Below are 44,543 nucleotides of genomic sequence, written 5' to 3'. Positions count from 1 at the left end.
CTACGCCAACCGGCTGATTATGAGTCGTCGGCTTGCCGCCAGATCAACTTGATCTGGTCGTGGTGGAACGGCACGCCCTTGTTGGCGGCCAGCAGGATGACCGTGGTGATGCTCTGGGAGACAGCGGCCTGCTTTTCCTCCATGGTGAATTCCGGGGTGTCCCACCGGGTCTCCAGATCAGCCACGATCGACCGGCGGGCGTCCTGTTCACGGGAGTACGCCCGCAGCTCCGTTTTCAACTCTGCTTCATCGATTTCCATGCGGTCCAACGAAGAAAAGTAACGAGAAGCGTCGCGGTACTCGCCAGCCTCATACCGGCGGGTGGCTTCCTTGATCCGGCCCTGCAACGCTTTCAACTCACCCGCGCGCGGCCACGGCGGCAGATCCTTCATCTGCCGCATCGCGTTGCGTCGGTGGTCAGCGATCACCGCCGCCGTAACGAATTTGTCGATGTCCTCAGCCTTGCGGGACACCCCACCACAGCCACCCTGACCGCTGGCCGGGCACCGGTAGATCGACACCAACACGCCATCGGCGCGGCGGCGGGTCGAACCGATGACCCGCGCCTGACACTTCCCACACCGGATGAACGGCGACAGCAGATAAATGGTGCGGTACCCGCGCCCCTTGGCGCCCAACCGGGACCGCGTCGCCGGGCGTCGGGGCGCCTTGGCGGGGTCGCTGTCGGCGTCGGTGTCCTGCTCGGTGGTGGTCTCCGGGCGCCACAGTCGCACGATCTCGTCGTAGTCCTCATCGCTCATCATCGGTTCCCACGCGCCGCGTACGTAGCTGCCGTCCTCGTTGCGCAGCACCGCGCCCCGGTACTTCACCCGCCCACACATCCGGGGCGCCAAGTACATCGCCTTCACCGTGGACGCGCGCCATGTCTTCCCGGTCGCGGTCAGGATCCCCTTGGCGTTCCACTCCTTGGCCAACGTCAACGCGGACACGCCTGACTTGATCCGCTCCAGCTCCGCTTGCAGAATCTTCGCCTCACGTTTGCGCAGCCGGAGCTGATCCTTGCGCCACCCGAACGCACGCATCCCGCCGTGCTTGCCGCCCTTCCACGCCGCGTGCCGCTTCCCATCGGTCACCCGGCGGGAGGTGTTCCGGGACTCGCTGTTGCGCTGATCCACCAACCGCCGCGCCGCCGAAATCCCGTCATCGGAGGTCAGATCGATGTTCCCCGTCATCGACGCCACATGCACGCCGTAGTACTCGACCACGTCGATCAGGTCTTCCAGCATCCGAGGATCGCGGAACGCCCGGTCACCATCGGTCACCGCGAGAGCGTTCGCCGTGCCGCGCCGCAGATCCGTCAAGATCGCGTCCCACTTTGGACGCTTCACCTCCAACCCGTACGTGCCATCCGGGAGCAACTTGCGGGTCTTCTTCGTCGCCGACACAGCGTTCTCCGGCACCTCGCGAAGGATCTCCCCACCAATCCCTTTCACGAATTTCCGCAGGTCAGTAAGCTGGTTAACCACCTGTTCCTCACGGTCGGTGGACTCCCGGGCGGACAAGATCCACCGCAACTTAGACGGATCAACGGTCAACTCCGTCCGACCGCCCGATCGCAACAACCTCGACATCGTCATAGGCCCATAGTGCACTAAAACCGCAGTCGCAACGGCGCGAAAATGTCGTACCCATACTGTTTTCTTGCCCCCACCCAGTGATCGGGTGGGGGGTGGGTTTGAGGACGCGCGCGCGAGAAAAAAATCGACCAGCGCGGGGCGTTGTTGTGGATAAAAATGCGGACTGTGGATAACTGCGGGAGGGGGTTTACCGTCTGGCAGGCTTGACAGATGCCGAACACGGGGAGCCAAGATGACTGCTATGACCGCAGAGACGCCAGGTGGGCTCGGGGTGGTGACCGTCGAGCAACTTCGCCGCTACCCCGACGACGCGCATGTGCGCATCGTGGAGGACACCGTCTATCTCAGCCGGGACGGTGGCTTTGATGTCGCCGACCTGGAAGCCATCGAGGACGACGGATGGCGGCACGAGCTCATCGACGGGATCATCGTCATGAGCCCAGCGCCGGTCCACGCGCACCAACGTGCCGTTGTCGAACTGGTCTTCGCCCTCCGTACATCCGTGCCCGAGCAGCTTGAGGTTCTGGTCGCACCGTTCGATGTCGACCTCGGGTTCCGTCGGCGGGTTCAGCCCGACGTGCTCATTGTCCCTGCCGTCGAGCTAGGCCAAGAGGTGCCGCGGCCGGTGCTGGTGATCGAGATTCTGTCGCCGTCGAACCGCCGGCACGACCTGGTCGCCAAACGTCGGGTGTACGAGCAGGCCGGCATCGCGTCGTACTGGATAGTCGACCCCGATCAGCCGTCGACTACGGTGCTGGAGCTGCGGGACGACCACTATTTCGAGGTGGGCCAGGCGGCCGGTTCAGCCGAGCTGGCCGTGGAAAAGCCTTACGACATCACGATCCGGCCGGCTGACCTGGTGAAGTGACCAACGCGACGACGGTCACCGCGGCGGCGAGCGCGAAGATCGCGACCAGCCCACCGCTCGGGTTGGCCAGGAGCGCGGCCACCCAACCAAAGATCGCGGTGCCCAGCACATTGCCAATCTGACGGGAGAAAGACAGCGTGCCCATCGCCGCGCCGATCGACTCCTTCGGCGCGAAAGACTGCACCAAAAGGGTGTAGACCTGCATCGACAGCCCGAGTGCGGCACCGCTGAGCACGAGACCGCAGATCAATGCATACGGCTGCGAGAACACGATCGCCAGCGCTATCAACGAAAGGCCGGCCACTCCCAGCGCCAGCCCCAGCCGACCCCACGCCGTCAGCTGCGGGAATTTCCGCGCCAGCAGCGAAAACGTGGTTGTCAGGAGCAGCTGACCAGCGGTCATCGGTACGAGCAGAAGGCCGGTCCCAGTCGGTCCACTATGGACAGTGGCGACGATCGCCAACGACATGAAGGTGAAGGTGCCGAAAAGCGTCACGCCGGAAAGGCCGCTGGCAAGGACAGAGCGGGCCACCGCTGGTACGACGAAAAGCCTCGGCGAGATCAACGGACTGGCGGCACTCTTTTCCACCCGTACGAGCAAAATCGTCGAGACGACGGCAACGATGAGCAGCGGGACCGCCACCAAGGGGTTAGTGGCGACGTTTTCGCTGCTCCCCAACGCGACCAGACTCGCCCCACCGACAACCACCAGACCCGCGCCAGGGAAATCAAAGCCACCTTTGGCATTGCTGGAATTGCGATGCGGCAAGCCGGCGAATCCGATCGCGAGCGCGACCGCGCAGATCGGGAGGTTCAACCCGAAAATCCACTGCCAGCCGAACTGGCCGGCGATCAGCCCACCGATCGGCGGGCCGCCGACGAAGGCGATAGCGGCCACCGCAGTCATCCATCCCTGCCGGCGCAGCAGTTCCTCCTTGTCGAACATCTCAGCCAACACACTGACCGCGGCCACGATGAGCCCGCTGCCTCCAAGACCTTGGATCGCCCTTGCGCCGACCAGAAAGACAAGGCTCGGCGCGAGCGCGCAAGCCACCGAGCCGAGCGCGAAAATCGCGATGGACAAAGAGAAAGTGACCCGCCGGCCGTACATGTCACCCAGCCGGCCATGCAACGGCGTGGCAACCGTGACGGCGAGGCCATAGACGGCGGTGACGCCGGCGATCGCGGTGCCGTGCAAGTCGTGCTGGATAGACGGCAGCGCGGCGATCACCACGGCTCCGTCGAGTTGCGCCATCAGGAGGCCGAGCAACGCGGCCACGAAGGTCAGGTTCCGTCCGGCCGTACGCGGCCGCTCAAGTACGTGCATATTGCACACGTTACATGTGCGCATTGCATGCATCAAGTGCGATGATGGGCAGATGACAGCCAGCACGGCCGGCGCCGGCCCGGCACTTTTCCGGCTCGTACGCTTCTGGTCCCGCCGCTGGGCGCCGACCGCCGCCGCCCACGCGCCCGGCGACACCCAGCACGTCCAGCAGGTCCAGGTGGTGGAGGCGATCGCCGCCAGCGGCCGCGAGGTCACCGTCGCCGACGTGGCCTTCCAGCTGGGGCTGGACCGGTCGGTGGCAAGCCGGATGGTCGGCGAGGCGATCCGCTCCGGGCACGTCGACCGCGGCTCGTCGAGCGCTGACGCCCGCCGCGCCAACCTCACCCTGACCGCCGCTGGGCAGGCGTTTCTGGCTGCGGCACACGACTTCCAGCAGCACGCGTACGAACAGCTGGTCGCCGACTGGGACCCCGCTGACCAGCAACGCTTCGCCACCTACCTGCGACAGCTCGCCGACCAGGTCACGTCCCCACCGAAATGAGCCGCCCCCGAATCGAGGGTCCTCGGCGGCACCGACAGTTCCGGCGATCAGCGGCCTCCCGCCAAGGAGTTCGGTCGTTTAGCAACCGGCTAGCTTTTTGGCTACCAGCCCCCTTGGAGACCGGCCGGCATCTCACCAAAGGGGCGTTGGCCTCCCCAAATGGTCGCTTGGGGGCGAAAAGAGCAGCAATCGGTGGCCTGGCCGGGTGGGGCCCTGACTGGTAGGGCCGTTGCAGTACGGCCGGCTGCCCGGCCATGCTGACCGGATGGAGGCAGCCGGACCACCGCCGCGGACCAGTCCAGTCCTGGTCGTTGTCGCGCTCTTCTGGTTGCTGCCGTTGGCATATCCGCTGATCCAGCTGATCCGGGCACGGCCGGCGGACGTTGGGTGGGTGCCTGCGTTGGCGGCGACCGCTGCCAGCGCCGGTGCGTACGTGGTGGCCGCCATAAGGACCGCACGGGCCGGCCAGCCACGGTCGGCGCAGCTGCCGCTCGTACTGATCGCCGCCGTGGCGATCCTGCTGCCTTTCGCGGCCGGCGTGCGCTGGCTCGGCGGCACCCTGTGGCTCGCCGCGGCGGCCGGCTTCACGCTGCCGGCGAGCGCGGCGCTGGCCGGTACGTGCCTCGCCACCGCCATCGGGGCAGTGACCTCGATCCTGCTCAGGGCGCCGGCCGACACCGCGGCGTCGGTCGCGGCGCTGACCGCACTGGCCGGAGTCAGCGTGGTGGTAGCGATCTACCAGACCCAGCTGGCCCGCGAGCTGGCCACCTCGACCGCCGAAGTGGATCGGCTGCGAGTGACCAGCGAGGTGCACGAAACCGTTAAGCAGCAGGCATTCCTGGCCGCCGCCGAGCTACGAAAAGCGCAGACGGCGGCGCCCTCGGCCGTACCGGCACACCTTGATCGAGCCGCCGAGGCGGTCGCCAACCTCCAACGCCAATTCGGCATGCTGGTGGCCGCTCAGCAGCCAGCCGCGGCGCCGAGCACCGATTTCCGTGCGTGGGTGGACGGCTGGGCAGCGCAATCCGGTGTCGAGGTCGAGCTGAGAATCGAAGACCTGGACGGAAAAAGCATGCGAACACTGTTCCCAATCGCGGTCGCAGCGCTGACGAATGTGGCGCAGCACGCCTCCGCCCAGATGGTCGCCGTGATGGTCCGCGGTGGGCTGGCCACCGCCACCCTGACAGTCGCCGACGACGGCGCCGGCTTCGACCCCGCTGTGGTGCCACCCGGGCACGGCCTTCGCGGCATGACCGAGCGCCTACTGGCCGCCGGCGGAGTGCTCACTATCCACTCCGCGCCCGGCCAGGGCACCGCGATCACCGCCGAGGTGCCGCGCGGCTGAAAATGGCCTTACACGCTCGACGGTGACGAGATTCGTACGGGCATCGTGTCGCCAGTTTTCGTTTCTAGGCCTGACAAACGTCCACGGGCCGCGAAGACCAGCACGGCCGCGACCGCCATCGCGACCGCCGGCGCGGCCATCGCCAGCCGGAACCCGCCGAGGTCGGCGAGCGCGCCGGCACCGGTCGAGCCGGCCGCGTAACCGACCGCCACTCCGCTGGAAAGCAGCGTCATCACCGCAGCCGTACGGCCAGTGCCGCCGAGCCGCTCACCGAGCGAATAGACGCTGATCATGTACGGTGCGATGCAGCAGCCGACAGCCACTACGACCACCACAGCGCCGGCGACCGTACTAACCGCCAACAGCAGCGGCGACAGAATTGCCAGCCCTACCGCGAAAATCAGCAGCCGGCGCGGGTGGCCGAGGCGTTCGGGCAACAGCGGGGTGGCCAGGCCCGCGGCCGCGCTCGTCAGCCCCATCACCGCGATCACCCCGCCGGCCGCCGAAGCCGCGCCGACCGCCGTGGAAAGCGCGGTGACACCGGCGCCGACGCCGCCGAAGAAACATCCCAGCAGGAACATCGCGCCCACCAGGATCGCCAGCTCGGGGACCTTGACGCGGCCCTGCGTACGGCCGGCGGACGACTTTCCGGCGGCCGCCGCGGTCGGGTGCAGGGCGAAGAGCGGGCCGAAGACCAGCATGGTCGCGGCGCCGAGCAGCAACCCGGTCGACGGCGAGAAAACGGCCGCCAGCAAGCCAATCAGCGCCGGCCCGAGCGCGAACGACGTTTCGTCCGCGGCCGACTCGTACGACATCGCCGGCGCCAGATCGGACGACCGTCCGGCCGCGAGACCGATCCACCGGGATCGGGCCAACGCGCCGATCTGGGTCGTCGACAGGCCCGTACCCAGCGCCAGCAAACCGACGGCAACCATCCCGGCATGTGTGTTGACGGCGATCACCAGAGCGACCGTGACCAGGGCGTTAACCGGTGTGGTGAGCAACGCGACCGGCCGCTGGCCGTGCCGGTCCGCGAGCAGGCTGACGACCGGCCCGCCCACGGCCATCCCGACCGCCACCAGACCGGCCGCAAGGCCACCGGCGGCGTAGCTGCCAGTGACCGACACCACCAGCAGGAGGGTGCCCAGCTGCGCCATTGCGAGCGGCAGCCGGGCCAGGAAAGCGATCGGTAGGAACCCCGCACCGGCGAGGGCGGGCAGGCGTTTGTACGCCAGAAGGGCTTGCAAGGAGTGCTCCAGGTATCACCAAGGGCACGCCATCCCTGCCCCTGGCGTGCGCTGGTCCCTGTGCTGCCACCAGAATACGTCATCGTGACCGGATCGGATGAGCTGACCACCGACGTACGCGACGACCTGCTGGCCCGCTGGCCGCTGGACGAGCGCCTCGGCCGGCACCTGCTCGACCGCTGGCGGGAGCCGCACCGGCGTTATCACACGGTCGACCACCTCGCCGCCGTCCTGGACACCGTCGACCGGTACGCGCCAGCGGCCAGCGATCCGGAGGCGGTCCGGCTGGCAGCGTGGTTCCACGACGCCGTCTATTTACCGCAGCGCAACGACAACGAGGAAGCGAGCGCGACACTCGCCGCCGAAACCCTTTCCCAGCAAGGAATCGCGCCGCAACGGCTCGCCGAAATCCGCCGGTTGATCCTGCTGACCCGCGGGCACGCGGCCGAGCCGGACGATGCGAACGGCGCTCTGCTCTGCGACGCAGACCTGCTGATCCTGGCCAGCCCGCCGGACCTTTACGCGACCTACGTTATGGCCGTACGAAAGGAATACTCGCACGTACCAGAGCCGGACTTCGTCGCCGGCCGCAGTGACGTGCTGCGCGGAATTCTCCAACTGCCAAGGATTTTCCTTCTGATGCCGGCAAAATGCGAGGACGCAGCCCGCGCCAACCTGATCGCCGAACTGGACTCGTACTAGTGGTCTGTCTTTGATTTGGCACGGCGGCTACGACTTCTGGATCACCGGATCCACCATCCCAAATCAAAGACAGACCACTAGCTTTCCGGCGGCAGCAACGGAACATTGGCGCGAAAAAGACTGACCAGCAGTCCGTAGGGCTCGCCCTCTGGACCGTCCGGCAGATGATCGGGATCGGCGAACCGCTCCAGCTCCGCAGCCAGCGCACTGACCCTTTCAGGCGTCAAGCGTACGTGCCGCAACAACGTCTGTTCTGGTGAATCCTGGGTCGCTGGCAGCATTTCATCCAGCGCCGCTTTGACCAGAAACTCCGCGCCGACCGGGGCATCTCGGGCAAGCCGCAGGTTCTGGCTGACGAGCCGGTAGTAACGCTCGGTGCCCCCACGCACCTGCCGAGTGGTGGCCACCTCCAACAGCCCGGCGTCGGTCAGCACATTGACGTGATAGCCGACCGTGCCCTTGGTGGAACCGAGCGCGGTCGCGAGCTGCGCGAGGGTGGCCGGACGCTGCCGGAGCACGGTCAGCAGCCGGTGCCGCAGCGGATGTCCCAATGCCTTGAACTGGGCGGGATCACGGAGCACCAGCGGATCGGGCATCGAACAAGCATCTAGGAATTTCGTTACTTCGACAAGCCCTTGTCAAAGCGGCGAGATTAGTGGACGCTTTCAGGTATGACAGACATTCTCACTCCGGCCGTCAGCGATTACCTGTTGGCGCATTGCACTCCCGCCGACCAGGTTCTTCTGGACCTTGCCGCCGAGACGCGAACAACTTTCGGGGGCGCGGCGGGCATGCAGATTTCGCACGACGAGGGCGAACTGTTGACCATGCTCGTACGGCTAACCGGCGCGCGGCAGGCCGTCGAGGTCGGTGTTTTCACCGGCTACTCGGCGATCTGCATAGCGCGCGGCCTACCAAAGGACGGCCGGCTGCTGGCGTGCGACGTGAGCCAGGAGTGGACCGGGGTGGCTCGCCGCTATTGGGAGCGGGCCGAGGTCGCCGAACGGATCGACCTGCGGATCGCGCCGGCGCTGGACACCCTGCGCGCACTCCCCTTCGACCCCGCGCTCGACTTCGCTTTTATTGATGCGGACAAGGAAAACTATCCGCTTTACTATCAGGAGCTAATTGTTCGACTGCGGCCCGGTGGCCTCCTCGTACTGGACAATGTCCTGCAAGGCGGCCGCGTCGTCGACCCTGCCGCGCAACGCCCTGCGGTGGTCGCGATCCGGCAGGTCAACGACCTGATCGCGGCCGACGACCGGGTCGAGTCGGTAATGCTGCCCGTACGAGACGGAGTAACCCTCGTCCGCAAACTCTGACCCCTCCCGCCCCGCGCGGCGACCGAACCGGACGCGCCGCCGAACTGCGGCCAACAGCTCAACCCCGCCCGCGCGGCGGCCGGAGGCCGCCCAGGTTCGTGGCGGTGGGGTGCCCGCTTTTTGGGCGCCCCGGCGACGCGAACCGGATGCGCCGCCGCAGGAACTGCGGCCAACAACACAGCCACCGCCGCTAACCCAACCCCGCCCGCGCGGCGGCCGGAGGCCGCCCAGGTTCGTGGCGGTGGGGTGCCCGCTTTTTGGGCGCCCCGGCGACGCGAACCGGATGCGCCGCCGCAGGAACTGCGGCCAACAACTCAGTTCAGCGGCGGCGTAGGCCAGCAGTGGTGAGGCGGGCGACGATGTCGCGGCTGGTGGTGGGTTCGGCGCCGGCGGCGATCGCTTGGTCGTAGAAGCGGGCTGGTACGTCGTAGTGGTCGCGGTGGAAGGCTCGTTCGGGGATGCCGAGGCGATTCGCGAAGGCGTGCAGTTCCTCGTACGACAGATCGCTGACCAGGTGTGACCAGAGCCGGCCATGACCGGGCCAGCGTGGAGGGTCGATGAGCACTGTCACTCGTCCATTGTCCTCCTGGAGCGAAGAACACCATGCTTAGGATTGACCCTATGACTGGGATCGCGACAGCAGCACTCGACCAGCTCCGCGAGCGGCTGGGTGACGCCGTGGTCACCGATGTCGACGTGATGGCGGCGTACGCGCACGATGAGGCGGACCTGGTCGAGCACGGGCAACCCGGCTGTGTCGTGCACGCCCGGTCGACCGAAGACGTGCGGCACGTGGTGCGGGTGGCTGGCCAGTACGGCATCCCGGTTGTCCCGCAGGGAGCGCTGACCGGGCTGGCCGGCGCCGCCAACGCGGTCGACGGCTGCATCGCGCTGTCGCTGCGCCGGATGGACAGGATCCTTGAGATCGACCGGATCAACCGGATCGCGGTCGTCCAGCCGGGAGTGATCAACAAAGCGGTCAGCACCGCGGCCGGCGAGCTGGGCCTGCGCTATCCGCCGGACCCGGGGTCGTGGGAGAGCTCCACGATCGGCGGCAACGTGTCCACCAACGCCGGCGGCATGTGCTGCGTGAAGTACGGCGTGACCAGCGAATATGTGCTCGGTCTGGAGGTCGTGCTGGCGGACGGCGAGGTGCTGCGGACGGGCCGGCGGACGGCCAAGGGCGTGGCCGGCTACGACCTGACCAAGCTGTTCGTGGGCAGCGAGGGCACCCTCGGGGTGATCACCGAGATCACCCTCGCGCTGCGGCCGGTCAGCGAGGGCGTGCTCAGCCTCGCGGCGGTCTTCGAGGACACGGTCAGCGCGGGGGCGGCGGTTTCCGCGATCGTCGCCGACGGACGTACGCCCAGCCTGCTGGAAATCATGGACAACACGCTGATCCGGGCCATCGAGGCGTACCGGCCGATGGATCTGCCGGTGGACGCGGCCGCGCTGCTGCTGGCCGCCGTGGACGACGGTTCGTCGGCGCAGCTGGAGCGGATCGCGCAGTTGTGTACGGCGGCCGGCGCGAGCGAGGTGCACGTGGCCAGCGATCCGGTCGAGGGCGAGATGCTGCTGGCCGCCCGCCGGCTGGCGCATCCGGCGATGGAGCGGCTCGGGAAAATCATCGTCGACGACATCGCGGTGCCCCGGTCGGCGCTGGCGGAGCTCCTTGACTCCACTCAGCGGATTGGCGAGAAATACCAGGTCAGGGTGGCGATGGTTGGGCATGCCGGGGACGGGAACATGCATCCGAACCTGATCGTCGACCGGGACGACCCCGACTCCCACCGGCGCTGCATGCTGGCCTTCGACGCAATCATGCAGCTCGGACTGGACCTCGGCGGCACATGTACGGGTGAGCATGGCGTCGGTACGTTGAAGAAGGGCTGGCTGGCCACCGAAATCGGGCCAATCGGACTGCGTACGCACCGGGCCATCAAAGCCGCATTGGACCCGGCCGGGATTCTCAATCCTGGAAAAGTTTTCGAAATCCCGGGCTGACGATATTTCCGACCGGTAACAATGCGCTTCCATACCCGCGAATACACCACTTTGCGTGGGTGAATCGGTACACAGGATATTTACAACGTTGCAGCAGTATGCGCAGAATAATACCTGCGACCGTGGTGGGGCCGGGCGCATCCGAAGGAGGCATGCGGCTCGCCGGTGCGGCCAGCCGTGGTGACCTCGCGGGCGCGACACCACAGGAGTCCCCATGGCCAGCTCGCTGGTTCCGTTCTACCGGATCACCACCCCGGTAAAGTGGTTTACCGCAACATCGGCCGACCGGAAAGAGGCCGGCCGACCGGTACATACCGTTTCTCAACCAGACCGAAACAGCGCACAACCTGGGAAAGACCTGCGCGACAACCGGATCACTGGCGAGGGAGGGAACCGTTGACTCCGGTAAGAAAACCTCAGGAACAACTGAATGAGAACGTTACCAGGCATACCTTTGCACTTCCCGCAAGAAACGCCGCGGCACCGACCAGTCCAGCGGTCGGCGGCCCCACTAGCTGCCCGCACCATCCCCTCGACCTGCATCAGGCCCGCGCCTCGATCACCCGGCTGCTCGGCGGCGACGTGGCCCGCGCCCTGCAGTTCCGACTGCGCCCGATGCCGACCCCGGCGGGCACCGCGGACGCCTTCCGGATCAGCGGCGCCACCGGCGCGGTCACCTTGGAAGGCACGTCCACCGTCGCCGTCGTCTCGGCTTTTCACTGGTGGTTGAAATATGTCGGCCGCGGTCACATCTCATGGAACGGCGACCGGCTGCTGCTCCCCCGGCTGCTGCCCGCCCCCGGGCGGCCGATCGTGAAGACCACCCAGCTCACCGACCGGTACGCGTACAACTTCTGCACCTTCGGCTACACCACCCCGTACTGGTCCTGGCCGGAATGGCAACGCGAGCTGGACTACCTGGCCGCCTCCGGCACCAACCGCGCGCTCGCGTTGGTCGGGCAGGAAATCGTCTGGTACGACACGCTGACCGACTTCGGGCTGACACCGGAGCAGGTGCTGAGCTGGATTCCCGGCCCGGCGCACGCGCCCTGGCAGTGGTACGGCTCGATCTCGGCCGGCACCCGAACAACGGCCGGCCGCACCGGCGTGACCCTGGACTACCTGCGCCGGCGGGCCCAGCTCGGCCGGCGGATCGCCGACCGGATGCGCGACCTGGGCATCACGCCGGTCTTCCCCGGCTTCGTCGGCCACGTACCTAACGACACCTTCGCGGCCGCCCACCCAGGCGCCACCGTGCTGGCGCAGGGCGACTACGGCGGCCAGCCACGGCCGGACTGGCTGGCCAGCACCGACCCGCTCTACGACCGGCTGGCGGCCCGGTTCTACCGCTGCCAGCGAGAGAGTTTCGGCGCCACCACACATTTCTCCGCCGACCTCGTGCACGAGGGTGGCACGCTCGGCGACGTGCCGCTGGCCGCCGCCGGTCGGGCCGTCCAACGGGCGATGACCGAGGCCACCCCAGGCGCGACCTGGGTTCTGCAGTCGTGGCAGGACAATCCGCGCCAGGAACTGATGACCGCGATCGACCGGGACCGCACGCTGGTGGTGGACCTGGACTCCGACGACGGCCCGCGGTGGAACCGTACAAACGCGTTCTGGGGCGCCCCGTGGGCGTGGGGCAGCGTCGGCAACTTCGGTGGCCGGCTGGGGATGTTCGGCAGCCTGCACGAGCCGATGCAGACCCTGCCGGCGGTCCGCAGCCAACCGCCGAGCACCCGGGGCAGGCTGGTCGGCACCGCGTTCATGCCGGAGGGCCACCACCACAACCCGGTCATCGGCGACCTGTGGAGCGAGACCACCTGGCGGGCCACCCCGGTCGACCCGGCCGGCTGGATCCGGGACTACGCGGTCCGCCGGTACGGCCGGGACGACCCGCGCGCGGCAGCGGCCTGGAACGTGCTGCTGACCACCGCGTACTCCTTCCGGGCCAGCGGCCACCGCAGCGGCGAGGGGCCCTATGAGTCGCCCTTCGCGGCGATCCCCAGCCTGGAAGTGGCGAATGCGTCCCCGTACGGGCCGGCCGAGCCCCGCTACGACCTGGAGCGGTTCGTACCGGTGGTGGTGGAGCTCGCGGCCGTGCACCCGGCGCTGCGCGGGCTGCCGACGTACCAATACGACCTCCTGGACGTCACCCGGCAGTTCCTGGCCAACCGGGCCCGGCTGCTGCTCGCCGACATCCGGGCCGCCTACCACTGCCAGGACCGGCGCAGGCTCGCGCTGCTGAGCAACCGGTTCCTGCACTACATGGACCTGACCAACGACCTGCTCGGGACCGGTGAGCACTGGCTCTTCGGGCGCTGGCAGCAGGCCGCCCGCAGCTGGGGGCGGACGCCGGACGAGCGGGAAATCCTGGAGGCCGACGCTCGTACGATCGTCAGCGTCTGGACCCCGCAGGCGTTTGGCGGGCTGCACGACTACGGCAACCGCGACTGGCATGGGATGGTCGCTGACTACTACAAGCCGCGGTGGGCTCGGTTCTTCGCGGACCTCGCCAGGTCGGTGGGCAGCGGGCGGCCGCCGAGCAGCGCCCCGGCGGACTGGCAGGCGATCAGCCAGGAGTGGACGACCCGCACCGAGACGTATCCGGCGCGGCCGCGCGGCGACACGTACGCGATGGTCCGGCGGATCCTGAACGACATCTCGTCCGAGCCCGGTCAGGGAGCCGTCCGGCTGCTGCCGGTCGAGCAGCCGGTACGAGCGGGAGCCGCGGTGGCGGTGACCGTACGGTTCACGAACCACGACCCGGTCCGGCCACGCACCAAGGTCCGGGTGTCACTGCCGGCACCGGCCGGTGGCCTGGTCAGCCCGCTCGGTCAGACCTCCTTCGGCACCGTCGAGCCGGGCGAGTCGGTGGAGGCCAGCTGGCAGGTGGAGGTGCCGCTGGGCGGGTCACTGTCACTCCTGCCGCGCGCGTCCTACGTCGACCGCCGCACCACGTACACCACCGAAACCCCCGCCAAAATCCCCCTCACGAAACACGACGCGGAATAGCCGGCGCGATCGCATCGGCCGCCGCGGCCTTACCAGCGCTACGGAACGTTATGCGTGGGTGGCTCCTGCGTCCACGGCGTAGCCGCGTACGTCGGGGGCGCCGTGGCGGGCCGCGTCGGCGGTGAGGTCGTCGGGCATGCGCTGCGACTCGTGTTCGGCGGCGACCCGGGCCCGGTAGTGCTCGACTTCACGGCGCCGGGTGGCGGCGTCCCAGCCCAGCTCGGCGGCCATCAACTCGGCCACGTCGTCCATGCTCTCCAGGCCGCGGTGCACGGTCTCGATGGACACTCTCGTACGCCGGGTGAGCACGTCGTCCAGGTGCAGCGCGCCTTCGATCCGGGTCGCGTACGCGACTTCGGCGCGGACGTATTCGGGTGCGCCAGGGAGCGGTCGGCCGAGCGCCGGGTTGGTGTCGATGAGTGTCAGCAGCTCGCCGGTCAGCGTGCCGTAGCGCTCCAACAGGTGTTCCATCACGCCGACGCTGATGCCGTGCCGACGCGCGGTGGACGCGCGCGCTGACCAGGCGGAGCCGTAGCCGTCCGCGCCGAGCAGCGGCACCTCGGTCGTCTTGCTGGGCGGCACGTTGCGCAGCCGCCGCGCGGCCGCGTCGACGGCGTCCTTCGCCATCACTCGGTACGTCGTGTATTTGCCGCCAGCGATCAGCACCAGCCCGAGCATCGGCTCCACCACGGCGTGCTCGCGGGACAGCTTGCTGGTCGCCTCGATCTCGCCTGCCAGCAATGGCCGCAGGCCAGCGTAAACGCCTTCGATGTCGGCATGCGTGAGCGGCCGCTCCAGCACCCGATTGACGTGTTCCAGGATGTAGTCGATATCGACACTGGACGCGGCTGGGTGCGCGCGGTCCAGGTTCCAGTCGGTATCGGTCGTACCGATCAGCCAGTGCCCGCCCCACGGGATGACGAACAGCACCGACTTCTCGGTCCGCAGGATCAGCCCGGCATCGCCGGTGATCGCGCTGCGCGGGACCAGCAGGTGGACTCCCTTGCTGGCGCGTACGCGCAGGCCAGGGCGGCCGCCGAGCATCTCGGAAATGTCATCGCTCCAGACCCCGGTGGCGGCCACCACGGTCCGGGCCTTGATGTCGAACTCCTCGTTGCACTCCATGTCCCGTACCCGCACGCCCACCACCTCGCGGGCGCTGCGCAGCACGTCGATGACCCGAGTGCTGGTGACGATCGCGGCGCCGAGGGACGCGGCCGTACGAGCGACCGTCACGGTGTGCCGGGCGTCGTCGATCTGGCCGTCGAAATAGCGGATCGAGCCGATCAGCGCGTCGTCGCGCAGGCCCGGGAACAGCCGGCGAGCGCCGGTTTTGCTGTAGTGCTTGTGGATCGGCAACCCGCGGGAGGTGCCGAAGATGCTGCCGAGGAAGTCGTAGAGCAGCACACCGGCGCCGATATAGCCGCGCTCCCACACGTGGTGCTTCAGCGGGATCAGGAACGGCACCGGTCGTACGAGGTGCGGCGCGAGCTTGGTCAGCAGCAGACCGCGCTCCTTGAGCGCCTCCCTGACCAGCGTGAAGTTGAGCTGTTCGAGGTAGCGCAGGCCGCCGTGAATCAGCTTGCTGGACCGGCTGGACGTGCCGGCGGCGAAGTCGCGCGCCTCCACCAGGGCGACCGACAGACCACGGGAGGCGGCGTCCAGCGCCACTCCCGCGCCGGTCACCCCGCCGCCGATGACGACCACGTCGAAGGTTTCCGACCGCATCCGCTCGACCGCGCGTTTGCGCTGCTCGGGGCCGAGGTGGCTGGCGGCGAACCGGGACACTGCGCTGTCTCGAGGCACGAAGCCCACGTTAGCCTCCCGTTCGGGTACGTGCCGCCCAGCCCACTGCGTTCTTGGCCGCGGTCCATCGAAATGACCAGCACGGGCCGTAGGGTTCCCGTTCATGGCGGAGAGTGAGCGCCGCTGGCCAGCGGTCCTTGGAGTGGTGCTGGTTGGCCTGTGGACGGTGGGCGTCAGCTTCGGCGGCGCGGCCGGCGAGTGGCTGGTCGAGCAGGCGTCAATCCTATTCGAGAGCAGGCCAAGCGCTTGGTTGGCGCCAGTCCTCGCGATCGGCGCGACGCTGCTCGCCGGGCTGCCCGCGCTGGGTCTGCTGCCGTACGTCCAGCGGCCGTGGATCCGGGCGACGCTGCGGTTCTGGGCACTCGCGGCCGGCTGCGCCGCGGTGCTGGGGCTGACCCGGTTCGTCCCGTACGGACACGACATCGCCGCCCGCAACACCTTCGCTCTCGGCTCCACAGTCGCGCTGGCAGCTCTGCTCGCCGTCGCGCTCATCCTCCTTCGCCGTTCGGCCACGATGCCTCATCGCGGCCGTTTGGTGCCGGCTGCTCTGGCGGCCGCGGTGGGTGGCGTCGCATTGCTGCCGTGGGTGGCCTTCGGCGCACTCGGGTCGGCGTGGACGACGCTGCTCGCGGTGCTGGCCGCCGCCGCGGTGGCCGCGCTGCTCGCGATGCTGCCGGGGCCGCCCACACATCCGCTGGTGTTGGGCGTCGGGTACGCGACGGTGGCCGCCACCGCGGCCCCCAGCGGGCTGAGCATTCTGCTGATGATTTCGTTACCGGCGCTGGCATTCGCGGTCGCCGCCGTCGGCGGCCGGTGGGCCGCGGCGGTCGCTCTAGGACTCGCGTTGGTCGGGCCGTACGCGTACGTCGACGCCAGCCAGCTGGCCGTCGTTCTCGGCCTGGGCGAGGTCAGCTGGTACGCGATTCTGGCGGCCGGCATCAGCTGGCTGGTCGCGATCGCCGTCGGTGCGGTGACTTTCCTCGTACGCAGGCGAAACTGGCTCAAGCCGTGGATCGCCGCGGTGGCCGTGACCGCTTGTCTCGTGGCGCTGGTCGGCGTCGGTTTGAGCCACCAGCCCGGATTTCACGGCAACGCGCTTTTCGTGACTCTGGAACAGACCAAAATCAGCGCCTCGATCGCGGATCCGGCGGCCCGACGGCGAGAGGTCTATCGCCAACTGACGGCGTACGCGACCGCCAGCCAGCGCCCACTGCGGGCCGCGCTGACCAGCCGCGGACTGACTTTTCGACCGTACTACTTAATAAACGCCATCGAGGTGGACGCCGACGACCCGGTCACCCGGCTGTGGCTCAGTGGCCAGCCGGGCGTTGTCTCGGTCACTGACGCACCCCTGCTTCGCCCCATCCCGGGTCGCCCGGAAGGCTTGCACGGCAACGAAAAGAAGCCTGACGGTCCACAGTGGAACATCACCGCGATCCACGCCGACCAGGCCTGGGCGGCCGGCGCCCGCGGCCAGGGCGTGGTAGTCGGCGTCTCGGACTCCGGCGTCGACGCCACCCATCCGGTGATCGCGGCCGGTTTTCGAGGCGGCGCCGACAGTTGGTACGACCCGTGGTTTGGCACGGCGGTGCCGCGCGACCTGGACGGCCACGGCACCCACACGACCGCCACCGCGGTCGGCCGCGGTGGCGTCGGGGTGGCGCCGGATGCTCAGTGGATCGGCTGCGCGGATCTTGCCCGCGGGGTCGCGAATCCCGGCTACTACCTGGACTGCCTGCAGTTCATGTTTGCGCCTTTTCCGCATGGTGGCGACGCTTTTCACGGCAATCCCAACCGTGGCGCGGACGTCCTCACCAACTCCTGGGGCTGCTCGACGCTGGAAGGCTGCCGATCCGACACGTTGGCGGCCGCCGCGCACGCGCTGAGCATCGCCGGCATCTATCCGGTTTTCGCGGCCGGGAACACCGGCCCGGACTGCGGGTCCATTGTGGACCCGCTGGCGAACAGTCCGGACGTACTCACCGTCGGCGCCGTCGACCGAACCGGCGCGGTCGCGGACTTTTCCAGCCGTGGCCCGGTTTCCGGGGTAGCCGGCAAGCCCGACGTGGTCGCGCCGGGCGTCAACGTCCTGTCCGCGCTGCCGGGCAACACGTACGGGACGTTGTCCGGCACCTCGATGGCCACCCCGCACGTGGCCGGCGTGGTGGCGCTGATGTGGTCGGCGAATCCACGCCTGCGCGGGGACATCGCCGACACCACGACTTTGTTGCGTACGACCGCGAAATCGGTCCGCTCCGCCACCTGCGCCGGCCCGAACAGCACCGGCGCCGGCCTGGTCGACGCCGCCGCTGCCGTCACCGCTGCCCGCATTTTCCCGCGAATGTAACGAAACAGCTCGGTTTTGTGACCTGTTTCGTTACATTCGCGGTTAGGTGTCGAGGTCTTGGATCCGGGCCCGGGACGGGGAGCGGGTGGCCTGCAGGGAACGGGCGACGGTTTCCGCGTCCCGGAGCGTACGGATGACGTTGCCGCCGGCGAGGGCCGCCAGGTCCGGGTCGGACCAACCGCGGTCGGCCAGCTCGGCGAAAAGCAACGGGTACGTCGAAACATCGCCCATATCGTCCGGAAAAAGCGGGTAGCCGTCGTAGTCGCCGCCGAGGCCGACATGCGCGATCCCGGCCACTTCCCTTACGTGCTCCACGTGATCGGCGATCGTCGAGGCAGTAACCGGCGGGCTCGGGTGCGCGGACAGCCAGTCGGCCATCGCTCGTACGCCCGGCAACGACAGGTCCACGCCACGGCGGGTCCGCTCGTCGGAATACTCGATTCCCCACTGTTTCGCTTCATCTGTAAGGAAAGGCGGCACGAAGGTCACCATCACCACGCCACCGTTGGTGGACATCCGGGAAAGCACCGAGTCCGGCACGTTTCGTACGTGGTCACACAAAGCCCGGGCCGACGAATGGCTGAAAATCACCGGCGACTCGGTGGCATCCAGCGCATCGTCCATTGTGGAGGGAGCCACGTGCGAGAGATCGACCAACATACCCATCCGGTTCATTTCCCGTACCACTTCGACCCCGAAAGCGGTCAGTCCGTCGTATGCGGGTTCGTCGGTGGACGCGTCCGCCCAGTCCGTGTTCTTCTCGTGGGTGAGCGTCATATATCGCACACCCAACGTGTAAAGCGTGCGCAGCGTCGCCAGCGAGTTCCCGATCGAATGGCCGCCTTCGGCACCGAAAACCGACGCGATCCGGCCGCTCGCAAACACCTTTTCCAGCTCGTCGGCGGTCGGCGCGAAGCCAAGCTCGGTACTGTGCCGCGCAATCAGCGCATGTCCCGCGTCGATCTGCTCCAGAGTCGCCGTGACCGCCTGCTCCGGCGGCAGGTCGCAGGGCACCCACACCGACCAGAACTGGGCCCCCACCCCGCCGGCGCGCAACCGCGGCAGGTCAGTCTGGGTGTCGGCCACCGGACGGGTCAGATCGACCGCGTCCAGGTCGTAGTTGGCCAGCTCTCGCAGCTCCCAGAGCAGGTCGTTGTGCCCGTCCACCAGCGGGTGGCGGCTTAGCAGGTCGGTGATCCGGCTCGACGTCATGCCCCCGATCCTGCCTCATCGCCGCGGTTGATCGGAGAACTCTGAGAAACGACCGGTAGCTTGCGGATCGCGACGCTGAGTAGCGCCATCGGCGGAGCCTCGTGGCCAAGGGTTATCCACCGTCATCGTGAGGGGAAATCGAATGGGAATCAGCGAGAAAATCGCCACCGGAGACCTGGAGGACGTGACTTTCCAGGGCGAGGTGCGGACGGCCATCTAGTGCCCGGCGGGCTGCTCAGCGACCAGGCCGCGATGGACGGCATCGAGGTTGGCATGTACGTGCTGGAAAAAGACGGCACCCTGATCGCGTGCAACAAGACCGCGATCGCGGCCTGGGGCCGGAGCCCGGAGCTTGGTACGAGCGAGAAATACTGCGGCGCCTTCCGGCTGCGTTACCCCTCCGGTGAGGTCATGCCGCACGACCAGGCGCCGCCGGCGGTTGTCATCAACAACGGCGGCACCGTACGTAACGCCGACGTGATTTGCGAGCAGCCGGACGGATTCCGGCTGCTGGCGCTGGTCAACGTGTTCCCGATCCGGGACGAGTCCGACGAGGTGGTCGGCGCGGTGAACATTTTCCGCCACAACACCGCGAAAACAGTGCCAGGCCTGCTGTCCACCTCTGGCGTCGGCTGAGCTCTCGCTGCTGCCAGGCCGCCACTGGCGGTCTGGCATCAGTCCTGGCCGGACTCCTGTTCCTGCTCCTGAGCGAGTCGCCACGGCGACTTCATCCCGGCCGCGAAGGCGGCGAAAACCACCGCTGGCAACAAAAACCAGCCGAGCGAGCCAATAGCTATCAGCATCGCGGCAAGCAGCGCGAGCGCCCCGGCCACCAGCGGCACCCGCCAGACCCTGCCCGGCAGCGCGGCCACCAGCGCGAGGCCACCGATCACCAGCAAACCCACATACCAACCGGCCGGCGCACCGCCCAGCCCGTTCGCGGTCACCACGTACGTCCAGCCGTACGCGACGGTCCACACCACCGACCAGAACACCAGCCACCGCGGCCGTGGCACCATGCTCGCCTGCCTCACACCCACCATGCCCGCCATTGTGCCCGCCATTGTGCCCCTCCTGTCCGGAACGGTCAGATGTCCAGGTCCTCGACCTCGGGGGTAGCGAGGTTCTGCTCGACCAGGTCAGCGAGCTCGGCCGGCAGTTCGTCGCGGAGGGCGGCGACGGAGTCGTACACCTCCAGCGCGCCGGTGCCGCCGGAGCCGGACCAGTCGGACGAGCCGCTGGCGGACTCGCCGTTCCATCCGACATGCCAGTCGACGTCCCAGTCCTGCGACCACACCGAGTTCTCCCCACTCGCCCAGCGTTTGGGGTCGCTCCAACGCTTCCAGTCCGGGTGCACCCTGCGGTGCACGGCGAGGGCCTGTTTGGCCGTACGGTAAACGGTGAAGTCCTCGACCTGGGCGCCGGTGCCGAGTTGGTGCTGCCAGCGCGCCACCAGCGCGCCACGGAATCGCTGGTAGCGCGGCACGTCACCGCTGCCGACCCGCACTTTGATCTCGGAAAGTCCCTGCATCTGAGCCTCCTTGGCCGTCACGAACCCATGCAGCGCCTGAGTGATCGCCGCGGAGAGGCTTCCGCCGGCCAACTCCTGGGCCCGCTGGAACACCGGCAGATCACCGTCCGACACGTAGATCGTCTTGTTGGGCACACGTCTATACTTATACATGTACGCATACTCGTCAAGACACGAAAAGGCGGGCCTGGCGTGAGCCAGACCCGCCTCTGCGGTCGTACTGAAGAGCAGGACTCCTAGAAGTCCATGTCACCCATGCCGCCGCCGGGGCCACCGGCCGGGGCCGGAGACTTCTCCGGCTTGTCGGCGATGACGGCCTCGGTGGTCAGGAACAGCGCGGCGATGGACGCGGCGTTCTGCAGGGCAGAGCGCACGACCTTCGTCGGGTCCGGAACACCGGCGGCGAGCAGGTCCTCGTACACGCCAGTGGCGGCGTTCAGGCCGTGACCCTTGGGCAGGCCCTTGACCTTCTCCACCACGACGCCGCCTTCGAGGCCGGCGTTGACGGCGATCTGCTTGAGCGGGGCCTCCAGCGCGATCCTCACGATCTGCGCGCCAGTGGCCTCGTCGCCTTCGAGGTCCAGCTTCTCGAACGCCTTGTCGCCGGCCTGCAGAAGAGCCACGCCGCCACCGGCGACGATGCCCTCTTCAACCGACGCCTTGGCGGCGCGAACGGCGTCCTCAATGCGGTGCTTGCGCTCCTTGAGCTCGACCTCGGTGGCCGCGCCGACCTTGATGACCGCAACGCCACCGGCCAGCTTGGCCAGCCGCTCCTGCAGCTTCTCACGGTCGTAGTCGGAGTCGCTCTTCTCGATCTCGGCGCGGATCAGGTTGACCCGACCGGTGATCTGGTCGGTGTCGCCCGAACCCTCGACGATGGTCGTCTCGTCCTTGGTGACGACGACCTTGCGAGCCCGGCCGAGCAGCTCGATGCCGGCGTTCTCCAGCTTGAGACCAACGGTCTCGGAGATGACCTCACCACCGGTCAGGATGGCGATGTCGGTCAGGATGGCCTTCCGACGGTCACCGAAGCCGGGGGCCTTGACGGCAACCGACTTGAAGGTGCCACGGATCTTGTTGACGACCAGGGTGGCAAGGGCTTCGCCCTCGACGTCCTCGGAGATGATCGCCAGCGGCTTGCCCGACTGCATGACCTTCTCCAGCAGCGGGAGCAGGTCCTTGACGGTCGCGATCTTGGACTCGACGATCAGGATGTACGGGTCGTCCAGGACGGCTTCCTGGCGGTCCGCGTCGGTCACGAAGTACGGCGAGATGTAGCCCTTGTCGAAGCGCATGCCCTCGGTGAGCTCAAGCTCAAGACCGAAGGTGTTGCTCTCCTCGACGGTGACAACGCCTTCCTTGCCGACCTTGTCCAGCGCCTCGGCGATGATCTCGCCGACGTTGGTGTCGCCACCGGCCGACACCGAAGCGGTGTGACCGATCTGCTCCTTGGTCTCAACCTCACGCGAGGCCAGCGCGAGCTGCTCGATGACCGACTCGACGGCCTTCTCGATGCCACGCTTGAGGCCGAGCGGGTTCGCACCCGCGGCCACGTTACGCAGGCCCTCGCGGACCAGCGCCTGGGCCAGCACAGTCGCCGTGGTGGTGCCGTCACCAGCCACGTCGTCGGTCTTCTTGGCTACCTCTTTGACGAGCTCGGCGCCGATCTTCTCGTACGGCTCGTCGAGCTCGATCTCCTTGGCGATGCTCACACCATCGTTGGTGATGGTGGGCGCTCCCCACTTCTTCTCGAGTACCACGTTGCGGCCCTTGGGGCCGAGCGTCACCTTGACGGCGTCGGCGAGGATGTTCATGCCCCGCTCGAGACCGCGGCGCGCCTCCTCGTCGAACGCGATCAACTTGGCCATGCGGTGGTTTCCTCCGCTGTTTTCGGCGGCCGCTCGTATCGCTCGGCCGCGCGTGCTGGATTCGGTTTCCGCTGGCCGGGCTCGATGCCCGCGACGGACGGATCCGGTCGCTGCTAGAGCGACGGAACCTCACCGCCCCGACCTGCTTACTGGCACTCGTAGGCACCGAGTGCCAGTCCAAGGTTTAGCACTCTCGGCCGGAGAGTGCAAGAAGACCGGACCCGCTAGCGGGCCAGCTCGGCGGCCAGTTGACCAGTGGACAGCGGCTCCCGGCGAGCCCGCAGATGCGCGTACGCGGTGGTCTGCAGCGGATAGAGGAACACGGCGATGACGAGCGAGACGACGCTGCCGATAATGCTCGAGAGGACCATCGCGACATACGTCCCGGCCGATCCGAGGACCGCGATGGCGACTGCCGAGAACACCCCGGCGATCACGAAGTTGAGGACCAAGGCGACCGCGTAGACACCGATGATGGTCGCCAACACCCCGATCGCCGCGCCGAAGTCGCGGTGTACGAGGTCGAACGACCGGGCGAAAGCGTTCACTCGCTCGTACGCGATCACCGGCGCCAGCACCATGAACGGCATGGCGAGATAGAGGCCGGGGACGATGCACGCCACCAGACCGAAGGCGATCATCAACGCGAAGAGCACTGACCAGCCAACCATCGGCCAGAACCGCGGCATCGCCTGCTGGGCCGCCGACACGGCGGTCACCGGCTGGCCGGTGGCCGCCCCGGTGACCAGGTGCACGGCGGCCAGCCCGATGATCGCGCTGACCGCGATCTGGATCACCCCGGCCAGCAGCTGCAGACCGTTGCCGACCAGGCCGACACCCACGATCGCCGTGCTCCCACGCACGCCACCGCTGACCAACCAGAGCCTGAGCAGGCTGCCCGGAAGCACCACGAGGAGGTTGACCGCGACCGTCGCCAGTTGCAACAGCGCGAGCTGCTGCCAGGTCTGCTTGGCCAGCGCGACAGCGCGCGACCACCAGCCGGCATAGTTGGCACTGACCAACCGGTCGTTCGGGTCGACCGGCGGCGGCCCACCGGGATAGCCGCCGTACGGACCTGGATAACCAGTCGTCGGGTTCGCCGGGTTCGGCTGCCCATAACCAGGTTGCCCATAACCGGGTTGCCCGTACGCCGGCTGGCCGTATCCAGGCTGGCCAGTGACCGGATGGTCGTACGACGGCTGGCCGTAGCCGGGTTGCCTCTGCCCCTGACTCTGCCCTGACCAGGAACCTCATATCCAGGTGGTCCGCCAGTGGCCATGGGTGCCTCCCCGTCGCGCAGCGTCTTGCTTTTAGCGCAACATAGTCCCGCCGGGCAACCGCCGGTCACGCCGGCGGCTGCCCGGACGGGCTACCGGGCGATCTCGGTGGCCAGCTGCGCGGTGGACAACGGCTCCAAGCGGGCCCGCAAGGTCGCGTACGCGACGGTTGTCAGCGGATATGTCAGCAACTGGACGGCGGCGGTGAGAACAGCGGAGATCAGCACCGTGATGACCGCACTGAGGATGTACGCACCGGTGCTCCCGGTAACCGCCGAGCCAATGGTCAGCGCACCACCAAAACAGCCGGCGACGATGCCGGCGACCAGGCCGCAGGCGACGACGGTGAGGGTGAGTCCCAAGGCGAGACCGAAGTTCCGGTTGTACAACGTGAACGCTTGGCCCAGCGGGTTCCCACGCTCGAACGCCACCACCGGTGCGAGCAGCATGCCAACCAGGGCCACATAGAAGCCAGGCAGGACGCAGAGCACAAAACCGATCGTAGCCAGCAAGCCAAAGATCACGCTCCAGAGGACGATGATCCCGAGCCGCCGACTGGCCCGCTGGAACGCTACCCCGATGTCGAGTTGCTCGTTGGTCGCGGCCATCACCATCAGGTGCACCACGACGAGTCCGATAATCGCGGCGATCACCTGGGTGAGAACCCCGGCCACCAGCGAAAGCAGGATGGGCCCGACCTGGCGCCCCAGCGACTGGGCCAGCACATCATTGGGGTTCTGTCCCGGTGCAATCGAGCCCGGAACCACCGCCAGGGAGGCCTGCCAGATGTGCACCGGAGTGATCAGAATCAGCTCCAGGACAACGAAAGCGATCTGCAGGATCAGCACATGTTTCCACGTTTTACGAGCCAAAGCCGTGCCGCGGGCCCACCAGCCGCCGTAATCCGCGGCTACCAGCGGGTCATTCGGATCCAGGTTGCGAGCGCCTGGATAGCCGGCGTACGCGTCCGGAGTTGGTTGCGATGGCTCACCGGGATATTCCGGCTGCGCACCCGACGGTGGCTGTTCGGTCACGATGGTTCCCCCCATGTTTTCAGGCGCCCGCACCAATCCTGTTCTGGTACGGGCAAGAACATGAGAGAACCTAGTGGCAACCCACACTCCAGCGCTCGGTAAAACGCCAAGATGGCCACTACCAGAGCAAACAAGGCCCGTCCCACCAAGGTGGAACGAGCCCTGTTCGCTGGATTCGCCTTCTCAACCGAGAACTCAGCCGACGACGTGGACGCCTTCGGCCTGCGGACCCTTCTGGCCCTGGGTGACCTCGAATTCGACCCGCTGGCCGTCCTCGAGCGACTTGTAACCGTCCATCTGAATGGCGGAGAAGTGGACGAAAACGTCCTGGCCGCCATCGACGGCGATAAAGCCGTAGCCCTTTTCAGCGTTGAACCACTTAACGGTTCCCTGTGCCACTGGAGCCATCCTCTACTGCTGGTGCGACAGGTCGCGCCCTACTGCGAGACCCGGGTCTTCGTCCGTATAGCCGTGGGAGACCCGCCCGGCAGGTTGCGCACGATCTGGTTAGAACTACGACCGACCGAAACGCTACACGAGATCTGGCCCCCTGGGGATGCCCTCTGTGCCGGAAATATTCTCCGTTGTTCCGGCCGACAAACCGGCGATTACCGCAGGTGATCGGCACTGTCTCGGGCCGCCGATTACAGCGCGTGAAGGCAGTGCCCGGGGTCCACTCGCCGACCGCCACCGCACTGTCGTCGGACCCACATTTTCGGCGCCTATCGAGCCTTGTTTTTCTTGACCGTACGGTCATAAAGTAGAGGCCATGGCGACAGCCGCCGGAAAGCTCGGCAGACCCCGGCAATTCGACGAGAATGCAGTGCTAGATGCGGTAATGGCCGAGTTTTACACACACGGATACCACGCGACCGCTATGTCCGATCTGTTACGTGTTACGAAATTACACAAGGGCAGCCTCTATGGGGCGTTCGGCGACAAACACCAACTTTTCTTGACCATTCTCCAACGTTACGCGCAGCAACGGACGACCGCGGCGGCCACCGACCTGCGGGCGCCGAAGCCGCCGATTCTCGGCATCGGACATTACTTGCAGCGAATATCCCGAAATGCCGCCGGCCAGCGCGGCTGCCTGCTGGCGAACACCGCGCTGGAGTTGTTGCCTGGCAACGAAGAAGTGGCTCAGATCGTGGATCACACCCAGCGCGAGATCCAGCGCGAACTGGCCGGCGCACTGGACCGGGCCAGAATTCAGGGCCTGCTTTCGGTCCCACAGAACAACACTGTCGTCGCCCGCTACTTGTTCACCGTCGTCGAAGGACTCTGGGAATTGGGTCGTACGACCGCCGACGAGCGGCCACTGCTCGAAGTCGTGGAGATGACGATGTACGGATTGCGGTAATCTATCCGCATTCTTTCCGGACTGCCCGCACTAAATGGAGGTTTGATGCGACGGGTGTTGCTGTTGGCGATCGGGTCCCTGGCGCTGGGGCTGGATGCGTACGTGGTCGCCGGCCTGCTCCCGGTGATGGCGATGAACCTGCACTATTCGGTGGCCGCGCTGGGACAACTGGTCACCGCGTTCACCCTGTCGTACGCATTGCTGTCCCCGTTCGCGGCGGCGTTTTTCGCCGGCCGCCCGATGCGAACCGTGCTGCTCATCGCGTTGGTGGTGTTCAGCCTCGGAAACGTGCTGACCGCCGTCGCCACCAGCCTGCCGTTGTTGTTGCTGGCACGGGTGATCGCGGGCCTGGGCGCCGGAATCTACGCGCCGATGTCCGCGGTCAGCGCGGCCGCCCTGGTGCCGGCGCGACGGCGCGGCCGGGCCCTGTCGCTGATCATCGGCGGGATGACCACCGGCGTGGTGCTCGGTGTCCCGCTCGGTCTGTTGCTGGCGCACCACGTCGGCTGGCGGGCGACGCTGTGGATGGTCACCGGCCTCGGCGTGGTCGCGATGGCCGGCGTTCTGCTGGCGTTGCGCGGCGGGACCGTACAACCGGCCCGGCGGGTGCCCGTACGGGACCGGCTGCGGGTGCTCACCGACCGGCGGGTGCTGCCGATTTTGGCCGTCACCGCGCTGGCCGCCGGCGCCAGCATCGGCTCGTACACCTATCTCGGGCCGTTGCTCGCCAGCACCGCCGGCGTCACCGACCTGTCCGGCTATCTGTGGCTGTGGGGCCTCGGCGGGCTGGCCGGCAGCTTCGCGATCGGCACCCTGGTGGACCGCTGGCCGAACACCCGGCTGCTGGTGACCGTCATCGTCGGCGTTCTCGGCGTCCTGCTGGTATCGCTGCCGGCGGTGGCCCGCGGCCCGGCCGGGATCGCCGTGCTGCTGGTGATCTGGGGCGCGGTCGGGTGGTCACAGACCACCCCGCAGCAGCACCGGATCCTGGCGCTGCGTACGGACGACGGCCCGGTCGCCATGTCGCTGAACTCGTCCGCGCTCTACCTCGGCAACTCGCTCGGCACCGCCGCCGGCGGCCTGCTGCTGGCCGGCGCCGGCCCGGCCGCCGTCGTCCTCACCTTCGGCGCGATCGCGCTGGCCGTCGCCGCCGCCAACCTCTTCACCGCCCGCCCCACGCCGCTCGCCCGTACCCCCGCGCCCGCCGCCACCCCCGCCAACACCCGCTAGCCGCGGTGCCTGCCATGACCACTCAGCTCAACAAACCGGCTTCGGTGGCGGATTTGAGGGTGGGCTTGATGCGGTGGGTGGGATGTACGTCCAACACGTCGGCGGTTTTGAGACCTTCGCCGGTGTTGTAGATGACGGTCTCCTGGGAGGTGTCGATCAGGCCGTCCTTGACCAGTTTCGCGAGGCACGAGACGGTCACTCCGCCGGCGGTCTCGGCGAAGATGCCGGTCGTACGGGCCAGCAGCGAGATGCCCTCGCGGATGTCGTCGTCATCGGCGACCGCGATCGAGCCGCCGGTCCGCCGAACCGCGTCCAGCACGTACGGGCCGTCCGCTGGGTTGCCGATGTTCAGGCTCTTCGCGATGCCGGTCGGGCGGACCGGCTGCACCACGTCGTGGCCGGCGTGGAACGCCTCGGCGACCGGCGAGCAGCCCAGCGACTGTGCCCCGAAGACCTTCCACGGAGTGTTCGGCACCAGGCCGATCTTGGCCAGCTCGGCGAACGCCTTGTCGATCTTGGTCAGCAGCGAGCCGGACGCGATCGGGATGACCACCTGCGCGGGGATCTTCCAGCCGAGTTGCTCGGCGACCTCGTAGCCGAGGGTCTTGGAACCTTCCGCGTAGTACGGCCGGACGTTCTGGTTGACGAACGCGGTGCTTTCGAACTCATCGGTCTCGCCGAGCTCGCTGGTCAGCCGGTTGACGTCGTCGTACGAGCCGTCCACCGCGACCAGCCGCGGCGCGTACACGGCGCTCGCGATGATCTTGCTCGGTTCCAGGTCCGCCGGGATGAACACGGTCGCCGGCCAGCCGATCCGGGCCGCGTGCGCGGCCACCGAGTTGGCCAGGTTGCCGGTGGACGCGCAGGCCACCGAGGTGAAGCCGAGGCCCTTCGCGGCCGTCAGCGCCAGCGACACGACCCGGTCCTTGAAGGCGTGGGTGGGGTTGCCGCTGTCGTCCTTGACCCACAGCGGCGCGGTGAAGCCCAGTTCGGCGCCGAGCCGGTCGGCGCGAACGAGCTTGGTCATGCCCGGGTTCAGCGTCGCGCGGGTTTCCGGGTCCTGACCGACCGGCAGCAGCGGCGCGTACCGCCAGATGTTCTGCGGCCCCGCCTCGATTTGCGCACGGGTCACCGCGTTGAGTTTTTCCTGGTCATAGCCCACTTCCAGCGGGCCGAAACACTCGGCGCAGGCGTGCACGGCGATCAGCGGGAATTGCGCACCGCAGTTCCGACAGCGCAGACAGCTGGCAGGCGATTCAACAGTCAAGACAAGAGCCTCCTCGCTCATCTTCCCCGTCCGAGCGCTCTGCTCTGACGGGCCGGAGTTGGCACCTGTCCCGCGGGTAGATGGTCTTGAGACTCACGCGCGAGGTGGTTGCCGGGGCTTCAACGGGCCGGTTCCCTCTGCCCCTCTGGATGAGGGCACATATTCAGTTATGACTAGGAGCATACGCGGTCGGCTGGCGGTATTCGAAACCGAAATCAGCTCGTACGCATGCGAGCAACGCCACACCGCCGGGTTGTTGACGGGTGTGGCGTTGCTCGTACGAGCGGCTTGCGCTCAGGAAGAGGCGGACGGGCTCGGCGAGGCCGACGCGCCGCTCAGCGACTGGATCGCCTGCTTGATGGCGGCGACCCGAGCCGGCTCCCCGGACGAGCCGGCCACCCCGCTCGCGGAGAACTGGTAGTTGCCGTCGAGGACGTACAGGAGCTGGCCGGCGACCGAGTACGCCTCGTCGCCGACGCCGGTGACCGAGGGATTGCCGTTGGCGTCGTTGTCGAACTGCGCCTTCGTCGCATTGCCGATGTCGACGGACATCACCTGGTTGTTGGCGTCCGACCAGGTGCAGCCGATCGCGTCCTTGCCGGTAGTCGACTTGTCCGGCCCGTGGCTGACGATCTTGTTGCCGGTGAACTGGGACATCTGGTCGTCGGTGATCAACGTACAGACATCGGGCAGGTTGCTCGACACGGTCGGGACCGGTGCGGCGGTGCCGGCCGGACCTGCCGCCTGACTGGCCGGCGGGTTGTCCTTCTTCTGCAACAAACCGCAGCCGCCGGTGCCGGCGAGCACCACGGCCGCGATCGTGGCCGCAACCAGGAGACGATGGCTCTTCATTTCGGCTTTTCCTTCCAGAAAGGAGAACTACTCCGACGCGGAGGCCGAAGCGGAGGCACTCGGCGAGGGGGACGCGCCACCGTCGAGCTTTTCGATGATTTTGAGCGCGATGGCCTTCTGGATAGCGACGTCCGGGTCGCCACCGCCGCCGAAGATGATGCCGATCTCGGTCGTGGGTGCGTGAAACACGGTCAGAATCCCGTGCAACTCGGTCGCTTTGTCACCGACACCGCTGACCGGGGTATAGCCGTCCGCGGAGCTGTCGAAATCGGATTTCGTGGTGGTGCGGAGAGAAGCCGTCACCGTGATGCCGCCATCGGCGCTGAGCCAGTCGCAGGCAGGTGCGGCCGGCGTCGACTTGCCGTCCGGCTTGTGGCTCGCGATGGTTCCTTGGGTGAGCGCTGACATGTCGGCGTCGGTGAACATGTCACACACGGACGGGAATCCGGCCGCCGACGCGGTCGGCGAGCTGTCCGCCGCGGCTGGCGCCGACGGGGACGGCGTCGCGGCGGTCTTGGGCGTCAGACCGCACCCGGTCAGCATTCCCACGCCGAGCGCGAATGCTCCAGCGGCCAGGGCGACACGACGGATGTTCATTGATCTCTCTCCCTCAAGGTAAGACGTGAATGGCTGGCGGTGCGTAGACCGATGTGGACGGTGCCCGCGGTCCGCGGATATCGCGGACACGTGAACTCCTCGGGATGAACAGGGTGGGCGGGAATCGCCGGCGGAAGGCCTGCGGCCATGCTGGCACGCGGGCACCAAGAACCCGGCCGGAACATAACAGGCGAATACCCTGCGAGCCACCCGGAAATCCAGCCCGGGAAGGGCACTATTCCCTCATCGCTGCCTTCTTGGGCAACGATCGGTGCCAACCGGCGGATCCGCTGCGACTCCGGTCACAGCCGGCCGGACACCCAGCACGATCAGCGGGTTACCGTGCGTACGGCCGGGACCGGGCGCTATCGGGGCCGGCCAGACCCGGCACACTGTTGCCATGCATCCCCGCGCCCGGCGCTGGTTCGCCCAGCAGACCACGGCGGCCGGCGACTGGCCGGTCGAGAGGTTGCGCGCCGCGAAAGACCTGACGGTGGTCAGTGTGGTGCTGCCGGCGCTGAACGAGGAACGCACCATTGGCACGATCGTCGAGGGCATTGGGAAGCTCGCCGAGCGGACCAGCCTGGTGGACGAGATCGTGGTGCTCGACTCCGGTTCCACCGATCGTACGGCCGAAGTGGCCCGGCAGGCCGGTGCGAGCGTTTTCCACCGCGACGACGTGCTCGCCGACCACGGCTCGCGGCCCGGTAAGGGCGAGGCGCTCTGGAAAGCCTTGTATGTCACGCATGGCGACGTAATTGTTTACGTCGACGCGGATTTGCTGGATTTCGGCGAGCATTACATCACTGGCCTGCTCGGACCGCTGTTGACCGACCCGGAAACGTTGCTGGTCAAGGCTTTTTACGACCGGCCGCTGCTGGACGTGTCACTGACCGGTGGCGGCCGGGTCACCGAGTTGATGGCCCGGCCGCTGCTGTGCGCTTTCTTTCCGGAGCTGGCCGGGGTGGTCCAGCCGCTGGCCGGCGAGTACGCGGCCCGCCGGTCCCTGCTGGAGTCGCTGCCGTTCGCCCCCGGCTACGGCGTGGAGACCGGGCTTTTGATTGACACGCTGGGAAAACACGGACTCGGCGCGATCGCCCAAGTGGACCTCGGTGAGCGTACGCACGGCCACCAGGACACCGCGGCGCTGGGCCGGATGGCGGCCACCATCCTGTCCACGGTGGCCGCCCGGGTGATGCCGGACCATCCACTGTGGCCGGCGCTCACCCAGTTCCAGCGCGAGGACGGCGAACTACGGGCCGTCGATTCGGTGGTCAGCGCCCAGGAACGGCCACCGATGACCGAAGTTCCGGAATATCGCTACCGGATGAAGTTTCCGGACTAGGTTTTTTCGCTCGCATCAACACGAAAGCCGCCACCGCCGCGAGGAAGGCGACCAGGCCGGCTCCGAGCATCGCGGAATTCAGGCCATTCGCGAAAGCGCCGCGCAGCACCACCTCCAGGCCAGCACGCGAGGAGGCCGGTGCTGCCTGAAGCAGCGTCTGGCCAGCACCGCCGAGCAATCCCTGCGCGGTCGCGTGCGCGTCGCCGACCCGGCCGGCCAGTACGTGTTGCGCCGCGTTCACCGCGACCGCGCCAAAAATCGCGACCCCGAGCGCTAGTCCGAGCTGCCGGGCGGTGTTCAACGCGCCACCGGCCATGCCGGCGCGTTCGGGCCCGACCGCGCCCAACGCGGCTCCGGAAATCGCCGGCGCCATCACCCCGACGCCGATGCCGACGACCACCATTCCGGGAATCAACACCCATCCGGAGGACGATCCCGACAACACCACCTGTGCCCAGTCCCCGACCGCGATAACCAGCAATGCGCCGGCAATGACGTATCGCGGGGAGGTGGTGTGCAGCCGGCGCCCGACCAGTAGGGAGGCCACGAAAGACGCGGCGCTGAGCGGAGCCTGGATCAGCCCGGTCCGCAAGGCCGAATATCCCAGCAGCGACTGCATCCAGATCGACGCGTACGCGAGCACGCTGAACGACGCCACCTGGAAAGCGAACCCGGCCAGCATCACCCCGACGAACGCGGGCCGGCCAAACAGCCGCAGATCCAGCATCGGGTGTTGGATTTTCCGTTCCACCACCACGAAAGCAACCAGGCCGACCACCGCCAGCGCGAAGACTCCGAGGGTACGAGCCGAAAGCCAGCCGTTCGCGTCGCCGGTGATGATGCCGTACGTGGTCGCCGAAGCCGCCACGGTGAGCGTCACCATGCCGGCGAAGTCGATCCGGCGATCGCGCGGGCCACGGCTTTCCCGTACGACGAACCAGGTCAGCGCCGCCGCGACCACCGAGATCGGCAGGTTGACCAGGAAGATCCAGCGCCAGCCCAGCGACTCGGTGAGCACACCGCCCACGATCGGGCCGGCCGCCGCGGCCGCGCCGGAGACCGCGCCCCAGACGCCCAGCGCGGTCCCCCGGTCCCGGCCCTGATATGTGCTGCCCAGCAAGGAAAGCGCGGTCGCGAACATCGCCGCCCCGCCGACGCCCTGGACCGCGCGCGCGGTGATCAGCAGGCCCGCGGTCGGCGCCAGCCCGCAGGCCAGCGAGCCGACCGCGAAAATCACCATGCCGGCAAGGAAAAGCCGGCGCCGACCGAGCAGGTCCGCCAACGATCCGGCGGACAACAGGAAAGCGGCCAGCGCCAGCGCGTACACGTCGATGACCCACTGCAGCCCGGACAGCCGTACGCCCAACCCGGCCGCCATCGCCGGCAGCGCGACGGTCACGATCGTCACGTCCAGCAACAACATCGTGGTGCCGAGACAGACCGCGAGCAGCGGTCCCCATTTACGCATTATGTGTCCTTTTCGATTTCGCCTTGACCGGACCCACTCTCGGTCAGTCACACTGGATTCGCCATCCACTGGGCCGGCTACAGCGGTTCTCGACAGCAGATCACGGGGACAGATGAAATCCGACGCGTACGACGAGCTGGACGAACAAGTCCTTCACGCCCTGCTGATCGACGGGCGGGCCGGCTTCAGCGCGATCGCCGAGGTGCTCGGCGTCTCCGACCAGACCGTCGCCCGGCGCTACCGGCGGCTGCGCGAGTCCGGTGTCCGGGTGCTCGGGCGGGTGCAGCCGGAGCTGGTCGGCCAGACCGTGTGGTTCATCCGGCTGCGCTGCACTCCGGACGCCTCGATGGCGATCGCGGCCTCGATCGCCCGCCGGTCGGACACGTCGTACGTGAAGCTCACCTCCGGCGGCACCGAGATCGCCTTCATCGTGCACGCCCCCAACGCCGACGAGCTCGATGCGTTGCTCCTGCACAAGGTTCCGCGTACACCCCGGATCGTCTCGGTCAGCGCACACAACTTGCTGCACATTTTCTACGGCGGCCGCCTCGCTTGGGGCGGCGCTCCCGACGCGCTGAGCGCGGAGCAGTCCATTGCGCTGCAGCCGGCGTCGGCGGTGACCGACGAGCGCACCGAGCTGGACTCGACCGACAAGCTGCTGCTGACCGAGCTGCGGCGGGACGGCCGGCTCAGCTACCGCGAGCTGGCGATCGCGGTGGGAGTGTCCGAGTCGAGCGCGAAACGCCGGGTAGAATTGCTCCGCGGCACCGGGGTGCTGTTTTTCGACACCGAGTTCGACCCCAAGTCACTCGGATTCCAGATTTCCGCGATGCTCTGGCTGACCGTCGCGCCGTCCGCGCTCGCAGCCGTCGGCAAGGCCGTCGGAGCCCACCGGGAGATCGCCTTCGCCGCCGCCACCACCGGCACGTCCAACCTGCTGGCGGTGGCGATCTGCCGGGATGGCGCGGACTTTTACCGCTATCTCAGCGAAACCCTGGGTGCTCTGGAGGACATCCGGCACATCGAGTCGGCCCCGGTGATGCGTACGATCAAGCAACTGACCTATGAGTAGGAGCAGGGTCAGCTGACGATGTCCTTGCGCTGGAATGATCGCCAGGCCAGCGCGAGGAAAACGGTCGAATAGAGCAGCGCGGAGATCGCGCCTTTGGCCATGTCGTCCAGTTGTACGGGCGAGGCGAAAAGTCCGAGCCAGGCCAGGTTGTAGGCGGTCGGCAGCACTGGCCGGATGTTTTCCAGCGCCGGCACCAGATCCAGGATGTTCGAGATGATGTAGAGCATCACCGCGCCACCGACGGCGAGCAGCGGCTGGTCCGTACGTACGGAGAGCAGAAATCCCAGCGATCCCACCATCAACAGGTGTACGAGGATGAATGCGGCTGCTGCCAGCAACAACAGCATCGACTGCCCGGCGCCGATCTGCGCGCCGGTCGGGGTCTCCAAGGGATGCCAGCCATAGACCAGGGTCCCGCCGATGACCGCGGATACCAGCAGAAGTACGACGGCGACCGCGGTGGAAAGAAATCCGACCACCAGTTTTTGCAGCAACAGGCGGGCTCGCGGCACGGGCGCGGCCAGCAGGTAGCGCAAACTCCCCCATGACGCCTCGCCGGCGACGGTGTCCCCGCAGAACAGCGCGACCACCACGACGAGCAGAAAAGTGGCCGACGCGTAGAAAACGAAGGCGGCGAAGTTCGGCCCACCGGAGGTGGCTAGGTCCACCAGCGACACCCCGCGGGTGGCGCTGGCCGAGCTCGGCCCGCCGAACTGGAACGCGATCAGCAGAATGACCGGCAACAGCACCATAAAACCCAGTGCATACTGGGTGCGCCGGCGGCTCAACTGCCGGCGGATCTCGGTCATCAACGACAGCGTCGCCCCGCGCCGATAGCCGGCCGCGGCCCCGGAAACGGCCACGTTTCCTGTCGTGGCGGTCATTTCCGGTCCTCTCCCACCAACTGCAGGAAAACGTCCTCCAAGTGCCGGCGCGGGCTCACCCGGTCCACTCGGATGCCGCCCGTCACCAGCCGCGACACCACCGCGCCGCGGGACAGCCCATTCAGCGCCGGATTGAGCTCGACGACCAGGCCACCACTGGCCAGCTCGGCTGTCAGCACCTCGTCCGCGTGTCGCAGCAACGCCATCGCGGCCTCCGGATCGTCGACGCCGATCAGCACCGACGTGGACTCGCCGGTCACCTCGTCGACGGTGCCGTCCGCGACCACCTCGCCGTGGTTCATCACCACCACATGCGTACAGGTCTGCTCGACTTCGGCCAGCAGATGACTGGACACCAGCACGCTGCGGCCATCGGTCGCGTACGAGCGCATCATCCGCCGCATGTGGGCTATCTGCGGTGGATCCAGCCCATTCGTTGGCTCATCGAGAACCAAAAGATCCGGCATTCCGAGCATGGCCTGCGCGATCGCCAGCCGCTGCCGCATGCCCTGACTGTACGTCCGCACCGCCCGGTGGACCGCCGTGCCGAGGTCCGCCAACTCCAGCGCCTCGTCCATTTTCGCGTCGTGCGCCGGCCGGCCGGTGGCCCGCCAGTAGAGTTTCAGGTTGTCCAGCCCGGAAAGATGCGGCAGGAATCCGGTGCCCTCCACCAGCGAGCCGATCCGGGACAGCACCGGCGCGCCCGGCTTCACCCGATGCCCGTAAAGCAGGATTTCCCCAGCGGTGGGCTGAATCAGGCCCATCATCGTACGCAGGACAGTGGTCTTGCCGGCGCCGTTCGGGCCGAGCAAACCGACGACCTGGTGACGGCGTACCGAAAACGACACGTCCCGGACCGCGACGAACCCGTCGTCGTACGCCTTGCGGAGCTGGCGGACCACCAGCGGCCGGTCGGCCACCTCTTCGTCCACAGTGGACACCGCGCGGCCGCGCCGCCAGCGGGCCACCATCGCGATCGCGGTGACCGCGAGGACCAGCACCAAAACCAGCACGCCCAGCACACCCGGCCAGAACCACCCGGAGCCGGTCCCGACAGTGGTCACCTGCGGGATGGTCAGCTGCCCGGAGCCAAGGCCGATCTGGTAGCTGGCCGGCTGCACCGGCATCGCATAAGCCTGGTCCGTGGTCGACACCGCGACCCGGATCTGGTGCCCCGCCTGGAAACGGTACGCGAGCGCCGGCAACGTGATGGTCACCGGTTTGGCCTGATCCAGGGTGGCCGCGAGACCGGTCAGCCGGACCGGCGCGACCAGTCCCTGTGGCAGGCTCGGGCGGCCGCTGGTCGACAGGTCTTCCAGTCGTACGAACAAAACCGCCGAGCCGCTCGGAGCGGCGACCTTCAGTTGCAGCTGCGCCGAACCTGTCAGTGAAACAGCCTGTGCCAGCACCGGAGTGGAGAAGAAGGCGACCTGGCCGGGCAGGTCGCCACCGGCCCCAAGCGCACGACTCGCCAGCGCGCCGGCCGAGCCGAGGCCGGGCAGGCTGGAGATCGCCGCCGGATTTCCGTTCGGTGGCGCGGCAATATTCTGCGGTCGGCCACTGAGAGTGAGCCGTTCCGGTGCTCCAGAGCCGAAAATCCCCGGATAGCTGGCCGCGGCGAGCTCGGTGGTCGCGGTCCGGCCGGTCTGCAGGTTCAGGTCTCCGCTGTTGCTGAAGGAAAAACTGGCGTCGTTGGTGACGCCGTCACGGGCCGCGTACTGATTCAGCCAGCCCAGCGTCTGCTGTTGCACGGTGACATCGTCGGACGGCGAGCCACCGTCATGGCCGCCCGGAAACCAGGTCACCTTGACCGGCGTACCAGTGGCGGCGATGCCGGCCGCGTTCGCGTTTGCCTCCGACAGCGGGAAAAGCGAGTCGGTCTGCCCCTGTACGAGCAGCGTTGGCGCGCTGATCTTGGACAGCACCGAAGCCGGACTCGACTTTGCCAACAACTGCGTCAAAGCCGGGCTGAGCTGCCCAGTCGTGGACGCCTGCAGATAGGCGTCACAAAGATCCACGGCGAACCGGCCGCAGCGCGGATCGGCAACCGTCGGCGTGACCGGCGGCGCGCTCGGGTCGGCGCCGGCCGGCTGTCCCTGCGAGGTCATGCCGGTGCTGAAAAACAGCCCGGCCCACAGTTTCTTGAAGACTCCGCTGGCGGCCGGACCGCCGGCCGCGTTGGGAAAGAAGGACTTCCCGAGGTCGTTCCAGGTGATCTGCGCGACCACCGCGTCGACCCGGTGGTCGTCAGCGGCGAGCAGCAACGCGAGGGCGCCGCCGTACGAACCGCCGACCACCGCGACCCGCGGGTCGCCGCCCCGGTCGTGGATCACGTCCGTACGAGCGGCCAGCCGGTCGATCAGCCGGCTCGCGTCCGACACCTCGTAATCCGGGCTGTCCAGGTGAATCCGCCCGCCGGAAGCCCCGAATCCCTCGGCACTCCACGTCACCACCAGATAGCCCTGACCAGCCAGTTTTTCGGCATCGGCGGCCACGCTCAGCTTTGAGCCGCCAAAGCCATGCGCCAGCAACACCGCTGGCACCGGCGTACCAGCCGAGGCCTTGTCCGGCACGTACGTCGTGGTGTCCAGCTCGACGGTCTGCCGCCCGCCCGGCCCGGTCTGCACCGCCACCATCGCCGGCACCCGGTGGAATGCCCCACCGGCCGGCCACGCCAGCCAGGTGATGGCCGCGGCCACCAGGACCAGGACCACGATGACCGGCACCAGCCGGCGTCTGGTCAGCAGCTGGCGCAGTCGAGTCGACACTCGACAAAGGTACGGACGTCTTGCTGAGGAACCGCTGAGGTGAACCCTCGCGAGGGTGACGTTCTGGGGTGCCAAAACGCAGCATTTCGACCCCAGAACGTCACCCTCGCGAGCGGGCTAGAGAGTCCTGGAGCGGGCGATCAGGGCGTTGGCCTTGGTCTGGGCGGCGTCATAGCGGTCCGGGTAGGCCGAGCGCTGGACGCTCTGGGCGACGTGGCCGGCGGTCCAGCTGGGGTGGTTGGCGGAGTTCGGGATGGCCTGGTCGAGGAACTTGCCGGCCGCGTGCGTGACGTTCATGCACTGGGCTTTGGTGCCCCAGCCGTTGCTGGGCGACTGCTGGAAGACGCCGACCGAGTCGCCGGTGCCGCAGCCCAGGTTGTTCGCGTGCGACTCGACCCACGCGGTTTCGAACATCGCGAGCCGGACCTTGGCGGTGACGTGCCGGCTGTCGCCGACGGTCTTCAGGGTCTTAAGTACGCCGTCGTTGGCGTTGGCGGGAATCGAGCAGGCCGCCGGGGCGGCGATGGTGGCTGGTACGTGCGCGCCGGCCGCCAGCGCCGACGCCGAAGCGGGGCTTCCAGCTGCGATAACGGCTGCGGCGGAGGCGGTGAGGATGGCGAGGTGCAGGCTGCGGCGCAGGATTGTGGACATGCTTCTCCCTCAAGAAGACGTGGATTTCAGACACCGTGAGATCCGCGGGTCACTCCTGCTCGCCCAGTCATCTCGTGTCGTGGATCCGCACGACGTGGAGATTTGTTGCCGTCCGACCCGCTAGCCGGTCAATGAATGTCATACCCTGAGATTCACCGGCGCGGAAGCGGTTCGCCAAAACAAAACGCGTTATTTCCCGACCTGGCATTACCCGGCCCGAATGTTCCACGTTGGAAAACCCTTTTGTCATTATCCCCAGCCAGAATTCACCCGGCCGGATCGCGCCACATCGGATAGATGCTGGGGCCGCCGCGCGGCAGCGTGACCTTGTCCCGTACCTCGAAGCCAAAACGTTCGTAGTACGGGATGTTGCTTTCCTTGGATGACTCCAGATAAGCCGGGATACCGGTCTCGTCGCACCGGGACAGCCGCGACTCCATGAGTGCGCGCCCGAAGCCGCCACCCTGAGCGGCCGGGTCGGTGCCGATCACACCCAGATACCAGTGCGGCTCGTGTGGGTGTACGTCGGCGAGCAGGTTGAGGGCGCTCAGGCCCCGGATGCCGGCGAAGAAATGCCGGCCGAGCAGCACCATCAGGCTGGGGAGCTGCATCAACTCGGTGACGGTCGACGTCTGCCAGTCATCCGGCGGGTCCCACATCGTGCCGGCGGTGATCCGGCCGTCCCGTACGCACACCTCGCAGCCGCCCCTGGCCAGGTGCACGCTGGTCAGCAACAACCGGAACAGGCCGGCAAGCTTGCGCCGCCGTACGTCGTCGTCTGGCAGCACCCACACGAACGGCGGATCGTCATAGAAAGCGCGTCCCAGCACCTCGGACAACTCCGCCACATCCGCGCGCGTGGCCGGCCGTACGATCCTGTCCATCCCGTCAGCGTACTGACGCGCAAATGGGCCGCCGAGCGCACTCGGCGGCCCATTACGCGCCCTCTTTAGCGGAAGTCGCCGTTGCGTTCCGGCCGCCGCAACGCCTGCGCCTTGAGCGTCGTCGTACCGATCTGCGGGGCGGTCCGTACGAACGGCAGGTTGCCGATGCTCGGAAGCAGCAGGTAACTGCCGGCCAGCGAGACCTGCACGGTGGCCCCAGTGGTCGTCGGCGAGGTGCTGTCGGTGTCACTCCCGACCACCACCAAACCGAGCGAGTGACCCGGCTGGACGACCGTGTCGTACGCGTCCATCGGCACTGTGACGGTGTACCAGCGGTTCGGCTGCAGCGGCGTGACGGTCTTCAGGCTGACGGAGTGCGCCGCGTCCTTCCAGCCACGGGTCAGCACATCCACGTTGCTGTCCGTGTAGTCGACCGCGGTGTCCAGATAGCAGGCGCTGTCGGTCGCGGTGGACTCGCCGTAACAGGACTTGGTGGCCAGCGTGTGGATGCCGGACCCGTCCGACAGGTAGTCGACCCGGTGCTGGGCGCCGTAGTCGACCAGCCGCGCGGTCAGCTCGGTGGTCGGCTTGTTGACCTTGACCCGCAGCGTGACGCTCGGGATGCCGGAGATCCGCAGCGGCTGGGTGAGCTTGCCGGACAGGAACACCGCCCGGGACGCCAGCGGCTGGTTCGGGTTGGCGACCGCGGCGCCTTCCAGCAGGTTCGGGTCATCGGTGAAGGTGCGTACGGCTCCTGACGGGAACCCACCGAGGGTGCCGGTGGTGCCATCGCCGTCGCCGAGGAAGACCGGCTTGTCGACCGCGCCAATCGCTGGCCAGGTGGACGCGGTGGTCCACTCGCCGGACGGCCGCTCGATGGAGGCCATCGGCTGTGACATGACACCGTTGTGCAGGCCCTGCAGCCAGTAGTCGAACCACTGGTGCAGGGTGTCCACCCACTGCGTACGACGGATGTCGAACGGGTCGACGTGGCCCTGCTGGGAGATCCAGATCTTGCGCGGCACGCCCCGCGCGGCGAGGTCCTGCCACCAGCGACCGAACTGCGAGGTGGTCACGTTCAGGTCGTTGATGCCGTGGACGACGAAGACGCTCGCGTGCACCTTGTTGACGGTCGACCGGTAGTCCCGGGCCGCCCAATACGCGTTGTAGTTGCCCGTACTGTCGTCGCTGGCCGCCTGCGCGGCGTCGATCTGCGGCTCACAGACGCCCTGCGCACGGCCGTTGACCAGGCCGCCCAGGTACGTGACATAGCCGGGAGCGCGCAGCACCCCGCCGAACCGCTGGTAGTCGTACCAGCTGGAGATCGACGAGATCGGCACGATCGTCTCCAGGCCCGGCACACCGGTGGCGGCGACCCCGTTGGCGATGCTGCCGTCCCACGACTTGCCGATCATGCCGGTCTTGCCGGTGGTCCAGGTCGCTTTGGCCGGGCTGCCGTCGGCGTTGAAGCCAAGCGCGCGGCCATTCAGCCAGTCGACCACCGCCTTGGCGCTGCCGACCTCGGCCGGTCCGCCCACGTCCGGGCAGCCCTGCGACTTGTTGGTGCCGCTCAGGTCGACCGCGGCGAAGGCGTACCCACGCGGCACGAAGTAGTTGTCGTAGTAAAGCGGCATGGCGTTGACCGTGCCGTCCGCCGCATAGCCCTTGAGCTGGCTTTCGTTGCCCCGGCCACAGCAGCTGTAATACGGCGAGGCCTCCAGGATGACCGGCACCTTGACGCCGGTGCTAGCCGCCTCGCGGGGCCGGACGATGTCCACCCGTACCCGGTCGGGCTTGCCGTCCTTGTCGCTGTCGTTCGGCGTCTGAACCCAGACGCTCTCCCGGATGGCGTTCTGGTACGAATACACCGGTTCGGTCGACGTGCCGTGCACGTACGGCAACACGCCGGGCGCGGCGAAGGTCGCGACCGGCGAGAGGGTCAGCGCCAGCAGGCTCGCGAGGACTGCCGCGAGCGGCACGAGGAATCTCCAGTGGCGCCGCACGGCCGCCCCTTCCGGAAGCTCACGAAACGGTGGTGCCCCGAAGGGCAAGCCGGAGCCTACAGTCGGCCCTGCCCGGTGCGGGGCCGGAATTTGCCGTTTCGAAAAGACCTCCGGCGACGACGTCCGAACCTGGCCACCGGATCCCGGGAGACGTCCGCAACGGCCCCGTTCCTTGCGGCTGGCGCAAGCAACGGGGCATTGCGGACGAGGGGCTACAGCTCGATGCCGAGGCGGCGAGCGGAGCGAGCCCGTTGGCGGGCGGCCCGGAGCCGGCGCAGTCGTTTGACCAGCATCGGGTCGTACGCGAGCGCCTCGGGACGGTCGATGAGCGCGTTCAGCACCTGGTAGTAGCGGGTTCCGGACATCGTGAACAGGTCACGGATCGCCTGCTCCTTGGCGCCGGCGTACTGCCACCACTTGCGTTCGAAGGCGAGGACCTCGCGCTCGCGGCGGGTCAACCCACAGTCGTCGTTGGCTTCCGGGTCAGGCCCGGCCGCCGGCTTCGCAGCGGGAGCGGGCTCGGCGGCTTGTTCGGGGGCGCTGAGCTCGGCAGGCAGCCTGTTGACCGCGGCGTCCATCTCGCTCCTCGTCTTCGTCGACGTGTTCTCCAGCGGTCCGTCGTATCCCCAGCTCAAGGGCATGGACGGAAGGGGCATCGGTAAATCACACCGTTGTGATTCGAAGTCCCATTCAACCACGGTTCACCGGCCATCGCGGTGCAGCACACCCGTTCGGCACGTGAAAACGAAGGAAGCAACGCGTCACACATTGAGCCTAGTCAATCATCCACCCCTGGCGTCGAAGCAAATTATCCGCACCGAATGTGAGTTGTACGCACGAAAAATCGCGCAGCGCATGAGAACAATTGTCACGCAAACAATCATTGACCACTTCAGTAACAACTTCCCCATCCTTGCCTTGCCCCGATTCGTCGAGGGCAAGGCAGGAGGCAGGTCAGCCGCCGCTCGCGATGTAGGCCTCCAGATGCGAGCGGTGCTCCTCCAGCTCACCGATCCGGCTCTTCACGATGTCGCCGATGCTGACGATGCCGATCAGGTGGCCGTCCTCGACCACCGGCACGTGCCGGATCCGCCGGTCCGTCATGACCCGCATGATGTCGTCCACCGCGTCGCCAGGCGCGCAGCTGGTGACCTTCCGGCTCATGATGTCGGCGACCGGCCGCTCCAGCAGCCCGTCTCCGCTGTCATGCAACCTGCGTACGACGTCACGCTCGGAAACCATGCCCACGACGGGATGGTTGGCGGCGGTCGCGGTGATGTCCATGTCGGCATCGCCGGCGACCACCGGCAGAGCACCTATGTTGTGCGCGGCGAGCAGCGCCAGCAGCTGCGACACCGACGCGGAAGGCGTGATGGTGGCGACCTCGGCACCCTTGGTACGGATGATGTCTCTGATGCGCATGGGCAGTCCCCTCTTCGATCATGGCCCCGACATGACCTTGTTCGGCACCGGCGCCGCTGCCGTCGACGATCAGGTTCATTCACGATAGTGACGTAAGGCACGACAGCAAAGACCCTAAATCGAGGGCAATTCGGTCGCAAACTCCACGCATGTCGGGCTTGACAGCCCATCCCGTACCTGTGGAGGCGGCTTTCTGTCGGCCCGCCCCGCACAATGGAGGGGTGAAGTCGTCACGAACAGCGTCGTTCGGCCCGCTCGCCACACTCATCGGGTGCCTCGTTCTCGTGCTCGGTCTGGCCGCGTGCCAGGGCCAGCCACCGGGCGGCACAGCGGCCGGCAAACCCACCGCCGCCGCCATGGCCAACGTGGTCATGACCCCCAAGAGCGGCAGCTCCAACATCGCTCCCGCCACCCCGGTCACGGTGGCGGTCACCTCCGGCTCGCTCGGCACCGTCACGGTGAAGTCGTCCAAAGGCGACGACGTGACCGGCGCGGTCGCCGGCGGCAAGTGGACCAGCAAGGGCAAGCTGGCGTTCGGTGCCACCTACACCGTGCAGGCCACCCTCACCGGCCAGCCGGCCGGCACGGTCGGCACCTTCAGCACCGCGGCCACCCCCAGCGGTGACGCGTCCGTGCACGCCAGCAGCTTCAACGGCGACGGCGCGTCGTACGGCATCGGCATGCCGCTGATCCTGAAGCTGGACAGCCCGCTCACCACCAAAGAACAGCGGGCCGCCTTCGAGAAGTCGGTGAAGGTCACCACCACACCGGCCAGCACCGGCGCGTGGGGCTGGATCAACAGCAAGGAGGTGCACTTCCGTCCCCAGCAGTACTGGTCGGCGGGCACCAAGATCCACCTCGCCGTGGGCACCGCCGGCGTGCAGTTCAGCGACGGCAAATGGGGGCGTACGGACATCACCGTCGACTTCTCCATCGGCCGCGACCAACGACTGGTCGCCGACGCGCAAAGCCACCGGCTGGTCCTCACCGTGGACGGCAAGCAGGTCAAGGATCTGCCGGTCAGCCTCGGATCCCCGCAACACCCATCGTCGTCCGGCACCCTGCTGATCATCGAGAAGCGCGCCACCGCGGTCTTCGACTCCGGCACCTACGGCGTGCCCGCGAGCGCCCCCGGCGGCTACAAGACCAACGTCAACGACGTCGAGCGGCTCACCTGGGGCGGCGAGTTCATCCACTCCGCACCCTGGTCCGTCGGGCAGCAGGGCAACACCAACGTCTCGCACGGCTGCATCAACGTGGCCCCGACGCCGGCGGACTGGCTCTTCCACAACCTCCAGGTCGGCGACCCCATCGACGTGCGCAACACCGGCTCGCCAGTCAAGGCATATGACGGCTGGACCGACTGGACCTATTCGTGGGACCAGTGGGTAGCCAAGTCTGCCAGTGGCTCGGTGCCCACGGGGGCGTAGCGGGGTTGCTGCTGCGGAGCTTTCCTGGTTAGGCGGTGTTTGCTGCGGGAGCGGCGGTGCTGGTTAAGGGCGTTTTCTGCGGACGTGAGCGCCCTAGTTAAGGGCCTTCTCTGCGGAGGTGAGCGCCCTAGTTAAGGGCGTTTACTGCGGACGTGAGCGCCCTAGTTAAGGGCCTTCTCTGCGGAGGTGAGCGCCCTAGTTAAGGGCGTTTACTGCGGACGTGAGCGCCCTGGTTAAAGGCGTTTACTGCGAGGGTGCGGCGTCTCGTCTACCAGCCATCGGAAAATCCCGCCCCGCCACCAAAG

Annotated in this window: 39 protein-coding genes, 1 pseudogene and 1 riboswitch; of the genes and pseudogenes, 16 read left to right on the top strand and 24 right to left on the bottom strand. The window is 67.5% G+C overall.

Annotation, left to right across the window (positions count from 1 at the left end):
- Nucleotides 1–17 precede the first annotated feature (17 nt).
- Nucleotides 18–1,592, bottom strand: a complete 1,575-nt coding sequence (locus ABD301_RS29780; protein WP_344313658.1) for a recombinase family protein — start codon at nt 1,590–1,592, stop codon at nt 18–20.
- Between the two features lie 247 nt (nt 1,593–1,839).
- Between ABD301_RS29780 and ABD301_RS29775 the strand changes: the two genes are divergently transcribed.
- Nucleotides 1,840–2,466 carry a Uma2 family endonuclease gene (locus ABD301_RS29775; protein WP_163572499.1) on the top strand — a complete coding sequence of 209 codons (627 nt, stop codon included), beginning with the start codon at nt 1,840–1,842 and terminating at the stop codon, nt 2,464–2,466.
- On the opposite strand, the gene ABD301_RS29770 is transcribed toward ABD301_RS29775, so the two are convergent.
- Nucleotides 2,435–3,793 (bottom strand): MFS transporter, encoded by a 1,359-nt coding sequence (locus ABD301_RS29770; protein ID WP_344313627.1) that lies wholly within the window; start codon nt 3,791–3,793, stop codon nt 2,435–2,437. The genes ABD301_RS29775 and ABD301_RS29770 overlap by 32 nt on opposite strands.
- A 52-nt stretch (nt 3,794–3,845) precedes the next feature.
- On the opposite strand from ABD301_RS29770, the gene ABD301_RS29765 reads away from it, so the two are divergent.
- Nucleotides 3,846–4,295, top strand: coding sequence for a MarR family winged helix-turn-helix transcriptional regulator (locus ABD301_RS29765; protein ID WP_344313626.1), 450 nt, complete (start codon nt 3,846–3,848; stop codon nt 4,293–4,295).
- Between the two features lie 265 nt (nt 4,296–4,560).
- Complete coding sequence (locus ABD301_RS29760; protein ID WP_344313625.1) at nt 4,561–5,640, top strand: sensor histidine kinase; 1,080 nt, start codon at nt 4,561–4,563, stop codon at nt 5,638–5,640.
- An 8-nt stretch (nt 5,641–5,648) separates the two neighbouring features.
- On the opposite strand, the gene ABD301_RS29755 is transcribed toward ABD301_RS29760, so the two are convergent.
- A complete protein-coding gene (locus tag ABD301_RS29755) occupies nt 5,649–6,887 on the bottom strand; it encodes an MFS transporter (protein WP_163572495.1) in 1,239 nt (412 codons plus the stop codon).
- Nucleotides 6,888–6,971: 84 nt separating this feature from the next.
- Here ABD301_RS29755 and ABD301_RS29750 point away from each other — a divergent pair, with 84 nt between their 5' ends.
- Nucleotides 6,972–7,589, top strand: a complete 618-nt coding sequence (locus ABD301_RS29750) for an HD domain-containing protein (protein ID WP_344313624.1) — start codon at nt 6,972–6,974, stop codon at nt 7,587–7,589.
- 77 nt (nt 7,590–7,666) lie between these two features.
- On the opposite strand, the gene ABD301_RS29745 is transcribed toward ABD301_RS29750, so the two are convergent.
- Entirely contained in the window at nt 7,667–8,185 is a 519-nt protein-coding gene (locus ABD301_RS29745) for an ArsR/SmtB family transcription factor (RefSeq protein ID WP_163572494.1), read from the bottom strand.
- A gap of 75 nt (nt 8,186–8,260) precedes the next feature.
- Here ABD301_RS29745 and ABD301_RS29740 point away from each other — a divergent pair, with 75 nt between their 5' ends.
- Nucleotides 8,261–8,911, top strand: coding sequence for an O-methyltransferase (locus ABD301_RS29740; RefSeq protein ID WP_344313622.1), 651 nt, complete (start codon nt 8,261–8,263; stop codon nt 8,909–8,911).
- A gap of 319 nt (nt 8,912–9,230) precedes the next feature.
- Here ABD301_RS29740 and ABD301_RS29735 read toward each other — a convergent pair whose 3' ends face one another.
- Nucleotides 9,231–9,482 carry a DUF4031 domain-containing protein gene (locus ABD301_RS29735; protein WP_344313621.1) on the bottom strand — a complete coding sequence of 84 codons (252 nt, stop codon included), beginning with the start codon at nt 9,480–9,482 and terminating at the stop codon, nt 9,231–9,233.
- A 50-nt stretch (nt 9,483–9,532) separates the two neighbouring features.
- Between ABD301_RS29735 and ABD301_RS29730 the strand changes: the two genes are divergently transcribed.
- From ABD301_RS29730 to ABD301_RS29720, 3 genes are all read left to right on the top strand, one after another.
- Entirely contained in the window at nt 9,533–10,915 is a 1,383-nt protein-coding gene (locus tag ABD301_RS29730; protein ID WP_344313619.1) for an FAD-binding oxidoreductase, read from the top strand.
- 214 nt (nt 10,916–11,129) lie between these two features.
- Nucleotides 11,130–11,315: a hypothetical protein gene (locus ABD301_RS29725; RefSeq protein WP_344313618.1), complete on the top strand. Its 186-nt coding sequence runs from the start codon at nt 11,130–11,132 to the stop codon at nt 11,313–11,315.
- Nucleotides 11,312–13,927, top strand: a complete 2,616-nt coding sequence (locus ABD301_RS29720) for an alpha-N-acetylglucosaminidase (RefSeq protein WP_344313617.1) — start codon at nt 11,312–11,314, stop codon at nt 13,925–13,927. Before ABD301_RS29725 ends, ABD301_RS29720 begins: the two co-directional genes overlap by 4 nt.
- A 48-nt stretch (nt 13,928–13,975) precedes the next feature.
- Here ABD301_RS29720 and ABD301_RS29715 read toward each other — a convergent pair whose 3' ends face one another.
- Complete coding sequence (locus ABD301_RS29715) at nt 13,976–15,655, bottom strand: glycerol-3-phosphate dehydrogenase/oxidase (RefSeq protein WP_344313657.1); 1,680 nt, start codon at nt 15,653–15,655, stop codon at nt 13,976–13,978.
- A 181-nt stretch (nt 15,656–15,836) separates the two neighbouring features.
- Between ABD301_RS29715 and ABD301_RS29710 the strand changes: the two genes are divergently transcribed.
- Complete coding sequence (locus ABD301_RS29710) at nt 15,837–18,080, top strand: S8 family serine peptidase (protein ID WP_344313616.1); 2,244 nt, start codon at nt 15,837–15,839, stop codon at nt 18,078–18,080.
- Between the two features lie 42 nt (nt 18,081–18,122).
- On the opposite strand, the gene ABD301_RS29705 is transcribed toward ABD301_RS29710, so the two are convergent.
- On the bottom strand, nt 18,123–19,292 hold the full coding sequence (locus ABD301_RS29705) for a dipeptidase (RefSeq protein ID WP_344313614.1): 1,170 nt from the start codon (nt 19,290–19,292) through the stop codon (nt 18,123–18,125).
- A gap of 219 nt (nt 19,293–19,511) precedes the next feature.
- Here ABD301_RS29705 and ABD301_RS29700 point away from each other — a divergent pair, with 219 nt between their 5' ends.
- Nucleotides 19,512–19,928: a PAS domain-containing protein gene (locus tag ABD301_RS29700; protein WP_344313613.1), complete on the top strand. Its 417-nt coding sequence runs from the start codon at nt 19,512–19,514 to the stop codon at nt 19,926–19,928.
- A gap of 38 nt (nt 19,929–19,966) precedes the next feature.
- On the opposite strand, the gene ABD301_RS29695 is transcribed toward ABD301_RS29700, so the two are convergent.
- The 6 genes from ABD301_RS29695 to ABD301_RS29670 form a co-directional block, all read right to left on the bottom strand.
- Nucleotides 19,967–20,335: a hypothetical protein gene (locus tag ABD301_RS29695; protein WP_344313612.1), complete on the bottom strand. Its 369-nt coding sequence runs from the start codon at nt 20,333–20,335 to the stop codon at nt 19,967–19,969.
- 44 nt (nt 20,336–20,379) lie between these two features.
- Nucleotides 20,380–20,958 (bottom strand): EXLDI protein, encoded by a 579-nt coding sequence (locus tag ABD301_RS29690; RefSeq protein WP_163572487.1) that lies wholly within the window; start codon nt 20,956–20,958, stop codon nt 20,380–20,382.
- 101 nt (nt 20,959–21,059) lie between these two features.
- Nucleotides 21,060–22,691: a chaperonin GroEL gene (gene groL, locus ABD301_RS29685; protein WP_344313611.1), complete on the bottom strand. Its 1,632-nt coding sequence runs from the start codon at nt 22,689–22,691 to the stop codon at nt 21,060–21,062.
- A gap of 224 nt (nt 22,692–22,915) precedes the next feature.
- On the bottom strand, nt 22,916–23,713 hold the full coding sequence (locus tag ABD301_RS29680) for a hypothetical protein (protein WP_344313610.1): 798 nt from the start codon (nt 23,711–23,713) through the stop codon (nt 22,916–22,918).
- Between the two features lie 347 nt (nt 23,714–24,060).
- A complete protein-coding gene (locus ABD301_RS29675; protein WP_344313609.1) occupies nt 24,061–25,002 on the bottom strand; it encodes a hypothetical protein in 942 nt (313 codons plus the stop codon).
- 195 nt (nt 25,003–25,197) lie between these two features.
- Nucleotides 25,198–25,401, bottom strand: coding sequence for a cold-shock protein (locus tag ABD301_RS29670; protein ID WP_344313608.1), 204 nt, complete (start codon nt 25,399–25,401; stop codon nt 25,198–25,200).
- A gap of 370 nt (nt 25,402–25,771) precedes the next feature.
- Here ABD301_RS29670 and ABD301_RS42575 point away from each other — a divergent pair.
- The 3 genes and pseudogenes from ABD301_RS42575 to ABD301_RS29660 form a co-directional block, all read left to right on the top strand.
- Nucleotides 25,772–25,948, top strand: a pseudogene (locus tag ABD301_RS42575) (TetR/AcrR family transcriptional regulator); the annotation flags it as partial.
- A gap of 9 nt (nt 25,949–25,957) precedes the next feature.
- Entirely contained in the window at nt 25,958–26,365 is a 408-nt protein-coding gene (locus ABD301_RS29665) for a TetR family transcriptional regulator C-terminal domain-containing protein (RefSeq protein WP_344313607.1), read from the top strand.
- A gap of 45 nt (nt 26,366–26,410) precedes the next feature.
- Nucleotides 26,411–27,595 (top strand): MFS transporter, encoded by a 1,185-nt coding sequence (locus ABD301_RS29660; RefSeq protein ID WP_344313606.1) that lies wholly within the window; start codon nt 26,411–26,413, stop codon nt 27,593–27,595.
- A 22-nt stretch (nt 27,596–27,617) separates the two neighbouring features.
- Here the strand turns inward: ABD301_RS29660 and thrC are convergent, their stop codons facing one another.
- The 3 genes from thrC to ABD301_RS29645 form a co-directional block, all read right to left on the bottom strand.
- Complete coding sequence (gene thrC, locus ABD301_RS29655) at nt 27,618–28,862, bottom strand: threonine synthase (protein WP_344313604.1); 1,245 nt, start codon at nt 28,860–28,862, stop codon at nt 27,618–27,620.
- Between the two features lie 14 nt (nt 28,863–28,876).
- Nucleotides 28,877–29,018, bottom strand: a riboswitch (SAM riboswitch).
- A gap of 138 nt (nt 29,019–29,156) precedes the next feature.
- Nucleotides 29,157–29,714: a DUF3558 family protein gene (locus tag ABD301_RS29650; RefSeq protein WP_163572482.1), complete on the bottom strand. Its 558-nt coding sequence runs from the start codon at nt 29,712–29,714 to the stop codon at nt 29,157–29,159.
- 27 nt (nt 29,715–29,741) lie between these two features.
- The gene (locus tag ABD301_RS29645; RefSeq protein WP_163572481.1) at nt 29,742–30,311 is read right to left on the bottom strand and encodes a DUF3558 family protein; all 570 of its coding nucleotides are present in this window, start codon (nt 30,309–30,311) and stop codon (nt 29,742–29,744) included.
- Nucleotides 30,312–30,711: 400 nt separating this feature from the next.
- Here ABD301_RS29645 and ABD301_RS29640 point away from each other — a divergent pair, with 400 nt between their 5' ends.
- The gene (locus tag ABD301_RS29640) at nt 30,712–31,656 is read left to right on the top strand and encodes a glucosyl-3-phosphoglycerate synthase (protein ID WP_344313602.1); all 945 of its coding nucleotides are present in this window, start codon (nt 30,712–30,714) and stop codon (nt 31,654–31,656) included.
- Here the strand turns inward: ABD301_RS29640 and ABD301_RS29635 are convergent.
- Nucleotides 31,586–33,124, bottom strand: coding sequence for an MFS transporter (locus ABD301_RS29635; protein ID WP_344313601.1), 1,539 nt, complete (start codon nt 33,122–33,124; stop codon nt 31,586–31,588). The two genes, ABD301_RS29640 and ABD301_RS29635, sit on opposite strands and share 71 nt — an antisense overlap.
- A 112-nt stretch (nt 33,125–33,236) precedes the next feature.
- Here ABD301_RS29635 and ABD301_RS29630 point away from each other — a divergent pair, with 112 nt between their 5' ends.
- Nucleotides 33,237–34,196, top strand: a complete 960-nt coding sequence (locus tag ABD301_RS29630) for an Lrp/AsnC family transcriptional regulator (RefSeq protein WP_344313600.1) — start codon at nt 33,237–33,239, stop codon at nt 34,194–34,196.
- 8 nt (nt 34,197–34,204) lie between these two features.
- On the opposite strand, the gene ABD301_RS29625 is transcribed toward ABD301_RS29630, so the two are convergent.
- The 7 genes from ABD301_RS29625 to ABD301_RS29595 form a co-directional block, all read right to left on the bottom strand.
- Complete coding sequence (locus ABD301_RS29625; protein WP_163572479.1) at nt 34,205–35,080, bottom strand: ABC transporter permease; 876 nt, start codon at nt 35,078–35,080, stop codon at nt 34,205–34,207.
- Nucleotides 35,077–37,848, bottom strand: a complete 2,772-nt coding sequence (locus tag ABD301_RS29620; protein WP_344313599.1) for an alpha/beta fold hydrolase — start codon at nt 37,846–37,848, stop codon at nt 35,077–35,079. Before ABD301_RS29620 ends, ABD301_RS29625 begins: the two co-directional genes overlap by 4 nt.
- Before the next feature lie 117 nt (nt 37,849–37,965).
- On the bottom strand, nt 37,966–38,499 hold the full coding sequence (locus ABD301_RS29615) for a hypothetical protein (protein WP_163572478.1): 534 nt from the start codon (nt 38,497–38,499) through the stop codon (nt 37,966–37,968).
- 266 nt (nt 38,500–38,765) lie between these two features.
- Complete coding sequence (locus ABD301_RS29610) at nt 38,766–39,383, bottom strand: GNAT family N-acetyltransferase (RefSeq protein ID WP_163572477.1); 618 nt, start codon at nt 39,381–39,383, stop codon at nt 38,766–38,768.
- Nucleotides 39,384–39,448: 65 nt separating this feature from the next.
- On the bottom strand, nt 39,449–41,362 hold the full coding sequence (locus ABD301_RS29605; RefSeq protein WP_344313597.1) for a Xaa-Pro dipeptidyl-peptidase: 1,914 nt from the start codon (nt 41,360–41,362) through the stop codon (nt 39,449–39,451).
- Between the two features lie 236 nt (nt 41,363–41,598).
- Nucleotides 41,599–41,964, bottom strand: coding sequence for a nucleoid-associated protein NapA (gene napA / locus ABD301_RS29600; protein WP_344313656.1), 366 nt, complete (start codon nt 41,962–41,964; stop codon nt 41,599–41,601).
- Between the two features lie 376 nt (nt 41,965–42,340).
- Entirely contained in the window at nt 42,341–42,808 is a 468-nt protein-coding gene (locus tag ABD301_RS29595; RefSeq protein ID WP_344313596.1) for a CBS domain-containing protein, read from the bottom strand.
- Nucleotides 42,809–43,029: 221 nt separating this feature from the next.
- On the opposite strand from ABD301_RS29595, the gene ABD301_RS29590 reads away from it, so the two are divergent.
- Nucleotides 43,030–44,238: a L,D-transpeptidase gene (locus ABD301_RS29590; protein WP_344313595.1), complete on the top strand. Its 1,209-nt coding sequence runs from the start codon at nt 43,030–43,032 to the stop codon at nt 44,236–44,238.
- The last annotated feature ends 305 nt before the right edge of the window (nt 44,239–44,543 follow it).

The organism is Fodinicola feengrottensis, assembly GCF_039530045.1.
GTDB lineage: Bacteria > Actinomycetota > Actinomycetes > Mycobacteriales > HKI-0501 > Fodinicola > Fodinicola feengrottensis.
The sequence above is the reverse complement of the archived record's forward strand: the minus strand, read 5'-3'. Positions and strand labels throughout refer to the sequence as shown.

Excerpts from the sequence above, each read along its gene's own strand:
- ABD301_RS29615 (WP_163572478.1), bottom strand. The coding sequence starts at position 38,499 with ATGTCCACAATCCTGCGCCGCAGCCTGCACCTCGCCATCCTCACCGCC.
- ABD301_RS29715 (WP_344313657.1), bottom strand. The coding sequence starts at position 15,655 with ATGCGGTCGGAAACCTTCGACGTGGTCGTCATCGGCGGCGGGGTGACC.
- ABD301_RS29645 (WP_163572481.1), bottom strand. The coding sequence starts at position 30,311 with ATGAACATCCGTCGTGTCGCCCTGGCCGCTGGAGCATTCGCGCTCGGC.
- ABD301_RS29630 (WP_344313600.1), top strand. The coding sequence starts at position 33,237 with ATGAAATCCGACGCGTACGACGAGCTGGACGAACAAGTCCTTCACGCC.
- ABD301_RS29760 (WP_344313625.1), top strand. The coding sequence starts at position 4,561 with ATGGAGGCAGCCGGACCACCGCCGCGGACCAGTCCAGTCCTGGTCGTT.
- ABD301_RS29745 (WP_163572494.1), bottom strand. The coding sequence starts at position 8,185 with ATGCCCGATCCGCTGGTGCTCCGTGATCCCGCCCAGTTCAAGGCATTG.
- ABD301_RS29770 (WP_344313627.1), bottom strand. The coding sequence starts at position 3,793 with ATGCACGTACTTGAGCGGCCGCGTACGGCCGGACGGAACCTGACCTTC.
- ABD301_RS29705 (WP_344313614.1), bottom strand. The coding sequence starts at position 19,292 with ATGACGTCGAGCCGGATCACCGACCTGCTAAGCCGCCACCCGCTGGTG.
- ABD301_RS29710 (WP_344313616.1), top strand. The coding sequence starts at position 15,837 with ATGGCGGAGAGTGAGCGCCGCTGGCCAGCGGTCCTTGGAGTGGTGCTG.
- ABD301_RS29695 (WP_344313612.1), bottom strand. The coding sequence starts at position 20,335 with ATGGTGGGTGTGAGGCAGGCGAGCATGGTGCCACGGCCGCGGTGGCTG.
- ABD301_RS29625 (WP_163572479.1), bottom strand. The coding sequence starts at position 35,080 with ATGACCGCCACGACAGGAAACGTGGCCGTTTCCGGGGCCGCGGCCGGC.
- ABD301_RS29610 (WP_163572477.1), bottom strand. The coding sequence starts at position 39,383 with ATGGACAGGATCGTACGGCCGGCCACGCGCGCGGATGTGGCGGAGTTG.
- ABD301_RS29660 (WP_344313606.1), top strand. The coding sequence starts at position 26,411 with ATGCGACGGGTGTTGCTGTTGGCGATCGGGTCCCTGGCGCTGGGGCTG.
- ABD301_RS29635 (WP_344313601.1), bottom strand. The coding sequence starts at position 33,124 with ATGCGTAAATGGGGACCGCTGCTCGCGGTCTGTCTCGGCACCACGATG.
- napA (WP_344313656.1), bottom strand. The coding sequence starts at position 41,964 with ATGGACGCCGCGGTCAACAGGCTGCCTGCCGAGCTCAGCGCCCCCGAA.
- ABD301_RS29775 (WP_163572499.1), top strand. The coding sequence starts at position 1,840 with ATGACCGCAGAGACGCCAGGTGGGCTCGGGGTGGTGACCGTCGAGCAA.
- ABD301_RS29650 (WP_163572482.1), bottom strand. The coding sequence starts at position 29,714 with ATGAAGAGCCATCGTCTCCTGGTTGCGGCCACGATCGCGGCCGTGGTG.
- ABD301_RS29780 (WP_344313658.1), bottom strand. The coding sequence starts at position 1,592 with ATGTCGAGGTTGTTGCGATCGGGCGGTCGGACGGAGTTGACCGTTGAT.
- ABD301_RS29595 (WP_344313596.1), bottom strand. The coding sequence starts at position 42,808 with ATGCGCATCAGAGACATCATCCGTACCAAGGGTGCCGAGGTCGCCACC.
- ABD301_RS29725 (WP_344313618.1), top strand. The coding sequence starts at position 11,130 with ATGGCCAGCTCGCTGGTTCCGTTCTACCGGATCACCACCCCGGTAAAG.
- ABD301_RS29765 (WP_344313626.1), top strand. The coding sequence starts at position 3,846 with ATGACAGCCAGCACGGCCGGCGCCGGCCCGGCACTTTTCCGGCTCGTA.
- ABD301_RS29640 (WP_344313602.1), top strand. The coding sequence starts at position 30,712 with ATGCATCCCCGCGCCCGGCGCTGGTTCGCCCAGCAGACCACGGCGGCC.
- ABD301_RS29730 (WP_344313619.1), top strand. The coding sequence starts at position 9,533 with ATGACTGGGATCGCGACAGCAGCACTCGACCAGCTCCGCGAGCGGCTG.
- ABD301_RS29740 (WP_344313622.1), top strand. The coding sequence starts at position 8,261 with ATGACAGACATTCTCACTCCGGCCGTCAGCGATTACCTGTTGGCGCAT.
- groL (WP_344313611.1), bottom strand. The coding sequence starts at position 22,691 with ATGGCCAAGTTGATCGCGTTCGACGAGGAGGCGCGCCGCGGTCTCGAG.